Here is a 57,671-nt window from a genome sequence, read left to right as displayed (position 1 = left end):
CGTCGGCGTGGTCGCGGTGCTGCTCGGCAGCACCGCGTTCGACAGCTTCGCGAACCTCAGCTGGTGGATCCAGACCGTGCAGGACTCCGACCTGTCTCCGGTTCTGTGGGAGACCGCCGGCCTGGTGACCATGATCATGATCGTGGCGCTCACCTTCACCGCGTCTGCGGCCTGGATGGCACGCTCCCCCGGTCGAGAGGCGTCCCGGCTCCGTCCGCAGGACACCGTACGGGCGATGGCCGGTTCGCCGGTGCCGATCGTCGTCGGCTACGCCGTCGCCCACTACGCCACCTTGCTGGTCGTGGAGGGGCAGCGGGTGGCGGTGAACCTGTCCGATCCGCTGGGACGAGGCTGGAACGTGTTCGGGACCGCCGACCTGGCCGTCAGCACCGCGGTCTTCACCCACCCGACGGGAGTGGCCGTCCTGCAGCTGGTGGCGATCGTCGTCGGTCACCTGATGGGCATCGTCGTCGCCCACGAGAGGGCGGTCAGTCTGCTGGCCCCGACCGCGGCCCTGCGGGGTCAGTGGCCGATGCTGGTGGTGATGGTCGGTTACACCTGTGCCGGTCTGGTGCTGCTGTTCTCCCCGTGAGCCTGCGCCGAGATTGTCCATACATTAGTAGGTCCAGGTGATTCGGCCTACGATGGCGCCATGAGCGAGCCAAGCGCTACCCGTGAGCTCGACATCACGCTCGAGCGCAACTCCCCCGTGCCGCTCTACTACCAGCTCGCCCAGTCGATCGAGCGGGCCATCAACGACGGCGTGCTGGCACCCGGCGACCGGCTGGAGAACGAGCTGTCGCTGACCACCCGACTCGGCCTGTCCCGGCCCACCGCCCGGCAGGCGATCCAGGAGCTGGTCAACAAGGGGCTGCTGGTCCGCAAGCGGGGGGTGGGCACCCAGGTCGTCCGGTCCCAGTTCAGTCGGGACGAGCGCCTGACCAGCCTCAACGCCGATCTGGTGCAGGCCGGCAAGGTGCCCAGCACCCAGCTCCTCGGCTTCACTGTCGGCCCGCTGGATCCCGACGTCGCCTCGGCCCTGGACGCCGCCGAGATCACCGACCAGGAGTTCATCCGGGTCCGGCGGCTCCGGCTCGCCGACGAGGTGCCCCTGGCGATCCTCACCAATTACCTGCCGGCCAGCTTCGAGCTGTCCCGGGAGGCGCTCGAGCACCGCAGTCTCTACGCGACGCTCCAGTCGCTGGGCGTCAACCTCAAGATCGCCCACCAGCGGATCTCCGCCCGACTGATGACCGACGACGAGGCCGAGCTGCTGGACGAGGAGGTGCCGTCGGCCTGTCTGACCGTCGACCGGATCACCTACGACGACACCGGCCGGTTCGTGGAGTTCGGCCGCCACGTCTACCGGGCGGCGCAGTACAGCATCCAGTCGAACCTGATGGTCTGACGCCGCTGCAGCGCGAAACCGGAGGACGGCGACCGACGGCAGCTGGTCCCGGAAGACTGCCGGAGGCAGAGCCGGGGCCTCGCAGCTCTCGGCAGCTCCAGGCACCGGCAGACGGCCTGGGTCAGTGACCGACGGTGTCGGAGTCGACCCGCTCCTCGGCTCCCGTGTCGAGCGCCGAGATGGCGCTGATCTCGTCAGCGGTGAGAGTGAAGTCGAAGACGTCGAGGTTCTGGACCATCCGCGCTGGGTTCGTCGAGCGCGGAACGGGCACGATCCCGAGCTCGACATCCCAACGGAGAATGATCTGGGCAGGAGTCTTGCCGTACGTGGCGGCGATCGCCGCCAGCGTCGGGTCGTCGCGCAGCCCCGAGCCTGAGCCGAGCGGGCTCCACGCAGCGGTGACGATGCCGTGAGCGCGGTGATAGGCCACCTGATCGTGCCGGGTGATCCGGGGACTGAGCTGGATCTGGTTCACCACCGGCAGGATCGTCGCTTCGGCGAGCAGCCGGTCCAGATGAGCCGGCGTGAAGTTGGAGACCCCGATCGAGCGTGCCTTGCCGTCCTCGACCAGCTGCTCGAACGTACGCCACGTGGACACGTACTCGTTGCGCTGCGGCAGCGGCCAGTGGATCAGCAGCAGATCGACGTAGTCCGTGCCGAGCTGGCGCAAGCACTCGTCCAGGCCGGCAACAGCACGAGAGTCCCCTTGGAACTCACCGTCCAGCTTCGTGGTGAGGAACAGCTCGTCCCGCCCGATGCCGCTGTCGCGGATGCCCTGACCCACGCCTCGCTGGTTCCCGTAGCGGTAGGCGGTGTCGATGTGGCGGAACCCGGCTTCGATGGCGTTCACGATCACCGGCACGATCGCGTCGTCGTCCAGCGCAGTCCCCAGTCCGATCTGGGGGATGCTGTGGCCGTCACTGAGCTGCACGCGGGGAACCGTCATGGGTAGACCTTTCTGAAGCGCCTTCGGCGCGTCGACCGCATCAGTGATCGGCACGCAACGGGTGGGAGCGACCTCTGGTTCCGGCCGAGCCGAGAACCTACCTCACGGCGACGAGACGGCGCGGTGTGAGCTCTGGTGCGGCGCGATCGAGGCGATCCCGGCCCCTCTCGGCACGAGCGTCGCGTCGGCTCACGATCGGTACGGGAACCGACTGGCGACCACTTCTCCCCAGGGCAGGACGTTTGTCCACACCGACTTCTTGGTCGTTCGCGCGACGTTGCCGCACGCTCCTGACTCCCGATCGAAGGAGTCCCGATGCCCGCTGCACGCCTGCTGCTCCGACCGGCTGTCGACGCCCGACCTCCCGCCCAGACCTGGCTTGGGAGGCCGCCGTCCGACCCGGTGCCACCCGACCAGCCGCCGTTGGGGTTCAGCGAGGAGACCGCGCCGCTGACGGGCCCGCCGACCCCCGCCGCGTCGCGGTCGGTCAGCGTCGACACCGTCCCCGCCGGGCTGGATCCGGCGCGGTCGCGGGAGCTCGACCTGCAGGCCCGCACCTGGGCGCCCTGGTTCGCCCAGCTGCTGGTCGAGGCCATCGACGGTCGCCGCTCACTGGAGCCGTTGGGTCACTGGCTGGACGACTGGGTGCTGGCCGAGGTGAGCCGACGGCTCCGGCTGCAGAGCCGCTCCCGAGCCCGCAACCCGACCACGACGCCGCAGGCCCCCGGGTCGGTGCTGTCGCTCCGCGCGCAGTTCAGCCACCCGCGGGTGCTGGAGGTCGCCGTGCACCTGCGCCGCGGCCGACGGTCGTACGCCTGCGCCTTCCAGCTCCGCCGGATCGGCGCGCGGTGGCGGTGCACCGCCCTGGAGCTGCGGGGGTGAAGCCTCGGCGTCAGCCGCGGAGCAGGACCCAGGTCCGGCCCGGGGCCAACGGGAGGTCGCGCCCGTCGCCGTCGAGGAACCGCAGCGGTTTCGAGGGGGCCGAGCGCTGCCAGGTGCCGGTGAGCCGACGCCCGTCCCGGTAGATCACGACCGTGCCCCGCCCGGTGGTGTCGGAGCGGACCGAGCGTGCACCGTTGACGTCGGCGTTGCCGTCGGGAGCGTTCTTCACCGACATCATCACGACGTTGTCGGTGGTGGCCTTGGTCCCGGAGTCGCCGTCGGCGTACGGCTGCCCGTTCCACCGGACTACGTAGCGACCGCCGGCCGGGGCGAACGTGAAGCGGTCCCCGCCGACCCGGCCGGAGACGTCACCGTCCTTCGGCGCGGCGGCCCAGCGTGGGTCGGCGGCGGCAAAGGTCCACCCGATCGTCCGGGCCGGCCTCAGCTCCGCCTCGGCGGCGATGGCGTCGAGGTCGACGAACACGTTGTGGGGCGCCACCCGGGAACCGTCCCGGTCCGAGCGCGGCAGCGCCCTGATTGACGCCCGGTCGATGCTGCGCTGGACCTTGCGGTTCGCCCCGGAGTACACCAGACCCGGCGTGCCGAACAGCGGCAGCAGCACGACGTCGGTGCTGCGGGCACTGCGCACCGGACCGAGACGCGAGGGGAAGCGGCTGTGGTAGACCGCCACCAGCCGGGTGAGCGAGCCCTCCACCTCCTCGACGAAGACGATGTCGGCCGAACCCAACCCGACCTGCGGGCGGGCCGCGGCGATGTTCTCGACCTTGACCGCCAGCACCCCGGCGGCCGAGGGCTTCTTCCCGGTCAACGGGTCCACGGCGGGTGGTCGGGGCGTCGCGGCGGTGCCCGGTGGCGGGCTCGACGACGGCGCCGCGGACGCGCTCGCGCTGGTCAGCGGTGGCGCGACCGCCCCGGACCCGTCCCCTTGACCAGTCAGGGCGACGGCCGATCCGACACCCACCAGCACCACCGCCGCGCTCACCGCGACGATCGTGTGCGCCCGGCCCCAGACGAATCCCGCCATCCGTCAGGAGACCTCTCTCAGCTCGCTCCTGCTCGGCCGTGGCACATCTTGAACTTCTTCCCGGATCCGCAGGGGCACGGCGCGTTGCGTCCGACGCCGTCGTACTCGCTGGTGACCTTGGCGGTGGTGGTGGCTACCGAGCCGTCCTCACCCGGAGCCGAGTAGGACACCGCGCGCTTGCCGTTGGTGCGGCCGTTGAGCCCCTTGGCGGAGATCTTCGGCCGGGTGAACGGCGTCTCGGGCTCAGGTTCGGCCGGCGGCTCGATCTCCAGCTGGTCGTCGTCCCCGCCGACGGTGTGCACCTCGACCCCGGGTCCGTCCGGATCGGGGCCGCTCTCCACCAGCGGGGCCGCGGTGATCCGGGTGGGCCGCCCGGTGCCGTCGGTGACCACACCGACCTGGGGGCCGGCCTGCTGGACCTGCACGTCGAGGTGGAAGACGAAGCCCACCACCTCCTCCATGAAGGCCTCCATCATCTGGTTGAACATGTGCCCGCCCTCGCGCTGGTACTCGACCAGCGGATCGCGCTGCGCCATGGCCCGCAGACCGATGCCCTCGCGGAGGTAGTCCATCTCGTACAGGTGCTCGCGCCACTTGCGGTCCAGCACGGTGAGCAGGACCCGACGCTCGAGCTCCCGCATCACGTCGGCGCCCAGCTGCTCCTCGCGCTTGTCGTACGCGGCTTCGGCATCGGCGACGAAGGCTTCCTCGAGCTCGTCGCGCTCGAGGTCGTCGCGCTCCGCGTAGTCCGAGAGCGATAGGCTCACCGGGTAGAGCGTCTTCATCTGGGTCCACAGCTGCTCGAGGTCCCAGTCCTCGGCGAAGCCCTCGGTGGCCACCCGGACGTACTGCCGGACCACGGTGTCGACAGTGGTGCGCAGCTGCTGCTCGACGTCGGCACCCTCCAGCACCTTGCGCCGGTCGCCGTAGATGGCGTGCCGCTGGCGGTTCATCACGTCGTCGTACTTGAGGATGTTCTTGCGGATCTCGAAGTTCTGCGCCTCGACCTGGCCCTGGGCACTCGCGATCGACGACGACACCCGCTTGTTCTCGATCGGCTGGTCGTCGGGCACCTTGAGCGCCTGCAGCACCCACTCCACGATGTCGGACTTGAACAGCCGCATCAGGTCATCGCCCAGGGACAGGTAGAACCGGCTCTCGCCGGGGTCGCCCTGACGACCGGAGCGGCCGCGCAGCTGGTTGTCGATCCGTCGCGACTCGTGCCGCTCGGACCCCACCACGTAGAGACCGCCCGCCTCGACGACCTCCTCGTGCTCGCTGGCGGTTTCCTCCTCGATCGAGGCGAGGATCTCCGGGTACTGCTTCTCGTACTCCTCGGAGTGGTCGACCGGGTCGATGCCCTGGTCGCGGAGCAGCTTGTCGGCCAGGAACTCCGGGTTGCCACCGAGGATGATGTCGGTGCCACGACCGGCCATGTTGGTGGAGACGGTGACGGCGCCCTTGCGACCCGCCAGGGCGACGATCGCCGCCTCGCGGTCGTGCTGCTTGGCGTTCAGCACCTCGTGCTGCACGCCCGCCTTCTTGAGCATGGTCGACAGGATCTCGGACTTGGCCACCGAGGCGGTGCCGATCAGCACCGGCTGACCCTTCTCGTGCCGCTCCGCCACGTCGTCGACGATGGCGGTGAACTTCGCTTCCTCGGTGCGGTAGATCAGGTCCCGCTCGTCGGCCCGGATCATGTCCTTGTTGGTGGGGATGGGCACCACCCCCAGGCCGTAGATCTTCTGGAACTCGGCGGCCTCGGTCAGCGCGGTGCCGGTCATCCCGGACAGCTTGTCGTACATCCGGAAGTAGTTCTGCAGGGTGATCGTGGCCAGCGTCTGGTACTCCTCGCGGATCTGCACCCGCTCCTTGGCCTCGATGGCCTGGTGCAGACCCTCGTTGTAGCGACGACCGACCAGGGTGCGACCGGTGTGCTCGTCGACGATCAGGATCTCGCCGTCCAGGTTGACGTAGTCACGATCGAGCTTGAACAGCTCCTTGGCCTTGATGGCGTTGTTCAGGTACGAGATCAGCGGGGTGTTGGCCGACTCGTAGAGGTTGTCGATCCCGAGCCGGTCCTCCACGACGTCGATGCCGGCCTCCAGGATGGAGACGGTCTTCTTCTTCTCGTCGACCTCGTAGTGCCGGTCCCGCTCCAGCCGGTTGACCAGCTTGGCGAAGGTCGGATACCACTCGTGGGAGTCCTCGGCCGGACCGGAGATGATCAGCGGCGTGCGGGCCTCGTCGACCAGGATCGAGTCGACCTCGTCGACGATCGCGAAGTGGTGGCCACGCTGGACGCACTCGTCCAGGCTCAGGGCCATGTTGTCGCGCAGGTAGTCGAAGCCGAACTCGTTGTTGGTCCCGTACGTGATGTCGGCGTCGTACGCCCGGCGACGGGAGGCCGGGTCCATCTGAGAGAGGATCGCCCCGACCTCGAGACCGAGGAAGTGGTGGATCCGGCCCATCTGCTCGGACTGGAACTTGGCCAGGTAGTCGTTGACCGTGATGACGTGGACGCCCTTGCCGGTGAGCGCGTTCAGGTAGGAGGGCAACGTGGCGACCAGGGTCTTGCCCTCACCGGTCTTCATCTCCGCGATGTTCCCCAGGTGCAGCGCGGCGCCGCCCATCAGCTGCACGTCGAAGTGCCGCTTGCCCAGCACCCGCCGACTCGCCTCCCGGACGGTGGCGAACGACTCGGGCAGCAACGAGTCCAGGCTCTCGCCGTTCTCGAGCCGCTGCCTGAAGTCGGCGGTCTGACCGATGAGCTCCTCGTCGCTCATGGCGACGAAGTCCTCCTCGATCGAGTTGACCTGGTTGGCGATCTGCTTGAGCTGCTTGAGGATCTTGCCTTCCCCGAAGCGGAGCAGCTTGTCCATCAAAGCCACGTGAACTGGTCCCTCACTCGATCGGTACCGGGCGCGCCCGGTCTGGTCGGACCGGTGCACTCGCGACAACCCATCACGACGGAGCACCGGACGCGACCCCCATGGTAGGCCGTCCCGCGCAGGCGGAGGCGAGTCTCGGGCCCAGATCGCCGAGTGGGACGACCTCGACGCCGTCCAGACCGAGCCAGCCGGCCATCGCGACCAGCTCGTCGCCCAGGGCGGCGCAGGTCTCCCCCGGGTCGGCGCCGGGCTCCAGCCAGGCCGAGTTGACCCGCAGCACCGCCCGGGCGCGGTCGGCCTTGAGGTCCACCCGGGCGACCATCGCGGAGTCGAGAAGGAACGGGTAGACGTAGTAGCCGTACACCCGCTTGGCGGGGGGCACGTAGATCTCGATCCGGTAGCGGAAGTCGAACAGCTGTTCGAGGCGGCGGCGTTCGAAGACCAGGGAGTCGAAGGGGCTGAGGAGCGCCCGCGCCCGGATCTGACGAGGGACCCGCGCCGCATGCCACAGGTAGACCCCGGTCTCGGCCCACCCGGGCACCGCCACCGGCACCAGCTCACCCGCCTCGACCAGACCGGCGACGGCCGCCCCGGCGCGGGCGGTGGACATCCGGAAGTAGTCGGCGAGACACCTGGTGGTCGCGATGCCCAGGGCCTGCGCCGCGCGTCGGACCAGGGCGACGTCCGCCTCGTCCCGGCTCGGCGTCGGCTGCGCGACGATCTCGGGAGGCAGCACCCGTTCGGTCAGGTCGTACTGACGCTCGAACTGGCGGTTGCGCCCGGCAGCGGTGATCTCGCCGGTCCAGAACAGCAGTTCCAGGCACGTCTTGACCGACGACCAGTTCCACCCCCAGTGGTCGTGGCGGCGCTCCTCCTGGTGCTCGATCTCCCGCGCCGTCAACGGTCCGCGCCCCGACAGCTCGGCCCGCACGTCGTCGACGAGCTGCGGGTGCTCGGCCCGGATCTTGTCCAGCCGCTCGCGCGCCTGCTCCGCCGCCGCCGCCATCCGCCACCGCAGCGCCGGCTGCAGCCGGACGTCGATGAGGCTCGCCTCGTGCCCCCAGTACTCGAACAACCGCCGCGGTGGTCGTTGGGCCGCCCGGTGCAGCAGCTCCACGTCGTAGGGACCCAGGCGGGAGAACAGGGGCAGGTAGTGAGCGCGGGCGACGATGTTGACCGAGTCGATCTGGAACTGAGCCAACCGGTCGATGGTCGCCTGCACGTCGCGCATGGTGGCCCGCGGCGGGGCCGGGCGACCGAACCCCTGGGCGGCCAGCGCGACCCGGCGGGCCTGGTCCAGGCTGAGATGATCCCTGACTCGTGCTGCGGTGACGCTCACCTCCCGGAGGCTAGGTCACGCCACCGACAGTCTGCGTGGACACCGGTTCCGAGGGTCGAGAACGTCTGGCCGAACTGGTCGCGCACTTCGTGACGTCGTGAGTCGAGGGTGTCGCGCGTGCAGGTGAGGATGACACGCCGCTAGCGGCAGTGACGTTGCAGATCAGCGTGAGCCGAGACAGATGGACCAAGAACTGAGGTGGTGGCCGCTGGCCTTCCACGCTGGTGCAGCCGCCGACGCGATCTGAGGACGAGGTAGAGAACAAAAATGCTGGTGGAGCTACTCGACGATTGCTCGACAGGCGACCAGGTGATCACGTCACAGGGCGCTGGCTGATCCCCGCATCCTCCAGCGGCAAGATGGGCGACATTCGCTGTCCCGGGTAGCGGGGGCGTCGGTGTGGTCGGCACCAATCAGTGGTTCGGGGTCCGGGTCCGGCGCGGCACCAGGTGCATGATCGCCACCGCCAGCGCGCCGACGGCAAGGCCGATCAGGGCGGAAGCCAGGGTGTTCACCAGCCAAGCCAGTACTCCGCCGAGGACCGGCACCGCGTCCGCGACGACCCTCTCGGCTGCGTGCACCAGGGCGTAGGGAGTGTGCCAGCCCAGTTCGTCGCTGCCGTTCAACAGGATGTGCCCCCCGACCCAGAGCATCGCCACCACCCCGACCGTGGACAACAAGGCCAGCAACTTGGGCATGCCTCGGACCAGCAGGAGACCGATCCGTCGGGCGGTGCTGGAACTGCGCTCCGACAGGTGCAGTCCAACGTCGTCCATCTTCACGATCAGCCCGACGACGCCGTACACCAGCAGGGTGATACCGATGGCCACCACGACGAGGATGACCGCGCGGGACACCAACCCTTCCTCGGCGACCTCGTTGAGAGAGATGACCATGATCTCGGCCGACAGGATGAAGTCGGTGCGGATGGCGCTCTTGACCATGGTGTTCTCCTGGTCAGCACCTCGGGTGGCCGCGGGCCGCTCCTCGTGCTCGCCGTGGCCCCCGGTGACCCTCTCGTAGATCTTCTCCGCGCCCTCGAAACACAGGTAGATCCCGCCGATCATCAAGATGGGCGCCAACAGCCAGGGCAGGAACTGACTCAGGACCAAGATCACCGGCAGGATGATCAGCAGCTTGTTGCGCAGTGAACCCAGCGCGATCCGCTTGATCATCGGCAGCTCGCGGTCGGCGGTGAAGCCGTGGACGTAGCGCGGCGTCACCGCGGTGTCGTCGACCACCACGCCCGCCGCCTTGGCGCTGGCGCGGCCAGCAGCCGCGCCGACGTCGTCGACGGAGGCGGCAGCCAGCTTGACCATGGCGGCCACGTCGTCGAGCAAACCGACGAGACCGCCGCTCACAGGGGGAGACGCATCTGCTGGATCATGGGCTGACGCTACCCGTCCCACAGACCCACTCCTCAGCGCCCGGCGGCTTCGGCCTCAGCAATCCGGTGATCACCACAGTTCTCGGGCACCGGTGACGCCGTCAGGACGGCCCTGCCGGGTACCACACCGTAGGCCTGGTCGTCCCTGGTGAGATCGGTGGTCGCGTGATCGATCACCCGGTCAGCGCCCCATCCCGTGACCAGGTCCAGGTCGGCCATGGCACAGACCGCCGTCACTGGTGCGCCTAGAGCTTGACCACCCCGGGGAACTCATGTCCCAAGACCGGAGTCCGCGGCCTGACCAGACCGCTGAACGATCTCATCACGCAGGGTTTCGCGGCTCGGCACGCGCAGTCCGTCCGGTTCACCGTGGTGCCGTGAACCTGAACGAGTGCCTCGACGTCCAACGGTCGGCTCGGCGCTATCCCGCGGTGATCAACATGAACTCGGTGGCGGGAGAGCCCTCGTCGTCCGGGCACGACATCGCCATCGTCGGCTTCCGGGCCAACGGCTACAAGATCGCCGATCCGGACGAGCCGACCCGCAACGGCGCCCGGTAGACCGGGACCCAGATCGGGCCTGGAACAAGTACGACCGGTTCACCGCCGTCAGCTGACCTCAGGCCGGGGTTCCCCGCGCCGTCGGCGGAGCACCCCGACCCAGACCGGGCGAAGCTGTCCGCGCACGCAACCCTGTCGCCTCCTCCGGCGTAGACAGATCACCGGAATCCGCCGGGCGATGTCGAAGGAGACCAGCCATGCGACGACGAACACGAACACCACTGCTGATCGCAGCCACACTCGGGGTGGCCACCGCGAGCGTGCTGGCTCAGGCCCCACCGGCTTCGGCCGAGCCCGAGTGCCTGACGGGCAGCTCCGACTTCGATCGTGACGGCACCCCCGACATCGCCGTCGGGGTCCCCGGCGGCTCCGGGCGCGCCGGGGCGGTCCAGGTCCGGCTGAGCAACAAGGGCAAGCCCGTCACGACCACGGTCACCGGCGCGCCGGGATTCGGCACCGCGACGACCACGCTGAGCTCCTACGCCGGCCGCGGGGACGTCGCTCTCTGCAGCCAGCTCGTGGTCGGCAGCCCGGACGAGAGCGCTCGCGCCGGCCGACCAGCCGGCGGCGTCGTGCACGTGTACACGTACAGCACGTCGACGAAGTCGTTCGTACGCCGCGCGACGTTCCATCCGGAGAGCCCCGGCATGTGGGGCACCGACCAGCCGGGGGCCAGGTTCGGGGCAGCCCTGGCTGCCGAGCAGCGAACCGCGGGCGGTTCGCAGCCGCCCTTTGCCCGGCTCTTTGTCGGCTCGCCGAACCAGGAGGTCTGGGACAGCCCCGAGAGCGGACAGATCACCTCCTTCCGGATCGACGACGCGCGGGTCCCCGAGGTGCAGGATCCCTACACGCTGGACTTCGGCGACGAGATCCTCGGCGACTCGGCGCCACCGTCCAAGGCCCATCTCGGCGCCTCGCTGAGTGTCTCGGGCAACCTGGTCGTCATCGGCGTGCCCGGTCAGACGGTGGCCGGTGCGGCGACGGCGGGATCAGTGATCATCGACCAGTTCGGCGATGTCGACGGGTTCTTGCCGCGGGAGCTCTCGCAGGCCAGCCCGGGCGTTCCGGGCACGGCGGAGGCCGGAGACCGGTTCGGGACGTCAGTGCACCTGGTGGCGGCCTCGGGTGGCCGCGCGCCGACCCTGCTGGTGGGCACCCCGGGTGAGGATGTCGGACGCCTCAAGGACGCGGGCTCGGTGACCGTGCTGCGGGTCTCGCGCAGCACGGGCAAGACCGAGGGCACGGTGCGGACCGTCGACCAGAACTCGGCCGGGATGGCCGGCTCGGCCGAGGCCGACGACCAGCTCGGAGCCGCAGTGTCGAGTGTGCGGTACGGGTCGTCGATCGCGTACCTGGTCGGTGCTCCCGGTGAGGACGTCGGCAAGGCCCGGGATGCCGGGATGGTGCAGACGATCGGCAACGGCAAGGGCTGGACGCAGAGCACCGCGGGCGTGCCGGGAACCGCGGAGGCGGGCGACCGGATGGGCGCCTCGTTGGCCGGGTCACCCGCCACCGGCGCGAAGAAGCCGCTGGTCGGCATCCCCGGTGAGGACCTCGCGACCGGTGCCGTGCTCGTCGGGCTCCCGATCGACGGTGGCTCGGTCAGCTATCTGAAGGGCACCAGGATCGGCAACCGGTACGGCTACTCCGTCGCACCCTGAGGCTGCATCCGATCGGGGTGAGCAGCGTCGGTGGTCGCTTCGGCGGCCACCGACGCGGCCGGGTTGTCACGGGCGAGCCGGGTCCCAGCGGCCGCCCAGGGGAACGTCACACGGGGACGGCGGCGTTCTCCAGGCGGATCACGCCGTAGTCGTACGCCTTGCGGCGGTAGACCACGGCCGGCGCCTCGCCGTGGTCGGAGTCCATGAACAGGTAGAAGTCGTGCCCGACCAGCTCCATCTCGTGCAAGGCCTGGTCCAGCGTCATCGGCGTCGCGGCGTGCCTCTTCTCGCGCACCACCAGGGGACCCTCACCGTGCACCTCCATGCCGGCCACGTTGTGGATGTCGGTGCCGTTGGTGGCGGTGACCTCCGACGGCACCTCGGGCAGCTCGGCCGCCGCCTCGTGCAACGACATCGGTCGGTGCGAACCCCGGTGCACCCGCTTGCGGTCGGCGGCCTTGCGGAGCTGGGCCATCAGCTTGTCCAGCGCGAGGTCGAAGGCGGCGCTCTTGTCCTCCGAGGCCGCCTCGGCCCGGACCACCGGACCCTTCGTCCGCAAGGTGATCTCCACCCGACTGGCCTGGTCGTGCTGTCGCTTGTTCCGTTCCGCCGAGACCTCGACCTCCACCCGGATCACTCGGTCATCGAGCTTCTCCAAGCGGGTGATCTTGTCCTCGACGTAGTCGCGGAACGTGTCCGACACCGTGCAGTGCCGGCTCTTGACGACAACATCCATGGTCAGCCTCCAGCAGTAGTAGCGACCGGGCCGGTTCACTCTGGCCCTCACCCGTGACGCTAGCCCCCGACCGTCTGGTTGACCATGGCGCCCCGACGATCTTGGGGCACTTCTCAGTAGGTGGACAGCCGCCGGACAGTGGCCGCGACGGTGGCCGCGCCCAGCACCTCGAAGCCGGCCTCGGTCAGCCGAGCGGTGGCCTCGGTGAGGCTGGCTCCCGTCGTCACCAGGTCGTCGACCACCACCAGCGCCGGCCCGTCGGGCCGGACGCCGACGGTCGTGGGACCACGTCGCAGCCGCAGTCCACCCCGTAGGTTCGCCGCCCGCTGGCTGGCGTCCAGACCGGACTGGTCGGCCAGTCCGGCACGCTGAGCCAGCAGACCCGCGCTGCGGACCGGCCGGGTCCGGGCGAGCCGGCGGGAGGCCCGCCGGGCCAGGGCGGCGGTGGCGTCGAAGCCGCGGGAGCGGACGGCCGAGGCCGCGGAGGGCACCGGCACCAGCACCACTGGCTCGCCCGGCAGGACCTGCTGCGCCGCCAGCAGCTCGTCGACGGCCGCGGCCAGGCGGTCGCCCAGCAGCGACGTCAGCATCAACGCCTGATCCTCCTTGTGGGCGCCCAGCAGACCGCGATGCACCTCGTCGTACGGGCCGGCGGTCGCCGCCAGCGGGAACCCGACCGGGGCGGGATCAGGCGAGGCCAACGTGGTGGGCTGGTCCTGCAGGTGCTCCCGACAAGCCGGGCAGGCACCCCACCACGGTGCGCCGCAACCAGGACAGCCGGCACCGAGCAGCAGATCGGCTGTCGCCGACCACCACCGGCTCACCCCCGTAGCCTCGACCCGCTCGTCCACCCGGCAAGTCTGGCACCCTCGCGCTGCCCCCGCCCGGCCCGAGCTCAGCCGGGGGCGGCGATCGCGTCGACACCCTTCAGCAGGGTCACCCACTGGGTGCTGCCGTCCCGCCAGGTCTGCCCGGTCCGGTCCAGCACCACGACTGCCTGGCTCCTGAGCAGCATCGCCAGCGACACCGCGTCCCAGGCGATGGGTTCTCCCACCGCCGCGATGGCCGACGCGTCCTGGCTGACCCGGTAGACGGTCAGGGGGGCGTCCGCGGAAGCACCCCCGAGGACCGCGATCCGCGTGGCGTCGGACCAGACCAGGTCGCGCAGCAGACTGAGGTCCGGGGTGGTGGAGCGAGTCACGTCGAGGGGGAGCCAGCCGTCCAGTCGCAGCCGCTCGCCGCGCACGATGCGTGCCAGCCCCAGCTCCGTGCGCCCGTCGACCTCCCGGATCAGAGCCATCCGCACGCCGTCCGGGCTGATCGCGAAGGCCCGGACCCGACCCCGGCTGAGGAGGGTGGTGTCGACCTCCTCGACCCGGCCGTCACGCTCGGCCCAGAGGCGCTGCCGACCATCGCGACGACCGACGGCCCACAGCTCGCCGAACCGGGTGAACTCCGGTCGGAGCAGGTCGGTGGCGCCCTCGACGACGGCACGGACGGTCCCGTCGGCCACGTCGGCGCGGCGGAGCACGGTGCCGTCATCGGTGACGACGGCGATGTCGGAGGCCGTCGTGGACACGGCGAGCGAGTCGACCTGCCAGCGACCGGCTCCCAGCGGGCCCGGCACCGGGATCGCCTGGCCCGGGTCGGTGAGCGAGGTCGAGGCGGTGACCGTCACCTTGGTGCCCTGGACGGTGTAGACGGAGTCCACGATCCCGGCCGGGATCGGGTCGAAGTCAGCGAAGCGGGAGTCCAGGGAGACCTCGAAGGTGCCCGGGTCGGCCCCCGGGATGGCGTACGGCTTCTGGTCCACCGTGAAGACGACGCCCTGGATGCCGGTCGGCTGCAGGGTGTTCAGCACCTGAGCCGCCATCAGCGTCCGCTGCCCGTCGTTCAGACTGAGCACGTTGTCGCTGAGGGCCACCTGAGCCACGTCGTCGTTGATGGTGACGGCATCGACGCTGAGGGCCGTGCCCTCCGGGATGGCGCTGGTCACCGCGGGCGCCAGCCAGTCCGACGGGCCGTTGAGCAGGGCGCGCATCAGCACCGACGCGGTGCTCGCCGGGTTCCGCAGGTTCGGCAGGTAGATCGGGTTGGGGACCAGCGCGCTGCCGTTGCCGACGAAGTAGAGGTTGTAGGACTGGTAGAACGAGCTGAAGGCGAACTCGGCGACCATCAGCCCCGGTGGCGGGGTGCTGATCCGCCACTCGCCGTTCTCCTTGACCAGACCGAAGTTGACCCGCCAGGAACGGTCCTGGGCCACGTAGGTCCGGTCCGGGCCCAGCGACCCGACCAGCCGGCCGTCGAGGATGACAGTGGTGCCGGCGGCCTGGATCGAACCGGAGTAGATGGACACCCCGGACTCGGGCGCCCACTTCTCGCCGGCCCCGGTGGTCAGGAACTGGCGGGCCACCGCGTAGTTCGGCTGGAAGTTCGAGGTGGCCCGCAGGAAGCCCTGGACGACCTGCTTCGGCTCATCCCCCGGCGAGGGTGGCGCGACGTCGACGTTCAGGCAGTTCTGGCACGCGGGGGGCTGCCCCTCCACCCGCTCGACCGGTCCCGAGGTCGGCACGCTGACGCAGCCGGCGAGCAGCCCCAGCAGCCCGGCCAGCGCAGCCACCAGCAGGAGCACCCTCGATCCGGCGCTGCCGGACCTCGTGCGGAGCCGGGTCACCGGGAGGCTCCGGCGGCGTCGGACGGTGACGGCGAGGTGGGCGGGGCGGGCGACGGGGAAGCTGGGGGTGGCGAGGACGTGGGCGGGGGTGGCGAGGGCGTGGGCGGCGGCGCGGGTGGGCCGGCCGGCGGGAACGGGGAACCGGTGGTGCCCAGGGGAGGCCGCGACCCCGTCGACGACCCCGTCGGCGTCGAGGGCGACGTCGAGGGCGAGGGCGCCTGCCCGTCGTCGGCTGCCGGGACCGAGCTGACCTGAGCCAGGACCCCGGAGGTCGCCACCCCCGGCTCGATGGGCAGGGCGGGGAGCACCAGGTCACGTGGCACCAGCGGCAGCGGCGACGACTCGATCACCCCGCCGGCGTGACGGGGGACGGTCAGCCGGAACTGGGCGCCCATCCCGGGCCGTCCCCAGGCGGTCAACCAGCCCTTGTGCAGGTTGGCGTCCTCCATCGAGATGGCCAGCCCCAGTCCGGTCCCGCCCACGGTCCGGGCACGGGCGGGATCGGCCCGCCAGAAACGGTGGAACACCTGCTTGGCCTGGCTCGCCTCGAAGCCGACCCCGTGGTCGCGCACCGCCACCGCCACCGCGTGGGCGTCGGACTCCACCAGGATGTCGATGGGTCGGCCGTCACCGTGCTCGATGGCGTTCACCAGCAGGTTGCGGAGCACCCGCTCGATCCGTCGGGAGTCCACCTCGGCGAACCCCGGTTCGGGGGCGTGCACCCGGATCTCCGAGCCGCTGCTGCGGGCCAGCTGCTCCGACGCCTCGACCACCCGGGCCACGACGTCGCGCAGGTCCACCTCGATGACCGAGAGCACGGCCGCGCCGGCGTCGAACCGGGAGATCTCCAGCAGGTCGGTCAGCAGCGCCTCGAACCGGTCGAGCTCGGTCTGCAGCAGCTCGGCGGAGCGGGCCGCGATCGGGTCGAAGTCCTCGCGCGTCTCGTACAGCACCTCGGCGGCCATCCGTACGGTGGTCAGCGGTGTCCGCAGCTCGTGCGAGACGTCGGAGACGAATCGCTGCTGGACCCGGGACAGCTCCTCCAGCTGACTGATCTGCTTCTGCAGCTCTGAGGCCATGTAGTTCATCGACGTGGCCAGGCGAGCGAGGTCGTCGCGACCACGGACCTTCATCCGGTCGTCCAGGTTGCCCGAGGCCAGACTCTCCGCGGCGCGGCGCGCGGCCCGGATCGGCACCACGACCTGGCGAGCCACCAGGGCGGCGATGAAGGTCAGCAGCACCACCAGGATCGCCCCGGTGCTGACCACGGCGGTCCGCAGCACGGCCAGGATGTTGACCTGCTGGGTGAGCGGGAAGACGAAGTAGATCTCGTAGCGACCGGTGCCGGGCAGCGTCAGACCCGAGCCGGCAGCGATCCCGGCGACCGGGCCGGTGTCGTCGCGGTAGACCACCTGCGTCGGCGTCAGCAGCAGGTCGTCGCTGATGGCCACCTGCGCCCGCAGCGTGTCGGGGATGCTGGCCGGCGAGACGTCGCCGGCGGTGATGGTCTGGCCGCCGGACACGATGATCACGTCGTACTGGTCGCTACCCCCGGAACGGTTGGCGAAGCCCAGCGCGAGCTCGGTCAGCTTCTTGTCCGGGTTGGGGTCCCCGGTGAGGTCCGCGGAGTTGAGCTGCTGCTGCGCGGCATCGAGGGCCTGCCTGGCCTCGATGCTGACCGAGTCGTTCTTGGCCTCGAGCACCCCGATGCTGGCCTGTCGCATCAGCAGGAACCCGCCGAGCACCAGGACGACCACGGACGCCCCGAACACCGACAAGATCACCCGCAGCGGCAGCGACTGCCACCACCACTCGACCGGCAGACGCCACCAGGGCCGTTGACCGGCGGTCAGCGACGGGAGGTTCGACACGGCTCGGCCGGACCCGGCGCGCGGCGGGTCACGTCGGCTCGCCGGCCTTGTAGCCGATGCCGCGGACGGTCACGACGATCTCCGGGTGCTCGGGATCGCGCTCGATCTTGGACCGCAGCCGCTGGACGTGCACGTTGACCAGACGGGTGTCGGCCGCGTGCCGATAGCCCCAGACCTGCTCCAGCAGCACCTCCCGGCTGAACACCTGCCAGGGCCGCCGGGCCAGCGCGAGCAGCAGGTCGAACTCCAGGGGGGTGAGCTGGATGGGGACGCCGTTCCGCTTGACGGTGTGGCCGTCGACGTTGATGACGAGGTCGCCGATCCGGAGCATCTCCTGGTCGACCTCCTCGGGCGAGCGACGCAGCCGGGTCTTGATCCGGGCGATCAGCTCCTTGGCCTTGAACGGCTTGGCCACGTAGTCGTCCGCCCCGGCCTCCAGCCCCGCCACGACGTCGATGGTGTCGGACTTCGCCGTGAGCATCACGATCGGGACGAGCGACTCGGCCCGGATCTCGCGGCAGATGGCCACGCCGTCCTTGCCCGGCAGCATCAGGTCCAGCAGCACCAGGTCGGGCCGGGCGTCGCGGTAGGCGTCCAGGGCCTTGTCGCCGTGCGCGCACCAGATGGGGTCGAAGCCCTCGTTGCGCAGCACCAGGGACAGCATCTCCGCCAGGGCGGCATCGTCGTCGACCACCAGCACCCGGCCCTTGTCGGTACGTCCGTCCTGCGTCCGTCCGGACTCGTGGGCACCGATCTGGTCAGCCGACACCGTGGCCTCCGACACGCGCTTTCCCTCCATCAGGTATGGGATCCCCGGGCTTCGCCGCCCCGGGCACCATCGACGCCCTCATCCTATGCGGGCACACCAGGTCACGGCTCGATATCGACCCGGGCCGGGCGTTTCCCGACCACGGACGGCTTGCGTGTGCGCCGCTCGGCCTTGGGGGGCGGGTTTTCCGACCACGGACGGCTTCGGCGCCCGCCGCTCGGCCCTCGGGGGCGGATTTTCCGACCACGGACGGCTTACGTGTACGCCGCTCGGCCTCCGGGGGCGGGTTTTCCGACCACGGACGGCTTGTCCGTTTGCCGTTTGCCGACCACGGACCGCCTAGGTACGCGCCCTGGGGTTTGCTGTTTCGGCAACAGACGATGCCAATTCGGCCGATGCCCTCCATGATGGAACCGACATCCGCACCGAGGAGATCCATGCCCGACCGCCAGACCCACGAGCGCCAGACCCACGAGCACCAGACCCACGAGCACCGGACCAGTGGGCACGACACCCAGCAGGCGCACGCCCCCCACGGGACCGACCAACCGGACTCCACCGACCCGGCCGTGTTCTGGGAGGAGTTCTACGGCCCTGGTCGGCGGCCCTGGAGCGGGCGTCCGAACGCCCTGCTCGTCGAGGAGCTGGCGTCCCGCCCGCTGACCCCGGCCACCGTGCTGGATCTCGGCAGCGGCACGGGCGGCGACGCCCTCTGGTTCGCGGGTCTCGGCTGGACCGTGACCGGCGTCGACCTCTCGGCCACCGCGTTGGCCATCGCGGCCCAGGCGGCCGACGAGGAGGGACGCGCGAGCACGATCACCTTCCTCCGCTGCGACCTGACGACCGACTTCCCCACCGGGTCCTGGGACCTCGTGGTGGCGAGCTACCTGCAGTCCCCCGTCGCCCTGGACCGCGATCTGGTGCTCCGCCGCGCCGCGGCGGCCGTCGCACCGGGCGGCACCCTGCTGGTGCTCGGCCACGAGCGCTTCCCGGCGTCACACCAGAGCGCGCTGACCGAGCTTCCGACCACCTTCGACGTCCTGGCCAGCCTCGACCTGACGGGCTGGACCGTCGTGCGGGCCGAACCCGTCGCCGTCCAGCACGCCTCGGCCGACAGCGGGCACGATGAGCGGTTCGACCACGTGATCCGGATCCGGAAGAACCCGCGCTGACCGGAGTCCCGACCGGGATCGACCGAAACGGCAGCAGCCCCGACCGGCAGCAGCCCCCGACCGGCAGCACCCCGACCGGCAGCAGCCCCGACGGCTAGCGGCCCCCGCGGGAGCGGGGTCAGCCGGTCGGCGCGCTGACGACGGACAGCAGCCGCAGCTTGTCGTGGCTCTCGCTGCCGGGCGGCGCGGTGTAGACCAGCAGCGAGTGCGACTGCTCCGGGTCCAGCAGCACCTGACAGGACAGCTCCAGGAACCCGACGACCGGGTGCAGATAGCGTTTCACGCCCCTGGGTCGGATACCGACCTCGTGCTCCTTCCAGAGCGCGCGGAACTCCGGGTGCGACTCGAGCAGCCGTACGAGTCCCGCGGCCCGGGACGCCAGGCCCCGCCGGGTCACCACGCCGCGCAGGCCCGACTGGTTCCAGGCGATCCGGAGCCGGTAGCGATCCCTGAGCCGGCGTGCCGATCGGCGACGGCGCAGCGGTCAGTTCCACTCGGGGTCCTCGACCCAGGTGGCCAGGAAGGCGAGCTCGTTCTTCTGCCGACGCAGCACCCGACGCCACAGACCGGTGGGCCGCCGGCCGAACACGTCGTCGTACTCGGCCGGCACCACGTGCCACATCTGCTGAGCCACCTCGCCGGCGAGCTGGCCGGGTGACCAGCCCGCATAGCCGGCGAAGATCCGCAGGTCCGCGTACGCGCCGGCGACGATCTCGATCGGGGTGTCCAGGTGCAGCAGCCCGACCCGGTCGAACAGGCGCCGCCAGCCAGGAGGCTCCTCACCGCCCTCGGGCAGGCTGGCCAGGCAGATCGCGCCGTTGGGGGACACCGGCCCGCCGTGGAACAGCAGCTTGGGCTCGCTCACCGAAGGCACCCAGTCCGGCAGCACCGACTCCAGGGTCATCTGCGAGATCTCGTTCAGGATCACGCCGAGCGCGCCGTCCTCGTCGCTGTCCAGGACCAGCACCACGGACTGGTCGAAGACGCCGTCGGTCAGCGTGACGCCCGCCACCAGCAGGTCGCCGGGTTCGGGAGTGGTGCCGTTCACCGGACCACCTGTCGCCGGAGCAGCAGTCGGAAGAGGAGCCAACCGAGGGCAAGGCCGAGCAGGTCGGCGACGGCGTCGAGGGGGTCCCCCGTGCGTCCGGAACCCGGCTGGGCCTGGACGATCTCGCTGACCACCGCGTTCACCGCGAACACGACGGCTAACGCCGCGACAGCGAGTGGTCGCACCGACCGACCGGCTCGCGCGGCGTACAGCTGGGACGTCGTCAGCACCAGGAACATGGGCAGGGCGAAGCCTAGGGCGTGCTGCACCTTGTCGGCACTCGGGAACCACGAGGGCCGCACCGGACCCGCGGCACCGTAGAGCCCGATCTGCTGAGCCGCGACCGCCGACGCACTGGCCAGCACGAGCAGTGGAGGGCCCCAGCGGGACCGCCCCGGTTCGCGCGGAGTGGCTCGGCTCAGACGACGACCTCGGTGTCGGTGGGCAGCTCGGCCGGTCCGCCGGCCGCGACCCGGACGGCCTGGGCGACCCGGCGGTGCACGTCGGCGTGGAACACGCTGGGGGTGATGTAGGTGGCGTTCAGCTCGTCGTCGCCGACCACCGAAGCCAGTGCCTGTGCCGCGGCGATCAGCATCGACGACGTGATGTCGGTCGACCGGGCGTCCAGCAGCCCACGGAAGACCCCGGGGAAGGCGAGCACGTTGTTGATCTGGTTCGGGAAGTCGCTGCGCCCGGTGGCGACCACCTCGGCGTACTGGGTGGCCTCGGCCGGATCGATCTCCGGCTCCGGGTTGGCCAGCGCGAACACGATCGCTCGGTCCGCCATGGTGGCCACCGCAGCGGCGTCGATCACCCGCGGTGCCGACACGCCGATGAACACGTCGGCGCCGGCCAGCGCCTCCTTGAGCGAGCACTCCAGGTTGTCGGGGTTGGTGTTCTCGGCCAACCACTTGAGCTGTCCGGAGATCCCCGGTCGGGTCCGGGAGACGATCCCGTCGATGTCGGCCACCACCACGTGACCCACGCCGGCCGCCAGCAACAGCTTCAGGATCGCCGTCCCCGCCGCCCCCGCGCCCGACAGCACAACCCGGATCTTGGTGATGTCCTTCTCCACCACCCGCAACGCGTTGTACAAGGCGGCCAGCACCACGATCGCGGTGCCGTGCTGGTCGTCGTGGAACACCGGGATGTCCAGCTGCTCCCGCAACCGCGCCTCGATCTCGAAGCACCGCGGCGCGGAGATGTCCTCCAGGTTGATGCCGGCGAACCCGGGCGCGATCGCCTTCACCACCGCGACGATCTCGTCGGTGTCCTGGGTGTCCAGGCACAGCGGCCACGCGTCGATGCCGCCGAACCGCTTGAACAGCGCAGCCTTGCCCTCCATCACCGGCATCGCCGCCTCCGGACCGATGTTGCCCAGACCCAGCACCGCGGAACCGTCGCTCACGACCGCTACCGTGTTGCGCTTGATCGTCAACCGGCGGGCATCGTCCTTGTTCTTGGCGATCGCCAGGCAGACCCGGGCCACACCCGGGGTGTAGATCATCGACAGATCGTCACGGTTGCGGATCGGCAGCTTGGCGTTCATCTCGATCTTGCCGCCCAGGTGCATCAGGAACGTCCGGTCGCTGACCCGACCGATGGTCACTCCCGGCACCGCCCGCATCGCCTCGACCAGCTCGTCGGCGTGATCGGTGTCCCGCGCGGCACAGGTGACGTCGATGCGCAGCCGATCGTGACCGGACGCGGTGACGTCGAGCGCAGTCACCGCGCCCCCGGCCTGCTCCACCGCCGCGGTCAGGTGACTGACCGCCGCACCTCCCGCCGGGACCTCGAGACGGACGGTGATCGAGTAGGAGACCGACGGCGCTGCGCTCATGGCGGGGAGTCTTGCACGCCACCACCGTCGACGTCTCTATGTGAACATTGCGGTCACGACACTGCTCCTGCGGTCTGCGTCACAGCCGGGTGATCAGCGCGAGACGCGACCTCTGAGGATGCTGTGCCAGTAGAGCTCTGGCTGCAGGAAGCGGTCGTACGCCCAGGTGAAGCGGCGAGGCTTCACCAGGTCGATCAGCGGCACGCTGGGCGTGAGGGTGCCGGCCCGGTCGAACTCGGCCAGCACGAGTCGATTCCGGCCCACGGTGATGGGGGCTGTCGAGTAGCCGTCGTAGCCGACCAGCGGTCGCCCCGCTCGGCGCCGACCGATGTTGTCGGCCACCACCGCGACCTGCTTGCGCAAGGCCCCGCCGGAACGCGACGCGGCCACGTCGGCGGCGTCCCCGAGACCCCACACCGCCAGGTGTCGCCGGTGCGCCAGCGTGGCCGGGTCCACCTCGACCATGCCGGGGACATGGGCGTCCAGCGCGCTGTCGTCCTCGCCGGCCGGTCCGTCGGTGCCCGGGACACCCAGCCCGGAAGCGGACACCCAGGCCGGCGGTCGGTGACGGGGCACCAGGTGCAGCAGGTCGTACGGCAGCCGGGTGTCCCGGTGCTCCCCCGGGCCGCCCTGGTCGAGGTGCAGAAGTCGGTTCCCGGTGTCGACCCGACGCACCCGGGTGCTCGTGAGCACCGTGATGCCGAAGCGATCGGCGACGGCCTGGAGCTCGCGGTCCACCGCTGGGATGCCGAAGATGGTCGGCCACGGGACGATCAGCGTGACGGTCAACCGTCCCAGCACGCCCGTGCGTCGCCAGTGGTCGGCGGCCAGGAACAGCGGCTTCAGCGCCGCGCCGGCACAGGGCACCGGGCCGGCGCCCACCACGAAGACGGCGTGGCCCTCGGTCAGCCCCTCGACCAGCTCCCAGGTGTACGGCGCCCGCTCGTCGACGTAGTTCGAGGACCCGTACGCCGAGTGCACCGCGGCCTGGCTGCCCGGCACGTCGTCCCAGTCCGGGGTGACCCCGGGGCACAGCACCAGGTCCCCGCCCGAGATCTGCCGGCCGCCCGCGGTCTCGACCCGACGAGCCGCGGGATCGACCCCGGTGACCTCGTCCAGGCACCAGGTGACACCGGCCGGGACCACCTCGCTCTGGGGCCGCTCGAGGTCGGCGAGCGTGGCCTGGCCACCGCCGACGTAGGAGAGGAGGGGACGGTAGCGATGGGTTCGTCGGGGGTCGATCAGCGCGATGTCGGTGAACCCGTCGCGCCGCAGCCGCGCCGCGAGCGAGATACCGGCCTGGCCGGCCCCGACGATGACGACGTCATGGTGGTCGCCACGGCCGTCCCGCCCGGAGATCAGGCGGCCGTCCCGTCCGGTGATCAGGCGGCCGTCCCGTCCGGTGATCAGGCGGCCGTCCCGTCCGGGTCGGAGGTCTCGTCGAGGATGTCGTCGAGGGCCTCGCGGACGGCTTGCCGGGTGGCCAACCGGACCGACGCCGCCTGCTGGAGGTCGGCGTTGTCGGCGTCGGCGAGCCGCTGGCGCTCGGTCTTCTCCGCGTCGAGCGCAGCGTCGCGGGCGTAGCGGATGCGGTCCCAGATGTCGTGGGTCACGTGGAGATCTCTCTGTGCTGGGGAACGTTCTCTCTCCTGCAGTTCCCGTCGGCCCACCGATCGGATGCGCCCAGCCGGAAGCAGGACGGGGCGCCGGGAGCAGGACGGGGCGCGAGAAACAGGACGGGCGGGTGGAAGCAGGACCGGCTGCGCGGTGTTGTCCCAGGAGATGACGTCCGTGACCCCGCACGACCCACCCTCCCCCGTCCAGCCCCGACCCGGCCCTCCCCGGGTCTGGCTCCCCCGCCGCGTGTGGATCACCGCCGCGGCCGCGGAGCAGCCGCACACCGCGGAGATCGTCCGGCGCTGCGAGGCGGCCGGGGTGACCGAGATCGAGACGCTGTCGGGCAACCGGTTGACCGGACTCAGCGGTGGCAGCGAGCGGGAGGTCTACGCTCGCGCCAAGTCCACCCTCGCGGTGGTGGTGGCACCGCCCAGTGCACTCAAACCGCAGCCGATCCCGCCGAGCGCCGACTGGCGGATCGATCTGGCACGGGGGTGTCCGGCGCACTGCCAGTACTGCTATCTGGCCGGGTCGTTGACCGGTCCCCCGGTCACCCGGCTCTACGCCAACCTCGACGACGTGCTGGCCGGGATCGGCACCCACGCCGGCCGGGGGACGGTGACCAGCGCCTCGGCGGACCGCGCCCACGAGGGCACCACCTTCGAGCTGTCCTGCTACACCGACCCGCTGGGGCTGGAGCACCTGTCCGGCGCCTTGGCCCTAGCCATCAGCCGGGTCGGGGCCGGCGCGTACGGGGCGGAGGCCTCGCTGCGGTTCACCACCAAGTACGACGGGGTGGGTGCGCTGCTGGATCTGGACCACGCGCGCCGCACCCGGGTCCGGTTCTCGGTCAACGCGGCGCCGGTGGCGCGACGCTTCGAGGGCGGCACGGCCGCGGTGTCGGCACGGTTGGCCGCACTCGCGTCGATGGCGCGGGCGGGTTACCCGGTCGGACTCACGCTGGCGCCGGTGATGCCGGTCGTCGACTGGCGGGAGGCGTACGGGCAGCTGCTCGACGACGTCGCCACAGCGCTCGACGGCGTCGCCGGGCTCGACCTGACCGCCGAGATCATCACCCACCGCTTCACCCCGGGGAGCAAGGAGGTGCTGCTCGGCTGGTACCCGCAGACCCGGCTGGAGATGGATGAGGAGCGCCGCACCCCGAAGCGATCCAAGTTCGGCGGGGTGAAGTTCGTCTACGACAAGACGACCATGGCCGAGATGAGGTCCTGGTTCACCGCGGAGCTGGACCGCCGGCTGCCGAACGCCCGCCTCCTCTACTGGACCTGAGTCGGCCGCCGGCGGCGAGGCCCGGTCGAGGCGGCTCCTCCCCGTGGTCGATCCGACCGCTCACTGACCGGTGCGCTCGGCCAGCCAGCGCACCGGGTCACCGCGACCGATCACCACGGCCAGCAGATCCGGGAAGAGGTCCGGCGTGCACGCGAAGGCCGGGATGCCGATCTCGGCCAGGACCGCCGCCCGGTCGTGGTCGTACGCCGGGGCTCCGGCGTCGGAGAGAGCCAGCAGCACCACCACCCGGACGCCGGCCCGGTGCAGCGCGCCGAGGCGCCGGATCAGCTCGTCACCGTCGCCGCCCTCGTAGAGATCGGTGACGAGCAGGAACACCGTCTCGGTGGGCCGGGTGACCAGCTCGGCGCAGTAGGCGACGGCGCGGTTGATGTCGGTACCGCCGCCGAGCTGGCAGCCGAACAGCACGTCGACGGGGTCCTCCAGCAGCTCGGTCAGGTCCACCACGGCCGTGTCGAAGGCCACCAGCGACGTCCGCAGCGTGCGCAGGGAGCCGAGCACCGCTCCGAACACCGAGGCGTAGACCACCGACTCCGCCATCGAGGAGGACTGGTCGATGGCGATCACCACGTCGCAGGCCAGCGCCCGAGAGCTGCGGGCGTGACCGACCAGCCGCTCCGGCACCACCGTCCGGTGCTCGGGCAGGTAGTGGTCGAGGTTGCGGCCGATGGTGGCCAGCCAGTCGATGTCGACCGTCCGGGGACGCCGGGTGCGGGCGGCGCGGTTGACCGCACCACCGACCGCCGAGCGTGTCCGCTCCCGGATGCGCTGCTCGATCTCGGCGACCACCTGGGCGACCACCGTCCGCGCCGTCTCCCTGGTGGTCTCCGGCATCACCGAGTTCAGGCCGACCAGGGTGGCGACCAGGTGGACGTCGGGCTGCACCGTGCTGAGCAGCTCGGGCTCGAGGAGCAGGGCGGTCAGGTTGAGCCGCTCGATGGCGTCGCGCTGCATCACCTGCACGACGCTGGTCGGGAAGTACGTCCGGATGTCGCCGAGCCAGCGGGCCACCTGGGGCGCTGACGCACCCAGCCCCGCGGCCCGGTCGTCGCCGGCCGGACCAGGGCGTCGCCGCGGCTGCTCCTCGTAGAGCGCGGCCAGCGTCGCGTCCATCTCGGCCTCGTCCTCACCCAGCTCGACCCCGAGACCGGCGGCCGCCGGCTCGCCGAGCAGCAGCCGCCACCGCGTCAGCCGTTCGTCGACCACCTCGTCGTCCCCGCTCACCGGTCGGACTCCGGGTGGGGATCGGCCGATGCGTCGAACGCAGCTCGACCTGAGCCAGACGCCGGCGTGTCGCCCTCGTGAGCGCAACGTCGAGCTGAGTCTGACGCGGACTCAACGTCGACCCCGCCCCGGGCGTCCTCGAGAACCCCCTCCGCGGCGGGTCGGCCGGCGCCGAGGAGGCGGTCGACCAGGGCCAGCGCAGGGCCGGCGAGCACGAGATCGTACGAGAGTTCCGCCGCCCGGATCTCCCGGCCGCTCCGGGCGGCGGCCAGCCGCTCGCCGATCAGCCGACGCTCGGGCGGGCTGAAGGTGCTGAAGGTCCGCCGGACCAGGGGCAGCACGTCGGTGAACTCGGCGTCGGTCAGCCCGGCGACCCAGCTGTCCACCAGCCCCCGCAGCTCGACGTCGTGGATCAGCAGCAGGGCTCCGTCGGCGAAGAAGCCGTCCACCCAGGCGGCCTTGTCGGCGGCGGCGGTGCCGTACGACAGCGCCCGGTGCACCCGTTGCGGACCGTCGGCGATCCGGCCGGCGTCGAACAGCACCCGGACCACCCGGCCGGCGACCTCGGTGGGCACGTCGGAACGATCGAGCAAGCCGGCCAGCACGGCGAACCAGTCGTCGCGCCGGTCGACCCCCGCGCGTGGGGTGGGTGCTCCGGCGCGGGAGGGCTCGTCCGACGCCCGGTCAGCCCCGAGTAGCCCGATGGCGTGGTGGACCCGGTCCATCCGCTGCCGCATCTGCCGGGCGGACTCGGCGTCCAGACCGGTGACCGCCGGGGTCAGCCCGGCGCAGATCCGCACCACCAGCGTGTCCGCGACCGCGGCCAGGGCGGTGGTGTCGGTGCCCCGGACGTCGCCGTAGCGGTGGGCCCGGGCCAACGCGGGCAGCGCCTCCATCAGGTGCAGCACGTCGGCGTCCAGGGCGGCCCGCTGGGCCAGCGTGGTCAGCAACCGGTCCAGTCCCTCGGGGAGCTCGGCGAGCAGGGCCCGCTCCACCGCCGCCGTCAGCTCCACGAGGCTGCCGCTGTCGGTCGTGTCGGCGAGCCGGGCCGTCGCCGCGGTCAGCACGGTCGTCCCCCAGACCGCGGCCTCGATCACCGCGAGGGCGAGCTCGGGCCGCCAGGCCGACTGCCAGGTCTCGCGGAAGGTGCCGCGGCTCTCGACCGCGCTCTCGGCGGGGGCGGCCCAGCCGAGATCCAGCACGCGCAGGCGGTGGAACAGCACCGAACGCTGGTGGTCCAGGGGCTTCCGCAGGTCCAGGTCGTGCAGCTTGACCCCGGCTTCCCGTTTGAGCCGGAGCCGGCGGCAGGTGGCCAGCAGATCGGCCTCCAGGGGCACGGTCGGCACCCCGGGGTCGACGTGCCCGGTGGCTTGGCCCACCACCAGCTCGTCGGTGACGAAGCGCAGCGCGGTCTGGTCGCCGTCGCACAGCACGGCCAGGGTGGCGTCGTTGACCTCGGTCAGGCCGGCCAGAGGACGGTTCCGCAACCCGGCGAGCGTCTCCGACAACCGGACGGCCTCGATCACCGCGGCACTCGACACGGGCAGGTCGCGCGCGCGCAGCGCGCCGGCCACGGCCGTCAGCCACCGGGCGACCGGCTGGTCCGGCGCGCTCCACAGGTGGTGGTACCAGCCGGGCGAGGCGATCCCGGCGCCGTAGCCGCTCGCCGCGGACAGCCGCTGGTGCGTCCACGGCACCCAGGTCGTGGTGATCCTGGTCTTGGGCAGCCCGCGCAGGGTGGCGTTGTCGGCGGTCGCCGGCGGCAGCGGCCAGGTGAGCACGGGGGCGTGCCAGGCGCCGCAGACCACCGCGATCCGGCGGCGTCCGGTCTTCACCGCCGCCCGGATGGTCTTGCGCATGTAGGCCTCCCGGCGGGCCTCGCTCCGCGCCTCCACCGGGTCGGTCTCCGGCAGCGCGATCCGCAGCTCGGCCATCGCCTCCAACAGGGCCGGGAAGGGCGACGGGGAGTCCCGACGGGACTCGACGACGTCGTCCCACCACCGCTCGGCGTCGTCGTAGCCGGCCGCCGCGGCCAGCGCCCCGAGCGGATCGCGTCGGACGACCCGCCGCGGCTGCCGGGCCGCCCCGGCCCCCGGCCGGTCCGCCTCCTCCGACGCGGGCTGCTCGGCTCCCTCCGGCGGCACCGGGTCCGGGTTGAGCAGGTCCGGGCTGAGCAGGTCCGGGCTGAGCAGGTCCGGGCTGGGTGGATCGACGGCGTCCGGTGCGAGCGTGTGCGCGGCGGGGAGGTCGCAGAACCCGACCGGGACCTCGTGCGCCAGCGACCAGGTCAACGCCTGCCACTCCGGCGAGAAGGTCGCGAACGGCCAGAAGGCCGCCCGCCGCGGCTCCAGGGGCGCGTACGCCAGGATCGCCACCGGCGGGTGCATGGACGGTGAAGCGGCCCAGCCGACGAGGGGGTCGGCGTCGGCCGGTCCCTCGATCAGCACCTGGTCCGGCTCGAAGGCGGTCAACGCGCCCAGCAACGACCGGGCCGAGCCGGGGCCGTGGTGGCGGATGCCGAGCACCGCGACCTCGACCGGCTCGGCGGTGCCACCGGAACCGGCCACCCTCAGGTCACCTCACGACAGGCGCTGTAGAACTCGGCCCAGCCCGGCCGGTTCCGGACGACCACCTCGAGGTACTCGATCCAGGCCACCCGGTCGCTGACCGGGTCCTTCACCACGGCGCCGACCAGACCGGCCGCCACGTCACCGGCGGTCAGCGTGCCGTCGCCGAAGTGGGTGGCCAGGGCCAGACCGCTGGTGATCACCGAGATGGCCTCGGCCGCCGACAGGGTGGCGGTCGGTGACTTCACCGCGGTCCGACCGTCGGCGGTCACCCCGGCGCGCAGCTCGCGGAACACCGTCACCACCCGCCGGATCTCCTCCTCCGCGCTGGGCGGCTCGGGCAGCTCCAGGGACCCGGCCAGCTCGGCGACCCGGGTGGTCACGATCCGGATCTCGTCCTCGACGTCGGCGGGCAGCGGCAGCACGACGGTGTTGAACCGCCGACGCAGCGCCGACGACAGGTCGTTGACGCCGCGGTCGCGGTCGTTGGCCGTGGCGATCACGTTGAAGCCCTTGACGGCCTGCACCTCCTGGCCGAGCTCGGGCACGGGCAGCGTCTTCTCCGACAGCACAGTGATCAACGCGTCCTGCACGTCGCTGGGGATCCGGGTGAGCTCCTCGATCCGAGCGATCCCGCCGGTCTCCATGGCCGTCATCACCGGTGAGGGCACGAGCGCGGCCGGGGTGGGTCCCTCGGCGAGCAGCCGGGCGTAGTTCCAGCCGTACCGGATGGCTTCCTCGGGCGTGCCCGAGGTGCCCTGGATCAGCAGCGTGGACCGGCCGGACACGGCGGCCGCCAGGTGCTCCGACACCCAGGACTTGGCGGTCCCGGGCACGCCGAGCAGCAGCAGGGCCCGGTCGGTGGCCAGGGTGGCGACCGCCACCTCCATCAGCCGGCGCGAGCCGATGTACTTCGCCGAGATCTCCGTCCCGTCGCGCAGGGTGCCGCCCACCAGGTACGTCACCACCGCCCGGGGCGACAGGCGCCAGCGCGGCGGCCGCGGGCGGTCGTCGACGGCGGCCAGGGCGACCAGCTCGTCGGCGTACGCCTCCTCGGCGTGCGGCCGCAGCCGGTCGGGCGCCACCAGCGCGCCGGTGGTCGTGGTGCCGTCAGACATGGGGGATCTCCGCCCTGGTGAAGCCGGTGGTGCCGTTGGTGAACGCGTGCTGGATGGCGGCGCGAGCGTACGCCGCCAGCTCCAGAGCCACGAACCGGTCCCGGACCGTACGGCGACGCGCCGGGGAGGCGTCGGGTGCGAGGACGTAGTACTCCCCTGCCCTGGCGATGCTCGGATAGAGCTCGAGGGGCAATGCGACCCCCAACCGGGTGGCGAAGGTGCGCGCCGGTGGCACGCCGCCGTCACCCCCGAGGACCGCGTACGCCGCGGACACCAGCTCCGGGGTCCAGGGCTGCGGGTGCGTGAGCAGCCGCTCGGGATCGGCGAGCACGTCCTCGGCCCTCAGCCGGTCGCGCGACCCCGTGGCGTTCGCCGCGGCCCGCGAGCCGGGGGTGGCGGCACCTGCCGCCGGTGGGGTCGGGACCGCTGCCGGTTGGATCGAGACCACCGCTGCGTCGGCGTCGGCGGCGAGTCGACGCCACTCCGGGTTCTGGTGGAGGAACCAGCGGCCGCGAGGCCCGATCGAGGCGGCCAGGGCCGTCCGGTCGTAGACCGTCGACCGTGCGGCCAGCCGCGCCAGCACCGTCCAGTGGAGGGACGCGACGACGTACCCGTGAGCGGCGCACACCTGCAGCCAGCAGGACACCAGGGCTGGATCGGGGGTGCGGAGCAGCTGCTGCAGCAGCAGGTCGGCGGTCTCCGGAGCCTCGGGCCGGTCCTGAGCCGGGGCCACCACCCGCGAAGGGTCGGGCGCGGCCTGATCGGCGGCCGGGTCGGGCGTCGACGGAGCAGCGGCCGCGGCGAGGCGGTCCAGGACGCGGTGGCGGGCTGCCTGGTGCAGCACCTCGGCCGGCGGGTCGGCGACGTCCAGCGGGCGGCGGTCGGTCCCCAGCAGGGCGGTGGTGACCAGCTCGGCCCACTGCGCCGGGGTGGTCACGGGCGCACTCCGTCCGGTGTCATCCGTGGAGCACCGTGCTGTACCGGCGTCCCCCGGCGTCCGGGAGGACGGCCAGCGGGAGCAGCCGGCGACCGTCGTACTCCCCCATCACCTGCAGCGGCTGTCCACCCGCCTGCGCGACCAGCGGCCACGGATCACCGTCACCGTCGACCAGCGGCACCGTGCGGCCCGACAGATCCCGGAGTCGCCAGGCGTCGCCGCTCGCCGGCGGCACCGGGACGCCGGCGACCACCACCGGGAGCCGGGTCGCCCACGGGTCGGCGGCCAGCAGGTCGGCCAGCTGTACGCCGACCGTCGCCAGGTCGTCCCCGCCCCATGACCGCGTCGCGACGATCTCGCCGGTCGTCCGGTCCGATGCTGGCGGCTCGTCCGGGTCCGGCAGCGGCGGCTCGATCAGCGCTCGGTGCTGGCCCGACCCGGGATAGAAGTGGGCGGTGCACGCGTACGTGCGACCCGGGCGGACGCTGAGATCCAGGTCGCGCCCCGGCGGCGCCACGGTGAGCCAGAGAGCCCAGCGACCGGTGTCGAGCCCTCGCAGCCAGACCCGGCGGGTGGTCAGCTGGTACTCCACGGTGTCGACGGCCGCCAGGGCCCACCACCGGTCGGTCACCCCCGGTCGGTTCCGCACCGCGTCCTTGCTCACCGGGTAGCCCACCCGGGAGCGGACGGTCGCCGCCAGCTCGTCCGGGAGGTCGTCCAGCTGCTGGTGAGCGCGTGCCAGCAGGTGCAGTCCGCCCAGGGCGTGCAGGGCTCGAGCCGGCCAGTCCGCCGTGACCAGGTCGGCCGGCAGCGCCCGGAGCGTGGCAGCGACCGCGGGTGCCTGGGCGTCGACCATCCGGGCGGCGATGGCGTCGAAGTGCCCGTAGCCCGCGCGGGGCAGCCCGGCCAGCCCGGTCCTCACCTGATCGCCGAGCCACAGCTGCAGCTCGGTCAGCCCGCCGGACACCTTCTCCCGCCGGGCCTCAGCGCGCCTGGCCGCCGCGTCCGGATCGACCGGACCGTCGCCGCGACCACCGGACCCCGCCGGATCGGTCGCGGTGTCGGTGAACGGCCGGCGCCCCACGATCCGCGCCACCCAGTCGGGTTCCTCGACCACAGCGATCTGGCCGTCCGCCGCCAGGTCCGCCAGCCCGGCCGCGTGCTTGCACGGACGGTTCCGGCTCGGGCAGCTGCACGCGGTCGTGCCGGGCCGGTCGGCGGCCACCACCGTCTCGTACGGAGTCGCCGCGCTCCCCTGACAGCGTCCCCAGGCAGCCCGTTCCGAGCGACCGAGGTCGAGCCAGCGCAGGCCGCGGCCGACCCTGGTCGGCTCGCTCACCGCCCCCGTCTGCATGCCGACAATCTAGACACCGCCACTGACGCCCCCGCGGATCTGCATCCGTACCGCCGGATCTGACTCCCCGGCGACATCCGACCAACCCGAGCCCCGTCCCCACGACCGGATCTGACTCCCCGGCGACATCCGGCCAACCCAAGCCCCGTCCCCACGACCAGATCTGACTCCCCGGCGACATCCGGCCAACCCGAGCCCCGTCCCCACGACCGGATCTGACTCCCCGGCGACATCCGGCCAACCCGAACCCCGTCCCCACGACCAGATCTGACTCCCCGGCGACATCCGGCCAACCCGAACCCCGTCCCCACGACCAGATCTGACTCCCCGGCGACATCCGACCACCCAAGCCCCGTCCCCACGACCAGATCTGACTCCCCGGCGACATCCGGTCAACCCAAGCCAGGGCCTGTACGGCCGGACCTGGCTCGCCGGTCGGATCCGATCCACCCGCCCCCGCCCCACCCACCACCGGCTCGCTGCCCCGCCCACCACGGGCTCTCTGCCCCGGAACGTGACGATGCCCCGACGGTCGACCGCCGGGGCACCTGTCCGAGAGCAGTGCGTCGTTACGACTCGCCGCCCGCGTTGCCGGTGGTACCGGCGGTCACGTCCAGCAGCCGGTACTTCTCGGCCGCCTCCTTGGGCGCGCTCGACGGCACGTCCCCGGTGGCCGCCAGCTCCTGCAGCGCCCGGACGACGATCGAGTGCACGTCGATGTGAAAGTAGCGCCGCGCCGCCGCCCGTGTGTCGGAGAAGCCGTGGTCGTCGGCGCCCAGGGTGGCGAACCGGTTCGGCAGGAACTGCCGGATCTGGTCCGGCACCGCGGACATGTAGTCGGTCGAGGCGATCACCGGCCCCTGGGCGTCGGCGAACCGACGGGTCACGTACGGCACCTGCGGCTGCTCGTCGGGGTGCAGGAAGTTGTGCTTCTCGGCGGCCAGGCCGTCGCGACGCAGCTCCACCCACGAGGTGACCGACCAGACGTCGGCACTCACCCCCCACTCCGAGCCGAGGATCATGGCGGCTTCCTGGACCCACGGCAGCGAGACGCCGGAGCCGAGCAGCTGCACCTTGGGGCCGGAGTCACCGCCGCTGCTGACCTTGTGGATGCCCTTGAGGATCCCCTCGACGTCGACGTCCTCCGGCTCGGCCGGCTGGGAGATCGGCTCGTTGTAGACCGTGACGTAGTACATCCAGTTGCGATCGGTGGAGTCCGCGCCGTACATCTGCTCGAGCCCGGCCTCGACGATGTGGGCGATCTCGTACCCGTACGCCGGGTCGTAGATCTTCATCGCCGGGTTGGTCGACGCGAGCAGCGGCGAGTGTCCGTCGGCGTGCTGCAGTCCCTCACCGGTCAACGTGGTGCGACCGGCGGTGGCGCCGATGATGAACCCGCGGGTCATCTGGTCCATGGCGGCCCACATCGCGTCACCGGTGCGCTGGAAGCCGAACATCGAGTAGAAGACGTAGACCGGGATCATCGGCTCGCCGTGGGTGGCGTAGCTGGTGCCGGCGGCGGTGAAGGCGGCCATCGAGCCCGCCTCGTTGATGCCGGTGTGCAGCAGCTGCCCGTGGGTGGACTCCTTGTAGGCCAGGAACAGCTCGCGGTCGACAGCTGTGTAATTCTGGCCCTTGGGGTTGTAGATCATCGCCGACGGGAAGAACGAGTCCATCCCGAAGGTGCGCGCCTCGTCGGGGATGATCGGCACGACCCGCTCGCCGAAGCCCTTGTCCCGCATCAGGTCGCGGAGCAGCCGGACGAAGGCCATGGTGGTGGCCGCCATCTGCTTGCCGGAGCCCTTCTTCGCCACCGCGTACAGCTTGGTGTCGGGCAGGGCCACCTGCTTCGGGCTGTTCCGCCGCTCGGGCACCCAGCCGCCGAGCTTGCGGCGGCGCTCGAGCATGTACTGGATCTCCTCCGAGTCCGCGCCCGGGTGGTAGTAGGGCACGTCGTAGGCGTCCGACTCGATCTGCTCGTCGGTGACCGGGATGTGCATCAGGTCGCGGAACGTCTTGAGGTCGTCCTGCTTGAGCTTCTTCATCTGGTGGGTGGCGTTGCGGGCCTCGAAGTTGTGCCCGAGCCCGTAGCCCTTCACCGTCTGCGCCAGCACGACCGTCGGTCGACCGTTGCGCACGGTGGCGGCGTGGTAAGCGGCGTACACCTTGGCGTAGTCGTGCCCACCGCGCTTCATGTTCCAGATCTGGTCGTCGGTCATGTCCTTGACCATGAGCTTGGTGGCGGTGCTCTTGGAGAAGAAGTTGTCCCGGATGTAGCCGCCGGACTCGCCCTTGTAGGTCTGGAAGTCGCCGTCCGGGGTCTCGTTCATGATCCGCACCAGGTCGCCGGTGGTGTCGCCGGCGAAGAGCGGGTCCCACTCGCGGCCCCACAGCACCTTGATCACGTCCCAGCCGGCGCCTCGGAAGAACGCCTCCAGCTCCTGGACGATCTTGCCGTTGCCGCGGACCGGGCCGTCCAGCCGCTGCAGGTTGCAGTTGATCACGAAGGTCAGGTTGTCCAGACCGTCGTTGGCGGCCAGCTGCAGCAGACCGCGCGACTCGGGCTCGTCCATCTCGCCGTCACCGAGGAACGCCCACACGTGCTGGTCGGAGGTGTCCTTGATGCCGCGGTTGCGCAGGTAGCGGTTGAACTGCGCCTGGTAGATCGCGTTCATCGGGCCGATGCCCATCGACACCGTCGGGAACTGCCAGAAGTCCGGCATCAGCCGCGGGTGCGGGTACGACGACAACCCGTGCGGCGCCTTGGACTTCTCCTGCCGGAACCCGTTGAGATCCTCCTCGGTGAGCCGGCCCTCGAGGTAGGCGCGGGCGTACATGCCCGGCGAGGCGTGCCCCTGGAAGAACACCTGGTCGCCACCGCTGGGGTGGTCGGGACCGCGGAAGAAGTGGTTCAGACCGACCTCGTAGAGGGTGGCCGCTCCGGCGTAGGTGGAGATGTGACCGCCGACCCCGATGTCGGACCGCTGCGCCCTGTGCACCAGGACGGCCGCGTTCCAGCGGATCAGGCTGCGGTAACGGCGCTCGATCTCTTCGTTCCCGGCGAACTCCGGCTCCTCCGACACCGGGATGGTGTTGATGTAGTCGGTGACCAGGGGGGAGGAACCCGACGAGGCGGCGACACCGGCCTTGTCGTTCAGCGACTCCAGGATCTGGCGAGCCCGGTCACGGCCGCGCGCCTTAACCAGGTCCTCGTAGGACTCCAGCCACTCGGCGGTCTCCTCCGGATCGACGTCCTTGCTGTTGTCCACGCTCATCGGTGGTGCGTTCCCTTCCTCTCGTGGGCCCGGGGTGACGGGCAGTCCTTCGCGGGTCCGGGCACCTGACAGGTGCCCGCGACCCGGTCGTGACCTGAGTCGAGCCTAGTGGTTGCGGTCGCGGGTCCGTCAGGGGCCGCAACCCACCCGGGGAGGGCACCGGGCCGGATCCGGCCCGGCCGCCGGGGAGCCCGGCGGTGCCGGTCAGTGCTCGCCGTCGCTCCGACCGACCTTGACGTCGACCACCGAGCCGTTGTCGTCGCGGACCTGGACTGGTCTGCCGTCGGCGTCCACGATCCGCCCGTCGACGATCCGGTCGCCCTCCTGCAGGTTCCCGTACGACTTCACGTCGCTCAGGTCGATGAACCGGTCGGCGGCCACGAAGACCGACGAGCCGGGCTTCTGCCGGGCGAAGGTGAGGTGGTTGAAGAACAGGTTCAACAAGACGGCCATGATGGCGGCCGAGCTGATGCCCGAGTGGAAGATGGTGCCGAACCACGTCGGGAACTCGTCGTAGAACGTCGGGGCGGCGATCGGGATCAGCCCGGCGCCGATGGAGGCCGCCACGATGATCAGGTTCATGTTGCCCTTGTAGTCCACCTTGGCCAGCGTGCGGATGCCGGAGGCCGCGACCGTGCCGAACAGCACGATGCCGGCGCCGCCGAGGACCGGGGTCGGCACCGCCGCGACCACCCGACCCAGGATCGGCAGCAGCCCGAGGACGACCAGGATGACTCCGCCGGCGGTGACCACGAACCGGCTCTTGACCCCGGTGATGGCGACCAGACCGACGTTCTGGGCGAACGCGCTCTGGGTGAAGCCGTTGAACACCGGGGAGATGATCGAGGCGCCCATGTCGGCCCGCAGACCGTTGCCGATCCGCTTCCGGTCGACGTCGGTGCCGACGATCTCACCGACCGCCAGGATGTCGGCGGTGGTCTCGGTCAAGATCACCAGCACGACGATGGTCATGGACAGCACACCGGCCACGGTGAACACCGGCGTCCCGAAGGCGAACGGCGTGGGGAACGCGACGACCGGGCCGTTGCCCACGTTGCCCCAGTTCGCCATCCCGACCACCGTGGCGGCCACGGTGCCGACCACGATCGCCAGCAGGATCGAGAGCCGGGAGATGGCCGGCACGTTGGCCCGGCTGAGCACCAGGACCACGAGCAGGGTGAAACCGGCCAGCGTGATGTTGGCCACCGAGCCGTACGACTCCAGCTTGTTGTTGCCCCCCATCGCCCAGTTGGCCGCCACCGGCATCAGCGACAGTCCGATGGTGGTGATCACCACCCCGGTGACCACCGGCGGGAAGAAGCGGATGATCCGGGCGAAGAACGGGGTGATCAGCAAGCCGATCAGCGCCGAGCCCATCACCGACCCGAACACGGCCGGCATCCCGCCGCCCTGGGTGGCGATCGCCACCAGGGTGGCGACGCTGGCGAACGAGGTGCCCTGGACCAACGGCAGCTGCGAACCGAACCACGGGATGCCGACGGACTGCAGGATAGTGGCCAGCCCGCCGATGAACAGGCAGCAGGCCACCAGCAGACCCAGCTCCGGCGCCGGGACACCGGCCGCGGCGCCGACGATCAGGGGCGGGGCGATGATCCCGCCGTACATGGTGAGGACGTGCTGGGCACCGAAGCCCAGGCTCTTGCCGACGCCCAGGAACTCGTCCTCGGGTCGCTTCGACGCGACCGGCGTGACCGCTGCGCTCATGATCCCGCCGCTCAGCAGAATCCGGCGACGCCGACCCACGCCGCACTGGCGTCGGTGGCATCGGCACGCTGGACGGTGGCCTCGATCAGACCGTACGGGCGGTCGGCGGCGTAGAAGACCTCGTTGGGGTTCTCCAGACCGAAGGGGGAGAGGTCCACCACGAAGTGGTGCTTGTTCGGGCAGGAGAACTTGATCTCGTCGACCTCGGGATGAGCGGCCAGCACCGCCTCGGCCATCTGGTAGAGGGTCTGCTGCAGAGCCGCGGAGTATCCCTGGGTGAAGGTGTCCAGGATGATCGCCCTGATGTCGGCGTAGGCGGCGTTGTAGTCCACGTCGCCGGTGTTGTAGCGCCACCGGGTGGCGATGTCGGTCGCCAGGATCCGGTCGTTCGTCTCCTTGAGCGTCGTGTAGCGATCCTTCGGGTAGCCCTCGAAGCCGGACTCGGTCGACTTGAGGACCGTCAGACCGTGGAAGCCGGCGATCACCGTGTCGGTCTCGCCGTCGCGGACGACGACGGCGGTCCGGGTCTCGGCGTTGGTCCGGTAGAACGAGTGATCATGGTCGTTGATCCGGGCCCAGGTGTACTGCTCGGCAGCCCAGCGCCCACCGGTGACCCAGTCGAAGTCGCCGGTGAAGTGCTCGGCCAGCCTGAGCAGGAACGACTCCGGTGAGCCGACCCCGTCCAAGGCGTACGCGAAGATCGTGTTCTTCTGGGTGTCGGTCGCGACCACGTGGCTGTTGTCGCCCTCGAGGTGCGCGGCGGCGAAGTCACCGCGCAGCTGCGAGGTGACGTTCAGGTCCTCGATCTCGTGCCGGGGGTTGTCGCGGGTGATCCGGACGACCCGGTTCTCCGCCTTGCCGTACTGGTTGTGGGTGAGCACGACGTCGCTCATGATCATGACTTCCTTGTCTGTTGGGCTGGGTGTCGTGAGCCGCGGGTCCAGGTCCGCGGCGGCGGGTCAGGACCCGCGGTAGGTCGAGTACGCGAACGGGCTGAGCAGCAGCGGCACGTGGTAGTGCGCCTGACCGGCGACGACGGTGAAGTCGATCACCACCCGGGGGTAGAAGGTGGCCTGGCCGCGGCCGGCGAAGTAGGTCCCGGTGCCGAACTCGATCCGGTAGTCACCGGCCTCGAGCAGCTCGGGCCCGAGCTCGGGGACGCGCCCGTCCCCGTTGGTGGTCGCGGTGGCGATCGCCGCGTCGCCGTCGAGCAGCGTGATGGTGACACCTGCGGCCGGGGTGCCGGCGGTGGCGTCGAGGACGTGGGCGGTCACGTAGCTCATGACGTCTCTCATTTCCATCAAGTGGAATAGAACTTCCGATATACGTAGTCTGAGCCACGCCTCGGCGGTTGTCAACTGGAACGGTTCCAGGTTTCGGTGACGGTCCCGTGACGGCCGCAGACGGCGCCGCAGCCCGCCGGGTCGACGGCGATCAGGCCTCGGTCTGCCCCGGCAGCTCGTCGAGACGCCGGTACGTCATGCTCCCGTAGCGCAGCACGTCGTCGTCGCCCACGACGACCCGTTCGCCGAGGGAGCCGTAGCCGTTGCCCTCCACGATCCGGTACCCGTACGCCGTCGGCTCGAGCACGTCCGACCCTTCCAGCGGGTCCCAGCCCGGCAGCTGGAGGGGTCGTACCCGACCGCCCACCACGCCGAGGTCGATGGCCGCCCACAGGTTGCCCCAGCGACCCAGGCCCCGTCGGGCCGGACCGTCGGCGGTCGGCTCAGCCGGGTGCTCGCGAGCGTCGTCGAGCAGGGTCAGGATGCCGGTCGCCAAGGACGAGGCCGGACCGTCGATGGCGTTGGTCATCACCGACACCACCAGGCCGGTCTCGGGGTCCAGCAGCGTGCGGGACGAGTGGCCGGGGTAGCCGCCGCCGTGCCCGGTCATCCGGTGATCCTCGACGCTCTCCCCGGCCATCCCGAGTCCGTACCAGGCCCCCTCGGGCTTCCGCTGGTCGGAGAGGTTGGCCCGCCGCTGCATCAGCCGCTTGGAGCGGTCGCTGAGCAGTCGCCCGTCGCCGAAGGCGTGGGCACCGAAGTAGCTGACGAGATCCTCGGCGGTGGAGCTGAAGCCCGTGGCGGCATCGAGGGCCGCGGTGTCGACCGACGCGATCGGCCGGCGGCGGGTCGCGGTGTGCAGCCCGCTGTGGCCGGTGGCGTAGTCGCCGGCCCGGTCCGGTCGGTAGCAGGCGGACGTGGCGGTCAGACCCAGGGGCACGACGACGAGCTCGCTCATCGCGTCCACGTACGAGGTCCGGGTGACCGCCTCGATCACCAGACCGAGCAGGCCGTAGCCCAGGTTGCTGTAGGAGAACCGCTCCCCCGGCTCCGACTTCGGCGGGACGCGCGCCATGTCCAGCAGCTCGACCCGGTCCGGGAACGGCCGCTGCCCCTGCCAGAAGTCGCCGTCCAGTCCGTCGCGCAGGGCCCCGCTGGTGTGCTCGAGCAGCTCGCGGACGACGGCCCGGCCGATCGGGTCGTCGGCGAGCTCGGGGACCAGGTCCCCGAGCCGGTCCTCCAGCCGGAGCCGGTCCTGCTCGACCAGTCGGAGCACCGCGGTGGCGGTGAACGTCTTGGAGTGGGACGCGATCCGGAAGAGGTGGTCGGTCCGCAGCGGGATGGCCCGGTCGACGTCGGCCAGGCCGTACGCCCGGGAGAGCTCGATCCGACCGTGTCGCCCGATCGCCACCTGAGCGCCGGGTAGCCGGCTGTGCCAGACCCGGTAGGCCACCCAGCGGTCGATGGTCTCGAGGGTCTCGGTCAGGTCGGCATCGTCGGCGAGGGTCATGGGATCACCTTGCCAGTCGCTCCCCGAGGGGCACCTGCGCAGGACACAATGAGGCCGGTGAGCGACGAGGAGCACGACCTGCACGGTCACGAGCTCGCCCTGTACGGCCACGAGCTCGATCCGGGACTCCGCGCGGTCCTGACCGCGCCGCTGCCGACCGAGGCGGTGACCTGGGTGGAGGACACCGTGGGCGCGCGGGTGGTCGACCAGCGCCCCCTGCTCGGCGGGACGTCGTCGGCGCTGCACCTGCTGACCACCACGGCGACCCCGCCGCAGGACCGGCTGGTGCTCCGGCGCTACGTTTTGGACTGGGTGCTCGAGGAGGCCGACGTCCCGGCCAACGAGGCGCTCGCGCTGCGCCTGGTCGGCACAGACACCTTCGGGGTGCCGGCCCCCCGGCTGCTGGCCCACGACCCGGACGGGCGCGCGCTGGGGGTGCCGCTGACGTTGATGACCGCGCTGCCGGGCGCGCCGGTCTGGCAACCCTGGGACCGGACGGCCTGGCTGCGGGCGCTCGCGGCCCTGGCGGTGCGGATCCACGCGGCGCCGGTGTCACCCGAGCTCGGGGACTGGGCGCCCTATCCGCCGCACGCCCGCACCGCCCCCACCTGGAGCCGCCACCCCGACGCCTGGCTGACCGCGTACGCGCTGTGGGACGGGCCGGTCCCGGCCAGTCGGCGCGTCTTCCTGCACCGCGACTTCCATCCGGGCAACCTGCTGTGGACCGGCGAGCGACTCACCGGGGTGGTCGACTGGGTGTCGGCCTGCGCCGGTCCGCCCGAGGAGGACATCGGCCACTGCCGGGCGAACCTCGCGATCCGTCTCGGTCAGGACTGGGCCGACGAGTTCCTCACCCACTGGCAGGAGCTGAGCGGCACCCGGGACTACCACGCGTACTGGGACCTGACCAACGTCGTGTCGTTCGACCACGCTCTGGAGGAGCCGGGCCTGGACGCGTTCGTCGCCGCGGCAGCGGCGCGGCTCCGCTAGTCCTCACTCGCTGTTCCCTGCGCGCTCAGGACTCTGCCTTCCTTCCTCACTCGCTGTTCCCTGCGCGCTCAGGACTCTGCCTCCCTCCCGCCCGCGCAGACGACGAGCGTGTCTGCTCACTCGGTCGTCCAGGCAGAGCCGCGCTCCGCTCATGGCCGCGCGCGAGGGCTACACGAACTGTCGTGACAGCACGGCGTGCCGGTTCACGTCCTTGTAGAGCAGGTAGCGGAAGCGTCCGGGTCCGCCGGCGTAGCAGGCCTGAGGGCAGAAGGCGCGCAACCACATGAAGTCGCCCTCCTGCACCTCCACCCAGTCCTGGTTGAGCCGGTAGACCGCCTTGCCCTCCAGCACGTAGAGGCCGTGCTCCATCACGTGCGTCTCGGCGAACGGGATCACCCCACCCGGCTCGAAGTTGACGATCGTGACGTGCATGTCGTGCCGCAGGTCGGCCGGGTCGACGAAGCGCGTGGTCGACCACCGGCCCTCGGTGCCGGGCATCACGCCGGGCTCCACGTCGCGCTCGTGCCGCACCAGGACCGGTGGCACGTCCAGCCCGTCGACCCGCTGGTAGGTCTTGCGGATCCAGTGGAACCGGCCCGCCACCTCGGAGGTGTTGTGCAGCGTCCAGTCCGTCGACGGCGGCAGGTAGGCGTAGCTGCCCGGCTCCAGCCGGTGCCGGTCACCGTCGGTGGTGAGCTCCAGGTGACCCTCGACCACGAACAGCACGCCCTCGGCGCCGGCGTCCTGCTCGGGCCGGTCGCTGCCACCGCCGGGTGAGACCTCGACGATGTACTGCGAGAACGTCTCGGCGAACCCGGACAGCGGACGGGCGAGGACCCACAACCGGGTGCCCTCCCAGAACGGCAGGAAGCTGGTGACGATGTCGCGCATCACCCCCCGCGGGATGACGGCGTAAGACTCGGTGAACATGGCCCGGTCGGTGAGCAGATCGGTCTGCGGCGGGTGTCCTCCGTACGGCGCGTAGTAGCCGCTCGCGGTCGATCCGAGGTCGGCCGGGACTGACGTGGTGCTGGACACGAGATCACTTCCTTGGTTCTCGAAGGTGGTGGAGGCTGCGAAGACCCGCCGGGCGTGGCCGGCGAGCATGATCAGGACCGGACGGCGACCGCCACGTTCTCGGTGTCGGACTTCGGCCGGGCCAGCTGCTCCAGGCGGCCGGCATCCAGACCGACCGCGCCGAGCAGCTCGGCGTCGCCGACCGCCCCGCAGGCGAAGCCCCGGTAGAGGTAGCGGGCCAGCGCCCGGGCGGTGGCCGGTTCGTCGAGGACCCCGCCGCCCGCCTTGGTCAGGTAGGCGTGCAGCCGGCCGGCCGCGCGCTCGAAACCCTCACGGTAGAAGGTGATGTTGGCGATGAAGCGCGTCGGCAGCTGGGCGGGGTGCAGGTCCCAGCCCTGGTAGATGGCTCGCTCGAGCGAGCGCCGGACCAGCCGGTGGTGCAGTCCCCACGCCGCCTGGATCTGGTCGTCGGAGCCGACCGGGAGGATGTTGGTGGAGCCGTCCGACAGGTGCACGCCGGTGCCGGCGACCGCGGCCTGCATCACGTCCTTGGCGTGGTCGGCGACCGGGTGCTCCATCGACTGGTACTCCGCCGACACCTGCAGGGACGCGCTGTAGTCGTACGTGCCGTAGTGCAGCGAGGTGACCCGCCCCTGACCGGCGTGCAGGGCGGCGGCGACCGGAGCCGTGCCGTCCGCGCCGAGGATGAGCTGCGGCGTCTCCACCTGGATCTCGAAGCCCAGCCGACCGGCCGGCAGCCCGGCCGCGGTCTCGTACGCCTCGCAGGCGGCGACCATCGCCTCGACCTGACTGACCGTGCTGACCTTCGGGAAGGTGATCACCAACCCGTCGGGCAGTGCGCCCGTGCGGTCCAGAAGCGTGCTCAGGAACAGATCCAGCGTGCGCACACCGCGACGCCGGGTCGGCTCCTCGAAGCACTTGAAGCGCAACCCGACGAAGGCCGGGGCTGCACCGGCCGCCAACGCGTCGGCCAGTCGTCCGGCGACCGCGACCGCGTCGGTGTCCTCGACCTCGTCGACACGGGTCCCGTACCCGTCCTCGAAGTCCAGCCGCAGGTCCTCGATCGGCTCGGCGGCCAGCTTGGCCTCGGCCCGGGCGGCTACCGCCTCGACCAGGTGGTCGGCGACCCCGACCGTACGGCACAGGGCCGCCCAGCCACCCTGCGCGGCCACCAGGGCTGCCGCCTCGGCGCCCCACCGCTGCGGCAGGTCGACGGTGTAACGGTCGGCCGGTACGTACACGGTGTGCACCGGCTGCCGCCGACCGTCCTCGCCCGGGTAGGCCCGGTCGAGGAAGGCGTCGGTGTCGGCGAGTCGGGCGTCGAGGTCGGCCAGCACCTGCTCGTCCAGGCGCGGCCCCCCCGACGCGGTCAGCACGCTCACTTGATCAGCTCGTACGCCGGCAGGGTCAAGAAGTCGGTGAAGTCGTCCGACAGCACCTGATCGGCGATCAGGTCCTTGGCCGGCAGGTAGAAGCGCTCGAACTGCTCGGCCGGAACCTGCTTGCGCAGCTTCTCGACCTCCTCGTCGAGGACCCGGGCGACCAGCTCCTTTGTCACCGTCTCACCGGTGTCAGCCAGCACGACCTCGTTGCGGATCTGCTGCCACACCTGGGAGCGAGAGATCTCGGCGGTGGCGGCGTCCTCCATCAGGTTGTGGATGCCCACCGCGCCGTTGCCGGACAACCAGACCGCGGTGTACGCGACGGCGACCTCGAGGTTGCCGCGGAGCCCGACCTCGGTGTTGCTGCCCGTGGCCGAGGAGACGTCCAGCAGCTGCGCCGGGGTGACCTCGACCTCGGGCCGCTGACGGTCGATCTGGTTGGGCTTGTCGCCGAGTACCCCGTCGAACACCTCGCGGCACACGGGCACCAGATCGGGGTGGGCGACCCAGGAGCCGTCGAAGCCGTCGCCGGCCTCGCGGGTCTTGTCGGCGTTCACCTTGGCGAAGGCCACCTTGTTGATCTCAGCGTCCTTGCGGCTGGGGATGAAGGCGGCCATCCCGCCCATGGCGAACGCACCGCGCTTGTGGCAGGTCTTCACCAGCAGCTCGGTGTAGGCGCGCATGAAGGGCGCTGTCATGGTGATGTCGGCGCGGTCCACCAGGACGAACTCCGGGCCGGCGTCGCGGAAGTACTTGATGATGCTGAACAGGTAGTCCCAGCGTCCGGCGTTCAGACCCGACGCGTGATCGCGCAGCTCGTAGAGGATCTCCTCCATCTCGAACGCCGCCGGGATGGTCTCGATCAGCACGGTGGCGCGGACGGTCCCGTACGCGATCCCCAGCTCGGCCTCGGCGAAGGTGAAGACGTCGTTCCACAGCCGGGCCTCGAGGTGACTCTCCATCTTGGGCAGGTAGTAGTACGGCCCCTGGCCGTTGTCGATGAGCTGCTGGGCGATGTGGAAGAAGTGCAGACCGAAGTCGACCAGGGCACCCACACCGACGGAGCCGTCGACGATCACGTGCGCTTCGGGAAGGTGCCAGCCGCGCGGTCGGGCGACCACCACGGCGAGCGGCGCGTCGGTGCGGAGCGCGTACTTCTTGCCGTCCGCTTGGGTGAATGACAGCGTCCCGCGGGCGGCGTCGCGGAGGTTGAGGATGGCGTCGACCACGTTGCCCCAGGTCGGGGAGCTGGCGTCCTCGAGATCGGCCAGCCAGACCTTGGCGCCGGAGTTGAGCGCGTTGATCGCCATCTTGGCCGGGCTGGCCGGACCGGTCATCTCGACCCGGCGGTCCTGCAGCGCCGGCGGGGCCGGGGCGACCTGCCAGTCGCCGGCGCGGACGTCCGCGGTCGCGGGCAGGAAGTCCAGCGACTTCGAGGCCGCGGCGGCCTCGCGCTTGCCGGCGCGTGCCGCGAGCAGCTCGTCGCGACGTCCGGCGAAGTTCTGGTGCAGCTTCTCCAAGAAGGCGAGGGCCTCGTCGGTGAGGATCTCCTCGGCCCGGTCGAGGGGATGGCGGTCGGTGATCTCGATGCTCATGGTGTCTCTCGTGGTCGTGGTGCGGTCAGGAGTGGGCCTGCTGGACGACCGCCTCGGCGACCGCAGGAGCGACCCGAGCATCGAAGACGCTCGGCACGATGTAGCTGGGGTTCAGCTCGTCCTCCGACACGCAGTTGGCGATCGCCTCGGCGGCGGCCACCAACATCGGCGTGGTGATGTCCGAGGCTGCCGCGTCGAGCAGACCGCGGAAGAGCCCGGGGAAGGCGAGCACGTTGTTGATCTGGTTCGGGAAGTCGCTGCGGCCGGTGGCGACCACGGCGGCGTGCTTGGCGGCCTCGTTCGGCAGGATCTCCGGGTCGGGGTTGGCCAGGGCCAGCACGATCGCCCCCGGGGCCATGGTCGCGACCTGCTCGGCCCCGAACAGGTTCGGTCCGGAGACCCCGATGAACACGTCGGACCCGACCAGCGCCTCGTGCAGGGTGCCGGAGAAGCCTTCGGCGTTGGTGTTCTCGGCGATCCACGTCCGGTGCTCGTCGGTATAGGTCTGCCCACCGTGGATCGCGCCGGAGCGGGCCACCCCGACGATGTGCTCGGCGCCCTGGGCCTGCAGCAGCTGGATGATCGCGCTGCCCGCCGCACCGACACCGGAGACGACGATCTTGACCTCGCCCATCTTCTTGTCCACCACGCGCAAAGCGTTGATCAGCGCGGCGAGCACGACGATGGCCGTGCCGTGCTGGTCGTCGTGGAACACCGGGATGTCCAGCTCGTCCCGCAGCCGGCGCTCGATCTCGAAGCAGCGGGGAGCCGAGATGTCCTCCAGGTTGACGCCCCCGTAGACCGGGGCCAGCGCCTTGACGATGCTGATGATCTCCTCGGTGTCCTTGGTGTCCAGGCAGACCGGCCAGGCGTCGACACCGGCGAACTGCTTGAACAGGGCGGCCTTGCCCTCCATCACCGGCAGAGCCGCGGCGGGGCCGATGTCGCCCAGACCGAGCACCGCAGTGCCGTCGGTGACCACGGCCACGGTGTTGCGCTTGATGGTGAGCCGACGGGCGTCCTCGGGGTTGGCGGCGATGGCCAGGCAGACCCGCGCGACGCCCGGGGTGTAGGCCCGGGAGAGGTCGTCGCGGTTCTTCAGGGGGACCTTGGGCTCGACGGACAGCTTGCCGCCCAGGTGCAGCAGGAAGGTCCGGTCGCTGACCTTGCGGACCGTCGTCCCCGGACGGGCATCCAGCGCCTCGGAGATCTTCTGCGCGTGCTCCTCGTTCACCGTGTTGCAGGTGACGTCGACGACGATCACGTCGTGACTGGACTCCACGATGTCGAGCGCGGTCACCGCTGCGCCGGTCTCGGCGACCGCCGACGCGAGGTCCGTGGTCGAGCCCGCACTGGGACTGACGGCGACGCGGAGGGTGATCGAGTAACCGGGACTGGGGCTGCTGGCCATTCTGGAACTCCTCAAGTTATTCCGTTTGGTGGATTCTAACTTCTACTTCGTGGAAGTGCAACCTTGACCGACGCGCCTGCGACGGGCAGGATCGGTCCTAGCGGAATTGCACTGTCGCAATGCGGAAAGGAGCAGGATGCCTAGCCCCCTCTCGGACGTGAGCGCCTCGCGGACTCCCGAGCACCACCGTGGCACCCTCGACCAGGCCCTCCCCGGCGGGGTCGACCCCAGCCTGTACAACCACGACCTCGCCCCGACCAAGCGCGAGGGCCGCACGTGGAGTGCGTACAACTTCTTCGCGCTGTGGGCCAACGACGTGCACAGCCTGGGGAACTACTCCTTCGCGATGGGGTTGTTCGCGCTGGGACTGGGCACCTGGCAGATCCTGCTGGCCCTCGGTGTCGGTTCGGCCTTCCTGTTCGTGCTGCTGTGCCTGTCCGGCTTCATGGGCTACAAGACCGGGGTGCCGTTCCCGGTGATGAGCCGGATCAGCTTCGGGATCCGCGGCGCGCAGATCCCCGCCCTGATCCGCGGCGGCGTGGCCATCGTCTGGTTCGGCATCCAGACCTACCTCGCCTCGCTGGTCGGCAACGTGCTGGTGATGGCGCTGGTCCCGGCCACCCAACCGCTGGCCGAGACGACGTTCCTCGGGCTCACCGTGCTGGGCTGGGCCTGCTTCACCGTGCTCTGGCTGATCCAGGTGGTGATCGCCTGCTACGGCATGGAGATGATCCGCAAGTACGAGGCCTTCGCCGGCCCGGTCATCCTGGTCACCTTCGTCGTCCTGGCCGCCTACGTGCTCTCCGTCTCCGGAGGCGAGATCGTCTGGCAGCCGCCGGACGCCGTCGAGGGTGGTGAGATGTGGCGCGAGATCCTCGGCGGGGGTGCCCTGTGGGTCGCGATCTACGGCACCTTCGTGCTCAACTTCTGCGACTTCACCCGAAGCGCCAAGACCACGAAGTCCATCGTCTGGGGGAACCTCTTCGGCATCCCCGTCAACACCTTGTTCTTCGGCGTCATCGTGGTCGTCCTGGCCGGCGGCCGGCTCGCGATCGACGGCAAGGTCATCGCCAGCCCCACCGACGTGGTCGAGTCCATCGGCAGCACCCCGATGCTGGTGCTCGCCTGTGTCTCGCTGTTGATCCTGACCATCGCGGTCAACCTGATGGCCAACTTCGTGGCGCCCTCGTTCGCCCTGGCCGCGCTGCTTCCCCGGCACCTGAACTTCCGGCGGGCCGCGATCGTCAGCGCGATCCTCGGCTTCGTCATCCTGCCCTGGAACCTCTACAACTCCCCCGTGGTGATCGTCTACTTCCTCGGCGGCCTGGGCGCCTTCCTCGGTCCCCTCTTCGGCATCGTGATGGCCGACTACTGGCTGCTGCGCAAGCAGCGGATCAACGTCCCCGAGCTCTACACCACAAATCCGCAGGGCACCTACTTCTACAGCCGCGGGATCAACCTGCGGGCCATCGGCGCCCTCATCCCCTCGGCGACCATCTCGCTGGTCTTCGCGTTCGCCCCGTCCCTGCGGGCCTTCTCCTCCTTCTCCTGGTTCATCGCGGCGGGTCTCGGAGCAGTGATCTACTTCGTGCTGGCCGACCGCAGCCGGAGCTACGAGGACGTGTCCGGCGAGGCCATCGCGATCGAGAGCACCCACTGATCATGGAAGGCACCACCCAGATGCGCATCCTCGTCGTCAACGTGAACACCACCGAGTCCATGACCGCCGGCATCGGCGAACAGGCCCGCCGGGTCGCCGCACCCGGCACGGAGATCGTCGCCCTGACTCCCCGGTTCGGTGCCGAGTCGGTGGAGGGGAACCTGGAGAGCTATCTGGCCGCGGTCGCCGTGATGGACCGGGTCCTGTCCTACGACCAGCCGTACGACGCGGTCATCCAAGCGGGGTACGGCGAGCACGGCCGCGAGGGCCTGCAGGAGCTGCTCGACGTGCCCGTGGTCGACATCACCGAGGCGGCCGCCTCCACCGCCATGTACCTCGGACACCGTTACAGCGTCGTCACCACCCTGGACCGAGCCGTACCGTTGATCGAGGACCGGCTCCTGCTCGCCGGTCTGGATCGGCGCTGCGCCTCGGTCCGGTCGAGCGGGATGGCCGTGCTCGAGCTCGAGTCCGAGCCCGAGCGGGCCGTCGACGCGATCGTGGCCGAAGCGGAAGCCGCGGTCCGCGACGACCACGCGGAGGTGATCGTGCTGGGCTGCGGCGGCATGGCCGAGCTGGAGGCGACGGTCCGGGAGCGCACCGGTGTCCCCGTGGTCGACGGTGTCGCTGCCGCCGTCACCGTCGCGGAGTCACTCGTACGCCTCGGCCTGAGCACCTCGAAGGTACGGACCTACGCACCGGCGCGGCCGAAGAAGATGACCGGCTGGCCGATCACCCGCTGAGACTCTGGGGCGCCGGCGGGCCGGGATGACCGTTCTTGGCTCGCCGGCGGCATCCGGTCCCTGTCCCCGCGCATCCCACCGCCGGACGTGACTCGCCGGCGCCAACCGATCTGTTCAGCGCGGCGGGGACCGGATGTACGAGGCGCGTGGTTCGATCCCGTACCCGGTCGTACCTAGCGCGGTCGCCCACGCTGGCTAGCGTCGACAACAGCCCCTGACCGCAGTCGAGAGGGCCCGAGGCGGAGACGCGGTGCTGCACCAGGACGCCGCCCCGCGCACCCGCCGTCCGATATGACGCCGTATGTCAGGTGCTCAGCAGTCACGTCTACAGCTGGCGCTGCCTCGATGGGCCGCTGAGCACGCATCGTCGCTGATGGTTCGACCGCCAGCGCGTACCGGCTCGAAGGCTCGTTCTACCCGGCGCCAGGGCCGACGTTGAGCACAGTGCGGCTGTCCCCCCAGCGCAGACTCCACGAGAGCCTCGATCCGGGGATCTGGCCGCCGGACGGAGGCGTAGCCCGTCCCGTGCTGTTCGTAGTCAAAGTCACCGGCCGGTCGTACGCGGGTCGCCACTGCCTCATCGAACCATCGGGTCGCGGGCCGCCGCGACAGAGCTCTCGCTGCACGGGCCAGTAGGCGTCCTTGTTGTCGCGAGTCACGAAGAACGTGCCGACCAGCTGCCGGCCTCCCGAAGACAGGGGACCTTTGGCCCTCAGTCTTGCCCGAGTTGCTCTAGTAGGTCGCGGTGATACGCGGTCTGCTGATCGCAGGAGCAGGATCGCTCGTCCCATCGAGGTGCGAGTTGTGTACTGGAGGGGATGGCGTGTCAGAGATTGCAGCCGTGATCAGGGGTCGGTTCGACCATGTCGGAAATCAGACCATCGAGCCACCGACCGGCCTATAACGCGTCAAGTGACCCACACATCCTTTCCTGGACAGGAGACAACTGATGCAACAACTGTCGTTGATCGCCCTTGCGCGTGAACAGCTCGCGATCGCCCGAGCATCCACGAGTGGCCGCAGCGCGTCGACCGTGTACGGCGGCCACGACCACGCCCTCCGGCAGACGCTGATCGCCATCCTCGGTGGCCGCCGCCTCGACGACCACGCCAATCCGGGCGAGGCCACCGTCCACGTCCTCCACGGCAGGGTCACACTCGTCGCCGCAAACAACGAGTGGCACGGCTCTCCCGGTGACCTCATCATCGTCCCCGACTCGACACACAGCTTGGAGGCCGTCGAAGACTCCGCCGTCCTGCTGACGGTGGCCAAGACCCTCTGAACCGCACTGCCTCATTCGCGAACGCACAAGGAGCTCACCTGTGACCACCACGGTCGAGGAAAACCGTCAGTCTCTGCTCTCACCGGAGGCCAAGGCCGTCGTCGAGGCAACAGCCAGTGTCGTCGCCGAGCACGCCGAACAGATCACCGCACGTTTTTATCCGTCCGTGTTCAAGGCGCATCCGGAGCTGCTCCGGGTGTTCAACCAGGGCAATCAGGCTACCGGGGAGCAGAGCCGTGCACTGGCGGCGTCGGTGGTCGCCTACGCCGTCCAGCTCGTCGACCCGTCGGCTCCCTCGTTCGAGCACGTGATGAGACGCATCGCCTACAAGCACATCTCGTTGGGGATCCGACCCGAGCAGTACACGATCGTCGGCCGCTACCTGCTGGGCGCGGTCGGCGACGTGCTGGGTGAGGCGGTGACCCCGGAGGTGGGTGCGGCGTGGAACGAGGTGTACTGGCTGTTCGCCACCCAGCTCATCGCCACCGAGGCCCGCTACTACCAGCTAGCCAGCATCGACCCAAGCGCACCCCTGCGGCCCTACCGCGTCGTCCGTCGCATCGAAGAGACCGCTGACGTCATCTCCTTGGTGCTCCAACCGGCTGACGGAGGCCCCCTCCCGCCGATCGCTCCCGGCCAGTACGTGTCGGTCTTCGTCAATCTTCCCAACGGGTCACGTCAACCGCGCCAATACACCGTCTCCTCCAGCGGCGTGGAGACCCGTCTGCAGATCACCGTCCGCCGCGTCCGAGGCCTGGACGGCGCCCCGGACGGCCAGGTGTCGTCCTACCTTCACGACGGCGTCCAGGTCGGCGACATGCTCGAGGTCAGCGCCCCAGCCGGCGACTTCGTCGTCCAGCCCTCCGACAGCCCCCTGTTGCTGGCCAGTGCGGGCGCCGGCATCACCACCGTCCTCCCCATCGTCGAACACCTCGCCCGCACCCAACCGCAACGGCCCGTGATCGTCGCCCACGCTGACCGGACCGCGAAAGACCACGCACTACGCGAGACTGTGCTTCACGTCGGTCGCCAGCTCGACGACTTCACCGCCTACTCCTGGTACGAAACTCTCGACCCGGACAACTCTCGATCACACCAGGGCTTCATGGACCTGACCGAAATCCCGCTCCCGGACGAGGTGCAGGTCTTCACCTGCGGCCCGTTGCCCTTCATGCGGCATGTCCGGTCCACCTTGCTGGCCCGTGGAGTGCCCGCATCACGCATCCGCTACGAAGTGTTCGGTCCCGATTTGTGGGCGGCGCAGATTCCGGCCGAAGCTGAACCGGTGCCCACGTGAGTCAACCGCGCCGCCTTGTCGAGATGAGCCGGCAACGATGCATCGAGCTGCTGGAGGCCTCCCACGTCGGCCGGGTCGCCTGGCAGTCCTCGGACGGGCAACAGATTCTGCCGGTCTCCTACGCGTACCACGAAGGCACTGTCATGTTCCGCACCTCTCCCTTCGGCGTGCTGGCCGAACTCATCCACGCGCACGATGCCGCCCTCGAGGTTGACGAACTCGACCAGAACGAACGGCTCGGCTGGAGCATCGTGGTCCAAGGGCAGGCCCAAGCGGTCGAGGAGCCTCGAAACCTGGTGCAGTTCTGGACCGTCGACGGGGTCGCACCATGGGCTGCCGGCATCCGCAACCTCTTCATCCAGATCACACCGAGACGAATCCGGACGTCAGCTCCTGCACGATCCGCCATGAGCAACGAGTCCGTCAGGGACACCACAGGCAACGATTCTGTACACCAGACAGAACGGTGGTGTCCCCATTCGGTGGCCTGTCTTGAGCCGGCCGACCACGAGAGCCCGACGGAGGCGACGCAGTTGGTGTTGGCCGATCATCCCCCACGACCGGCGGCGACGCCTGGGAAGGAACCGCCGGCGAACTGATGGCAACCCCGCCGGCTCAACACGCGCTGGCGGCCGTGGAGCGCTCCGCGATCTTGTTGACCGTGCGCCTCAGTTCGTGGCCAAGCCCTGGTCGTGCGTACCACCGAACCATCACGAAGGACTCTAGTCAGATCAGTTCAGGAGCACTGGCACACGGGCCCAGCCGCCGACCGGGGCCACCTCCCGCTCGGCTGGCCGGTTGGGGTCGAGCGTGATGCTCGTCGTGCCGGCCAGCAGCGCCCGGACCGCGATGCGCAGCTCGAGGGTGGCGAGCAGCCGGCCGGGGCAGGCATGGCGTCCGACGCCGTAGACCAGGTTGTCGCTCGCATGACCGGCGGGATCGAAGGCGTCGGGATCGCTGAACACACAATCGTCGCGGTTCGCTGAGGTCCAGTGCAGCTTCACGGGCGCTCCTGCCGGCAGCCGGACCCCACCGAGGTCCACCGCACGGGTCGTCACCCGGCGGTTGCTCACGAACGGGTCGTCAATTCGCAACACCTCGTCGATGACGAGATCCAGCTCAGCATCCAATACGCCCTCGCGCAGCCGCGACTGGAGCTCTGGACGGCTGGCCAGGTGATGCACCAGTACCCCGACACATGATGCGATGGAGCCGAGGTCGCCGCCGGTCCAGTTCCGCAGCACCGACACGATCTCGGCGTCGACGAGCTCGCGCCCGTGCACACGGACCCGAAGCAGCTCGCCGGTGACATCAATCAGGGTGGTGGCGCGCCGTCGTGCCAGCACCGACCGGATGATGTCGTCGAACTCCTCTGCTACCCGGGCGGTGCGCACCCGGTCGCCGGAGCGGGTGGCCGCGTGGTTGTCCTTAATCCACGCCAGCAGCCGACCCTCCAACTCCGCGGGCCAACCCAGCCAGGCACTCTGCGCTCGGACCGCGAAGGCGGCGCCGATCTCCCCGACCGCCTCCACCGAGGCGCCCCGCGGCATAGACCTCACCAGAGCGGCGGCGATCCGTTCGAACTCCGCTCGGTGCGGCGCCAGCGCCGCCGGGGCCAGGAACGGGTCCAGTGCCTCCCGGAACTCGGTGTGCATGGAACCGTCCAGCCCGTTGGGGACTTGCAGGAACCGGGACACCTCGCTGGAGAAGCTCAGATCATCGAGCGCCGCACGCCGCACCAGGTCATGACGCAGCAGCACCCATTCCCCACGGTCATTGCGCACCACGGGATGGTCGGGTCGCAGCTCGTCGGTGTAGGCACGCAGGTCCCGGCCGGCCGGTAAGACTTCATCGGGAATGTGATCAGTCATATCGAGTCCGATCTTGGCCGGCGGACGCCGACTCAATCGACTCTAGCCATCGTGCCTGGTGGCAGGCAGGGTTCTGAGCTGGAATCGTGCCGCGGCAGTCCGGTCTCCCCCGCCGTTGCAGCATGGCGCTGCGAAGTTTGCGCTGCCGCCGAACTGGAGTTTGCGCTGCCGCCGAACTGGATTGTGTGGGGGCTTGCACTGGTGCCCGACCCCGGAAGCACAACGACGAATCGGCTGGTGTGCAGCTCGCCCGACGGACGCGGAGGAGAACTGAGTCGAGGGGGCTGCTGAAGTTGGTTTGCAGCAACTGGCGGTTGTCGCAAAGGACACTTCGGTGGGCCCCAGATCCGTGAAGATGAACAGAACCTCTCGCTCGGGACCAAAGTCCTGTGATGCGATGTGAGCCTGTACTTACTCCAATACCCACCGTTAGTTTCGTGCCATGGCTTCCCCTCCGTCACCGGGGGTCGACGGTCCCGCGTCCGACGCCCTGCTCTCCATCGGCAAGTTCTTCAGCCGCTGGGAGGAGTCCGCTGACGGCCGCGTGGCTTTCCGCAAGGGTGGTCGGGCCGGTGACGTCTTCTACCGCGACCGCTGGAGCCACGACAAGGTCGTCCGCTCCACGCACGGCGTGAACTGCACCGGATCCTGCTCGTGGAAGGTCTACGTCCGCGACGGCATCATCACCTGGGAGGCCCAGCAGACCGACTACCCGTCGGTCGGCCCGGACCGGCCCGAGTACGAACCCCGTGGCTGCCCACGGGGCGCGGCGTTCTCCTGGTACACCTACTCCCCCACCCGGGTTCGCTACCCGTACGTCCGCGGCGTCCTGCTGGAGATGTACCGCGAGGCGAAGGCCCGGCTGCACGACCCCGTGCTCGCCTGGGCCGACGTGGTCGGAGACCCCGAGCGCCGCCGCCGCTACCACCAGGCCCGCGGCAAGGGCGGACTCGTCCGGGCCTCGTGGCAGGAGGCGGTGGAGATCGCCGCCGCCGCGCACGTGCACACGATCAAGACGTACGGCCCCGATCGGTGCACCGGCTTCTCCCCGATCCCGGCCATGTCGATGGTGTCGCACTGCATCGGCACCCGCTTCACCCAGCTGATCGGCGGGGTGATGACATCGTTCTACGACTGGTACGCCGACCTCCCTGTGGCCAGCCCGCAGGTGTTCGGCGATCAGACCGACGTGCCCGAGTCCGGCGACTGGTGGGACGCGACGTACCTGATGATGTGGGGCTCCAACGTCCCCGTGACCCGGACCCCGGACGCGCACTGGATGGCCGAGGTGCGCTACCGCGGGACGAAGGTCGTCACCGTCAGCCCCGACTACGCCGACAACACCAAGTTCGCCGACGAGTGGCTGCCGGCCCAGGCCGGCACCGACGCCGCCCTGGCCATGGCCATGGGCCACGTGATCTTGAACGAGTTCTTCGTGGCCCGCCGGGTGCCGTTCTTCGTCGACTACGTGCGCCAGTACACCGACCTGCCGTTCCTGATCACGCTCACCGAGGCCCCGGTCTCTGCCGCCGCTCCCGACGGCGGCCTGGTGCCGGGCAAGTTCCTGACCGCCGCGGACCTGGCTTCCGAGGGTGCCTCAACCGACCCCGAAGACGCGTGGAAGACCGTGCTGCTGGACGCCGCCACGGGCGAGGCGAGGGTGCCGAACGGCTCCCTGGGCTTCCGCTACGCCGCGTCGGGTGAGGGGAAGTGGAACCTGGACCTCGAAGGGGTCGTCCCGGCGCTCTCGCTGAGGGACGCCAAGATCAGCCCGGAGACGGCCGAGGTGCTGCTGCCGCACTTCTCCGATCCTCGCGGTGAGGGTGGCGTACTGCGCCGCGGGGTGCCGGTCACCCGGGTCAACGGCCGCCTGGTCACCACCGTGTTCGACCTGATGCTGGCCCAGTACGGTGTCGGCCGCCCGGACCTACCGGGCGAGTGGCCAACCGGCTACGACGACGCGGCCAGCCCCTACACCCCAGCCTGGCAGGCCGAGATCACCAGCGTGCCGGCCGAGGCGTGCATCCGGATCGCCCGCGAGTTCGCCCACAACTCCGAGGAGTCCGAAGGCCGGTCCATGATCATCATGGGAGCCGGCGTCTGCCAGTGGTTCCACGCCGACGCCGCCTATCGGTCCATCCTCAGCCTGTTGATCCTGACCGGCGCGATGGGCCGCAACGGCGGCGGCTGGGCCCACTACGTCGGCCAGGAGAAGTGCCGCCCGATCACCGGATGGATCTCCTTGGCCAACGGGCTGGACTGGTCCCGGCCACCACGGACCATGATCGGCACCGCCTTCTGGTACATGCACACCGACCAGTGGCGGTTCGACGGCTACCAGGCCGACGCCCTCGCCTCCCCGCTGGCAGAGGGCAGCTTCACCGGTATGCACACCGCAGACACCATCGCCCAGTCGACCCGGATGGGTTGGATGCCGTTCTACCCGCAGTTCGACGCGAACCCACTGGACCTGGCCGACCAGGCCAGGGCGGCAGTCGACGCCGGGGAAGCCCCCGACGCGGCGACGTACGTGGCGAACCGACTCGTCGACGGCACACTCACGCCGTCGATCGCCGACGTCGACGCCCCGGAGAACTGGCCGCGGACCCTGACCCTGTGGCGATCCAACCTGATGGGCTCCTCGGCCAAGGGCAACGAGTACTTCCTGAAGCACCTGCTCGGCACCCACAGCAACGTGATGGCCACCGAGGGCGGCGAAGACGTCCGGCCACGTGATGTGACCTGGCGGGAGGACGCACCGGAGGGCAAGCTCGACCTGCTGCTGTCGGCCGACTTCCGCATGACCTCGACCACCCTGCTGTCCGACATCGTGCTGCCGGCCGCCACCTGGTACGAGAAGTACGACCTGTCCTCGACCGACATGCACCCGTTCGTGCACGCGTTCACCCCGGCGATCGACCCGCCGTGGGAGGCCAAGAGCGACTTCGAGATGTTCCACCTCATCGCCCGCGAGCTGTCGAAGCAGGCCGAGACCCACCTCGGCACCCGCCACGACCTGGTCGCCGTGCCCCTCCAGCACGACACCCCGGGAGAGACGGCACAGCCCAGTGGGGTCGTGCGCGACTGGGCTCGCGAGGACGTCAGGCCGATCCCTGGACAGACGATGCCGGCGCTGCAGCTGGTCGAACGTGACTACACCGCCATCGCCGACAAGCTGGCCAGCATCGGCCCGCTCGCCGACAAGCTCGGTTTCACCGTCAAGAACGTGACCTTCCGGTTGGAGGCGCAGCTCGCCCGGCTGGCCGAGTCGGGCGGGGTGATGCTCGGCGGAACCGCCGACGGCAGACCCGCCATCGACACTGACCAGAAGATGGCCGAGGCCATCCTGACGCTGTCGGGCACGACCAACGGCGAGCTGGCCACCCAAGGCTTCCGAAGCCTGGAGCGTCGAGTCGGCAAGCCACTGCACGATCTGGCCGAGGGCTCGGAGGAGAAGCGGATCACCTTCGCCCAGACCCAGCAGGCCCCGGTGCCGGTGATCACCTCGCCGGAGTGGTCCGGCTCGGAGACCGGTGGTCGGCGCTACGCGCCGTTCACGGTCAACGTCGAGCGGCTGAAGCCGTGGCACACCCTGACCGGGCGGATGCACTTCTTCCTGGACCACGACTGGATGCGCGATCTCGGCGAGGCCCTGCCGATCTACCGGCCCCCGCTGGACATGCACAAGCTGTTCGGGGAACCGGAGCTCGGTTCGGACGGCGCCAAGCAGGTCGTGGTCCGCTACCTCACACCGCACTCGAAGTGGTCCATCCACTCCGAGTACCAGGACAACCTGTTCATGCTCTCGCTGTCCCGCGGCGGACCGACGGTCTGGCTCAGTCCAGCGGACGCCGACGCGATCGGCGTCAAGGACAACGACTGGATGGAGTGCCACAACGCGAACGGCGTGCTGGTGGGACGTGCGATCGTGTCGCACCGGATGCCGACCGGGGTGGTCTACGTCCACCACGCCCAGGAGCGCACCATCGACGTGCCGAAGTCGGAAAAGACAGGTCGGCGGGGCGGCATCCACAACTCTGTGACCCGGCTGCTGGTCAAACCGACCCACCTGATCGGCGGGTACGCGCAGCTGTCGTACGCGTTCAACTATCTCGGGCCCACCGGCAACCAACGTGATCTCGTGGCCACCATTCGTCGTCGGTCGCAGGAGGTGCAGTACTGATGCTCAGTTCGCACAGTGACCGCAGGGACAGGGACAGCAGCGACGACAACGACACCAGCTCGACGGGAGAGG

Annotated in this window: 46 protein-coding genes (1 of these 46 running past the window's edge); 14 read left to right on the top strand and 32 right to left on the bottom strand. The window is 70.4% G+C overall.

Translation table 11 applies throughout. The annotated features are described in order from the left end of the window. Both ABD714_RS05050 and ABD714_RS05045 read left to right on the top strand, forming a co-directional pair. Positions 1-592, top strand: the final stretch of a protein-coding gene (locus ABD714_RS05050; protein ID WP_344811167.1) for a hypothetical protein. Its footprint begins 761 nt before the window's first position; 592 of the gene's 1,353 nt are visible here — the last part of the coding sequence; the start codon falls outside the window, past its left edge; its stop codon occupies positions 590-592. A gap of 60 nt (positions 593-652) precedes the next feature. Then, on the top strand, positions 653-1,408 hold the full coding sequence (locus ABD714_RS05045) for a GntR family transcriptional regulator (RefSeq protein ID WP_344811166.1): 756 nt from the start codon (positions 653-655) through the stop codon (positions 1,406-1,408). Positions 1,409-1,529: 121 nt separating this feature from the next. On the opposite strand, the gene ABD714_RS05040 is transcribed toward ABD714_RS05045, so the two are convergent. Beyond that, positions 1,530-2,354: an aldo/keto reductase gene (locus ABD714_RS05040; protein ID WP_344811165.1), complete on the bottom strand. Its 825-nt coding sequence runs from the start codon at positions 2,352-2,354 to the stop codon at positions 1,530-1,532. 315 nt (positions 2,355-2,669) lie between these two features. Between ABD714_RS05040 and ABD714_RS05035 the strand changes: the two genes are divergently transcribed. Next, positions 2,670-3,236 carry an Rv3235 family protein gene (locus ABD714_RS05035; protein ID WP_344811164.1) on the top strand — a complete coding sequence of 189 codons (567 nt, stop codon included), beginning with the start codon at positions 2,670-2,672 and terminating at the stop codon, positions 3,234-3,236. 10 nt (positions 3,237-3,246) lie between these two features. Here ABD714_RS05035 and ABD714_RS05030 read toward each other — a convergent pair whose 3' ends face one another. From ABD714_RS05030 to ABD714_RS05010, 5 genes are all read right to left on the bottom strand, one after another. After that, entirely contained in the window at positions 3,247-4,281 is a 1,035-nt protein-coding gene (locus ABD714_RS05030; protein ID WP_344811163.1) for a DUF3048 domain-containing protein, read from the bottom strand. A gap of 17 nt (positions 4,282-4,298) precedes the next feature. Next, on the bottom strand, positions 4,299-7,172 hold the full coding sequence (gene secA / locus ABD714_RS05025; RefSeq protein WP_486348147.1) for a preprotein translocase subunit SecA: 2,874 nt from the start codon (positions 7,170-7,172) through the stop codon (positions 4,299-4,301). A gap of 73 nt (positions 7,173-7,245) precedes the next feature. Further along, positions 7,246-8,511 carry a winged helix-turn-helix domain-containing protein gene (locus ABD714_RS05020; RefSeq protein ID WP_344811161.1) on the bottom strand — a complete coding sequence of 422 codons (1,266 nt, stop codon included), beginning with the start codon at positions 8,509-8,511 and terminating at the stop codon, positions 7,246-7,248. A gap of 413 nt (positions 8,512-8,924) precedes the next feature. Continuing rightward, positions 8,925-9,872: a DUF808 domain-containing protein gene (locus ABD714_RS05015; protein ID WP_344811160.1), complete on the bottom strand. Its 948-nt coding sequence runs from the start codon at positions 9,870-9,872 to the stop codon at positions 8,925-8,927. Positions 9,873-9,931: 59 nt separating this feature from the next. Beyond that, entirely contained in the window at positions 9,932-10,117 is a 186-nt protein-coding gene (locus tag ABD714_RS05010; protein ID WP_344811159.1) for a hypothetical protein, read from the bottom strand. Between the two features lie 158 nt (positions 10,118-10,275). Between ABD714_RS05010 and ABD714_RS05005 the strand changes: the two genes are divergently transcribed. Together ABD714_RS05005 and ABD714_RS05000 are read left to right on the top strand one after the other, a co-directional pair. Then, positions 10,276-10,458, top strand: a complete 183-nt coding sequence (locus ABD714_RS05005; protein ID WP_344811158.1) for a hypothetical protein — start codon at positions 10,276-10,278, stop codon at positions 10,456-10,458. 197 nt (positions 10,459-10,655) lie between these two features. Beyond that, positions 10,656-12,119, top strand: coding sequence for an FG-GAP repeat protein (locus ABD714_RS05000; RefSeq protein ID WP_344811157.1), 1,464 nt, complete (start codon positions 10,656-10,658; stop codon positions 12,117-12,119). Between the two features lie 106 nt (positions 12,120-12,225). Here the strand turns inward: ABD714_RS05000 and hpf are convergent, their stop codons facing one another. From hpf to mtrA, 5 genes are all read right to left on the bottom strand, one after another. Further along, a complete protein-coding gene (hpf, locus tag ABD714_RS04995) occupies positions 12,226-12,855 on the bottom strand; it encodes a ribosome hibernation-promoting factor, HPF/YfiA family (RefSeq protein ID WP_344811156.1) in 630 nt (209 codons plus the stop codon). A gap of 113 nt (positions 12,856-12,968) precedes the next feature. Further along, on the bottom strand, positions 12,969-13,706 hold the full coding sequence (locus ABD714_RS04990; RefSeq protein ID WP_344811155.1) for a ComF family protein: 738 nt from the start codon (positions 13,704-13,706) through the stop codon (positions 12,969-12,971). A 44-nt stretch (positions 13,707-13,750) separates the two neighbouring features. After that, positions 13,751-15,529: an LpqB family beta-propeller domain-containing protein gene (locus ABD714_RS04985; protein WP_344811154.1), complete on the bottom strand. Its 1,779-nt coding sequence runs from the start codon at positions 15,527-15,529 to the stop codon at positions 13,751-13,753. Then, positions 15,526-17,400 (bottom strand): MtrAB system histidine kinase MtrB, encoded by a 1,875-nt coding sequence (mtrB, locus tag ABD714_RS04980; protein WP_344811153.1) that lies wholly within the window; start codon positions 17,398-17,400, stop codon positions 15,526-15,528. The genes ABD714_RS04985 and mtrB overlap by 4 nt, the downstream gene beginning before the upstream one ends. Before the next feature lie 28 nt (positions 17,401-17,428). Then, positions 17,429-18,199: an MtrAB system response regulator MtrA gene (gene mtrA / locus ABD714_RS04975; protein ID WP_344811152.1), complete on the bottom strand. Its 771-nt coding sequence runs from the start codon at positions 18,197-18,199 to the stop codon at positions 17,429-17,431. Between the two features lie 407 nt (positions 18,200-18,606). Between mtrA and ABD714_RS04970 the strand changes: the two genes are divergently transcribed. Further along, positions 18,607-19,341 (top strand): class I SAM-dependent methyltransferase, encoded by a 735-nt coding sequence (locus ABD714_RS04970; protein WP_344811151.1) that lies wholly within the window; start codon positions 18,607-18,609, stop codon positions 19,339-19,341. 118 nt (positions 19,342-19,459) lie between these two features. Here the strand turns inward: ABD714_RS04970 and ABD714_RS04965 are convergent, their stop codons facing one another. From ABD714_RS04965 to ABD714_RS04940, 6 genes are all read right to left on the bottom strand, one after another. Then, positions 19,460-19,741: an MmyB family transcriptional regulator gene (locus tag ABD714_RS04965; RefSeq protein WP_344811150.1), complete on the bottom strand. Its 282-nt coding sequence runs from the start codon at positions 19,739-19,741 to the stop codon at positions 19,460-19,462. Positions 19,742-19,825: 84 nt separating this feature from the next. After that, positions 19,826-20,389, bottom strand: a complete 564-nt coding sequence (locus tag ABD714_RS04960; RefSeq protein WP_344811149.1) for a YqgE/AlgH family protein — start codon at positions 20,387-20,389, stop codon at positions 19,826-19,828. Beyond that, positions 20,386-20,754: a hypothetical protein gene (locus tag ABD714_RS04955; protein ID WP_344811147.1), complete on the bottom strand. Its 369-nt coding sequence runs from the start codon at positions 20,752-20,754 to the stop codon at positions 20,386-20,388. Before ABD714_RS04955 ends, ABD714_RS04960 begins: the two co-directional genes overlap by 4 nt. A gap of 53 nt (positions 20,755-20,807) precedes the next feature. After that, positions 20,808-22,229: an NAD-dependent malic enzyme gene (locus ABD714_RS04950; RefSeq protein ID WP_344811146.1), complete on the bottom strand. Its 1,422-nt coding sequence runs from the start codon at positions 22,227-22,229 to the stop codon at positions 20,808-20,810. A 93-nt stretch (positions 22,230-22,322) separates the two neighbouring features. After that, positions 22,323-23,546: an NAD(P)/FAD-dependent oxidoreductase gene (locus tag ABD714_RS04945; RefSeq protein WP_344811285.1), complete on the bottom strand. Its 1,224-nt coding sequence runs from the start codon at positions 23,544-23,546 to the stop codon at positions 22,323-22,325. Positions 23,547-23,635: 89 nt separating this feature from the next. Next, positions 23,636-23,842 (bottom strand): hypothetical protein, encoded by a 207-nt coding sequence (locus ABD714_RS04940; protein ID WP_344811292.1) that lies wholly within the window; start codon positions 23,840-23,842, stop codon positions 23,636-23,638. A 178-nt stretch (positions 23,843-24,020) separates the two neighbouring features. On the opposite strand from ABD714_RS04940, the gene ABD714_RS04935 reads away from it, so the two are divergent. After that, on the top strand, positions 24,021-25,136 hold the full coding sequence (locus ABD714_RS04935) for an SPL family radical SAM protein (protein WP_344811145.1): 1,116 nt from the start codon (positions 24,021-24,023) through the stop codon (positions 25,134-25,136). Positions 25,137-25,196: 60 nt separating this feature from the next. Here the strand turns inward: ABD714_RS04935 and ABD714_RS04930 are convergent, their stop codons facing one another. From ABD714_RS04930 to ABD714_RS04885, 10 genes are all read right to left on the bottom strand, one after another. Next, complete coding sequence (locus tag ABD714_RS04930) at positions 25,197-26,378, bottom strand: VWA domain-containing protein (protein ID WP_344811144.1); 1,182 nt, start codon at positions 26,376-26,378, stop codon at positions 25,197-25,199. After that, positions 26,375-28,945, bottom strand: a complete 2,571-nt coding sequence (locus ABD714_RS04925) for a DUF5682 family protein (RefSeq protein WP_344811143.1) — start codon at positions 28,943-28,945, stop codon at positions 26,375-26,377. Before ABD714_RS04925 ends, ABD714_RS04930 begins: the two co-directional genes overlap by 4 nt. Before the next feature lie 2 nt (positions 28,946-28,947). After that, entirely contained in the window at positions 28,948-30,063 is a 1,116-nt protein-coding gene (locus tag ABD714_RS04920) for an ATP-binding protein (RefSeq protein WP_344811142.1), read from the bottom strand. After that, a complete protein-coding gene (locus ABD714_RS04915; protein ID WP_344811141.1) occupies positions 30,056-31,000 on the bottom strand; it encodes a DUF5691 domain-containing protein in 945 nt (314 codons plus the stop codon). Before ABD714_RS04915 ends, ABD714_RS04920 begins: the two co-directional genes overlap by 8 nt. Positions 31,001-31,019: 19 nt before the next feature. After that, a complete protein-coding gene (locus tag ABD714_RS04910; protein WP_344811140.1) occupies positions 31,020-32,354 on the bottom strand; it encodes an SWIM zinc finger family protein in 1,335 nt (444 codons plus the stop codon). Between the two features lie 569 nt (positions 32,355-32,923). Then, complete coding sequence (aceE, locus tag ABD714_RS04905; RefSeq protein ID WP_344811139.1) at positions 32,924-35,629, bottom strand: pyruvate dehydrogenase (acetyl-transferring), homodimeric type; 2,706 nt, start codon at positions 35,627-35,629, stop codon at positions 32,924-32,926. Positions 35,630-35,833: 204 nt separating this feature from the next. Then, on the bottom strand, positions 35,834-37,354 hold the full coding sequence (locus ABD714_RS04900) for a nucleobase:cation symporter-2 family protein (RefSeq protein ID WP_344811138.1): 1,521 nt from the start codon (positions 37,352-37,354) through the stop codon (positions 35,834-35,836). 11 nt (positions 37,355-37,365) lie between these two features. Further along, complete coding sequence (gene pucL / locus ABD714_RS04895; RefSeq protein ID WP_344811137.1) at positions 37,366-38,247, bottom strand: factor-independent urate hydroxylase; 882 nt, start codon at positions 38,245-38,247, stop codon at positions 37,366-37,368. 66 nt (positions 38,248-38,313) lie between these two features. Next, positions 38,314-38,637: a hydroxyisourate hydrolase gene (uraH, locus tag ABD714_RS04890; RefSeq protein WP_344811136.1), complete on the bottom strand. Its 324-nt coding sequence runs from the start codon at positions 38,635-38,637 to the stop codon at positions 38,314-38,316. Positions 38,638-38,788: 151 nt separating this feature from the next. Continuing rightward, positions 38,789-40,147, bottom strand: a complete 1,359-nt coding sequence (locus ABD714_RS04885) for a serine hydrolase domain-containing protein (RefSeq protein ID WP_344811135.1) — start codon at positions 40,145-40,147, stop codon at positions 38,789-38,791. A 57-nt stretch (positions 40,148-40,204) separates the two neighbouring features. Between ABD714_RS04885 and ABD714_RS04880 the strand changes: the two genes are divergently transcribed. Beyond that, positions 40,205-41,137, top strand: a complete 933-nt coding sequence (locus tag ABD714_RS04880) for a phosphotransferase family protein (RefSeq protein WP_344811134.1) — start codon at positions 40,205-40,207, stop codon at positions 41,135-41,137. 168 nt (positions 41,138-41,305) lie between these two features. On the opposite strand, the gene ABD714_RS04875 is transcribed toward ABD714_RS04880, so the two are convergent. Genes ABD714_RS04875 through ABD714_RS04860 form a run of 4 tightly spaced genes read right to left on the bottom strand, consistent with a single transcriptional unit; the run spans position 41,306 to position 46,563 of the window. Beyond that, positions 41,306-42,244, bottom strand: coding sequence for a bifunctional allantoicase/(S)-ureidoglycine aminohydrolase (locus ABD714_RS04875; RefSeq protein ID WP_344811133.1), 939 nt, complete (start codon positions 42,242-42,244; stop codon positions 41,306-41,308). Between the two features lie 2 nt (positions 42,245-42,246). Continuing rightward, on the bottom strand, positions 42,247-43,557 hold the full coding sequence (locus ABD714_RS04870; protein WP_344811132.1) for a DUF6986 family protein: 1,311 nt from the start codon (positions 43,555-43,557) through the stop codon (positions 42,247-42,249). After that, positions 43,554-45,152: a malate synthase A gene (aceB, locus tag ABD714_RS04865; protein ID WP_344811131.1), complete on the bottom strand. Its 1,599-nt coding sequence runs from the start codon at positions 45,150-45,152 to the stop codon at positions 43,554-43,556. Before aceB ends, ABD714_RS04870 begins: the two co-directional genes overlap by 4 nt. 25 nt (positions 45,153-45,177) lie before the next feature. Next, a complete protein-coding gene (locus ABD714_RS04860; protein ID WP_344811130.1) occupies positions 45,178-46,563 on the bottom strand; it encodes an NAD-dependent malic enzyme in 1,386 nt (461 codons plus the stop codon). A 136-nt stretch (positions 46,564-46,699) separates the two neighbouring features. Between ABD714_RS04860 and ABD714_RS04855 the strand changes: the two genes are divergently transcribed. The 5 genes from ABD714_RS04855 to ABD714_RS04835 all read left to right on the top strand — a co-directional run bounded on the left by ABD714_RS04855 (position 46,700) and on the right by ABD714_RS04835 (position 52,144). After that, complete coding sequence (locus ABD714_RS04855; protein WP_344811129.1) at positions 46,700-48,223, top strand: NCS1 family nucleobase:cation symporter-1; 1,524 nt, start codon at positions 46,700-46,702, stop codon at positions 48,221-48,223. A gap of 2 nt (positions 48,224-48,225) precedes the next feature. Continuing rightward, on the top strand, positions 48,226-48,966 hold the full coding sequence (locus ABD714_RS04850; RefSeq protein ID WP_344811128.1) for an aspartate/glutamate racemase family protein: 741 nt from the start codon (positions 48,226-48,228) through the stop codon (positions 48,964-48,966). A gap of 1,033 nt (positions 48,967-49,999) precedes the next feature. Next, positions 50,000-50,248 (top strand): cupin domain-containing protein, encoded by a 249-nt coding sequence (locus ABD714_RS04845; RefSeq protein ID WP_344811127.1) that lies wholly within the window; start codon positions 50,000-50,002, stop codon positions 50,246-50,248. Positions 50,249-50,288: 40 nt separating this feature from the next. Beyond that, a complete protein-coding gene (locus tag ABD714_RS04840) occupies positions 50,289-51,545 on the top strand; it encodes a globin domain-containing protein (protein WP_344811126.1) in 1,257 nt (418 codons plus the stop codon). After that, positions 51,542-52,144 (top strand): pyridoxamine 5'-phosphate oxidase family protein, encoded by a 603-nt coding sequence (locus tag ABD714_RS04835; RefSeq protein ID WP_344811125.1) that lies wholly within the window; start codon positions 51,542-51,544, stop codon positions 52,142-52,144. Before ABD714_RS04840 ends, ABD714_RS04835 begins: the two co-directional genes overlap by 4 nt. Before the next feature lie 132 nt (positions 52,145-52,276). Here the strand turns inward: ABD714_RS04835 and ABD714_RS04830 are convergent, their stop codons facing one another. Continuing rightward, positions 52,277-53,329 carry a cytochrome P450 gene (locus ABD714_RS04830; RefSeq protein ID WP_344811124.1) on the bottom strand — a complete coding sequence of 351 codons (1,053 nt, stop codon included), beginning with the start codon at positions 53,327-53,329 and terminating at the stop codon, positions 52,277-52,279. A gap of 529 nt (positions 53,330-53,858) precedes the next feature. Here ABD714_RS04830 and ABD714_RS04825 point away from each other — a divergent pair. Further along, positions 53,859-57,599, top strand: coding sequence for a nitrate reductase subunit alpha (locus ABD714_RS04825; RefSeq protein ID WP_344811123.1), 3,741 nt, complete (start codon positions 53,859-53,861; stop codon positions 57,597-57,599). The last annotated feature ends 72 nt before the right edge of the window (positions 57,600-57,671 follow it).

Origin of the sequence: Microlunatus aurantiacus (assembly GCF_039536605.1) — a bacterium.
Lineage (GTDB): Bacteria > Actinomycetota > Actinomycetes > Propionibacteriales > Propionibacteriaceae > Microlunatus > Microlunatus aurantiacus.
The sequence above is the reverse complement of the archived record's forward strand: the minus strand, read 5'-3'. Positions and strand labels throughout refer to the sequence as shown.

Excerpts from the sequence above, each read along its gene's own strand:
- ABD714_RS05045 (WP_344811166.1), top strand. The coding sequence starts at position 653 with ATGAGCGAGCCAAGCGCTACCCGTGAGCTCGACATCACGCTCGAGCGC.
- ABD714_RS05040 (WP_344811165.1), bottom strand. The coding sequence starts at position 2,354 with ATGACGGTTCCCCGCGTGCAGCTCAGTGACGGCCACAGCATCCCCCAG.
- ABD714_RS05035 (WP_344811164.1), top strand. The coding sequence starts at position 2,670 with ATGCCCGCTGCACGCCTGCTGCTCCGACCGGCTGTCGACGCCCGACCT.
- ABD714_RS05030 (WP_344811163.1), bottom strand. The coding sequence starts at position 4,281 with ATGGCGGGATTCGTCTGGGGCCGGGCGCACACGATCGTCGCGGTGAGC.
- ABD714_RS05010 (WP_344811159.1), bottom strand. The coding sequence starts at position 10,117 with ATGGCCGACCTGGACCTGGTCACGGGATGGGGCGCTGACCGGGTGATC.
- ABD714_RS05000 (WP_344811157.1), top strand. The coding sequence starts at position 10,656 with ATGCGACGACGAACACGAACACCACTGCTGATCGCAGCCACACTCGGG.
- hpf (WP_344811156.1), bottom strand. The coding sequence starts at position 12,855 with ATGGATGTTGTCGTCAAGAGCCGGCACTGCACGGTGTCGGACACGTTC.
- mtrA (WP_344811152.1), bottom strand. The coding sequence starts at position 18,199 with ATGGAGGGAAAGCGCGTGTCGGAGGCCACGGTGTCGGCTGACCAGATC.
- ABD714_RS04970 (WP_344811151.1), top strand. The coding sequence starts at position 18,607 with ATGCCCGACCGCCAGACCCACGAGCGCCAGACCCACGAGCACCAGACC.
- ABD714_RS04950 (WP_344811146.1), bottom strand. The coding sequence starts at position 22,229 with ATGAGCGCAGCGCCGTCGGTCTCCTACTCGATCACCGTCCGTCTCGAG.
- ABD714_RS04920 (WP_344811142.1), bottom strand. The coding sequence starts at position 30,063 with ATGTCTGACGGCACCACGACCACCGGCGCGCTGGTGGCGCCCGACCGG.
- ABD714_RS04910 (WP_344811140.1), bottom strand. The coding sequence starts at position 32,354 with ATGCAGACGGGGGCGGTGAGCGAGCCGACCAGGGTCGGCCGCGGCCTG.
- aceE (WP_344811139.1), bottom strand. The coding sequence starts at position 35,629 with ATGAGCGTGGACAACAGCAAGGACGTCGATCCGGAGGAGACCGCCGAG.
- ABD714_RS04900 (WP_344811138.1), bottom strand. The coding sequence starts at position 37,354 with ATGAGCGCAGCGGTCACGCCGGTCGCGTCGAAGCGACCCGAGGACGAG.
- pucL (WP_344811137.1), bottom strand. The coding sequence starts at position 38,247 with ATGAGCGACGTCGTGCTCACCCACAACCAGTACGGCAAGGCGGAGAAC.
- uraH (WP_344811136.1), bottom strand. The coding sequence starts at position 38,637 with ATGAGCTACGTGACCGCCCACGTCCTCGACGCCACCGCCGGCACCCCG.
- ABD714_RS04885 (WP_344811135.1), bottom strand. The coding sequence starts at position 40,147 with ATGACCCTCGCCGACGATGCCGACCTGACCGAGACCCTCGAGACCATC.
- ABD714_RS04875 (WP_344811133.1), bottom strand. The coding sequence starts at position 42,244 with ATGCTCGCCGGCCACGCCCGGCGGGTCTTCGCAGCCTCCACCACCTTC.
- aceB (WP_344811131.1), bottom strand. The coding sequence starts at position 45,152 with ATGAGCATCGAGATCACCGACCGCCATCCCCTCGACCGGGCCGAGGAG.
- ABD714_RS04860 (WP_344811130.1), bottom strand. The coding sequence starts at position 46,563 with ATGGCCAGCAGCCCCAGTCCCGGTTACTCGATCACCCTCCGCGTCGCC.
- ABD714_RS04855 (WP_344811129.1), top strand. The coding sequence starts at position 46,700 with ATGCCTAGCCCCCTCTCGGACGTGAGCGCCTCGCGGACTCCCGAGCAC.
- ABD714_RS04850 (WP_344811128.1), top strand. The coding sequence starts at position 48,226 with ATGGAAGGCACCACCCAGATGCGCATCCTCGTCGTCAACGTGAACACC.
- ABD714_RS04825 (WP_344811123.1), top strand. The coding sequence starts at position 53,859 with ATGGCTTCCCCTCCGTCACCGGGGGTCGACGGTCCCGCGTCCGACGCC.